The sequence below is a fragment of the Prolixibacteraceae bacterium genome, assembly GCA_019856515.1.
GTDB classification, from domain to species: Bacteria; Bacteroidota; Bacteroidia; order Bacteroidales; family Prolixibacteraceae; genus Halosquirtibacter; species Halosquirtibacter xylanolyticus.
In genome coordinates this window covers 5,017,413-5,075,083 of sequence record CP082230.1, presented here as the reverse complement: position 1 = coordinate 5,075,083, position 57,671 = coordinate 5,017,413, and the positions used below count along the sequence as shown (strand labels likewise).

The window sequence follows — 57,671 nt, the reverse complement described above, 5'->3', positions numbered from 1 at the left end:
CTCCTTCAAGTATCGATAATAACGTAAGCGCATACCCAATTTCTCTTTCTCCATTTCAAGATCCTGCATCCGTTCAAAGATCTTTTCAGCTTGGGTAGATAGCTCCACCATCTTATTCTCAGACTGGAAGGCTTCTAGTTGGCCTTCCGTATCAGACAACTGAGAAGCTAGACCTTCCAACTGCTGATCAATAAAAGCAATAGTGTTATCTGCTATCTCATTCTTTTTAGCCAAATCTTTATCAATCACTGTCTGCATCAAAGTATCTAAAAATGCCACTCCTTCTGATGGAGTTTCAGTGACCATTGCAAAGTTAAGAATAGTAGTCTCTTTAGATACAGGAGAAACCGATAATTGCATCTTATAATACTTAACCCACCAATCGTAATCCCTTAAGATAATATCATATTTATCTCCTTTACGGAGTTCTATGTCAATTAACCCATTTTCAATAAATGTAAAGTCAATACTTTCATTTTTCACATTAACTCTTGAAATAAATGTGGTATCAATAGGGGGCAAAAAACACATTCCACTATTTAATTTTCGACCATAGTCATAAATAATCCGTTTCTTCTCATCATTCTCCACGACTAGCCTCCATCTATGATCTCCTAAATATTCAAACTGCATTAAACCCCCCATCACCTGAGGGACAGTGTCATTAATTTTTATTTCAAATGGCATCCTATCAAATAGGCGTGACTTAACCACACGCCCCTCAATAAATACTTCAGCCTTTTGTTGCATACGAACAACCGCCTCTTCCATCACCCCATAGGACTGAACCACGACCACTTGGTTATCAAAATGAGAATACCCTCCCATCAAATCGAAGCCCTGTGTCATAGTTCCCATCGCCAAATCGGAACCACCTTTACTCTTCTCATCTTCAATTAAGAACTTGGCAGACACTCGATAAGTACGTACTTGATAACGATTATATAACCACCCTGACAATAAGGCTAAAATAAATGTAATAAAAAACCAACTCTTTCTTCTCCAAATGGAGTAAAAAAGCTTGCGATAATCAATGGTCTGTATCTCGAATGCCGCACCTTGCTGTTCTTGCGGTGCTTGGTAAGGATTTTTCTGCATACGTATAGGGTGTTCTTAAGGGAATTATTTTGTAGAGGAATAATAGATTATTTTATAAAGGTAGCATATAGCGCAATAAAAGTAGAGATGACGCTAATCATCAAACTAACACTAAATGTTTTCTTCCCATAGACTTTGCTGCCTGGCTCGACATAGACAATATCACTGGGCTGTATAATCAAATCACTACTAGCAAGTAGCTCTTCTTGCGTCAAGTCAACGATCCATATTTTCTGTTTGTCTCCATTTTTTCTAATAATCTTGACATTGGTACGCGAACCAAAATCGGTGATATCGCCTGCAAATCCTAACGCTTCAAATACCGTCATCTGATCTTTAAAAACCGTATAACGTCCCGGCTGTTTCACCTCACCCAATACTGTAATAGAGCGGTTAACCAACTTCACCACCACAGATGCCTGTGGTGCCACCTTTTGCACTTTCGCCTTCAACTCCTGCTGCACCATAGAGAGTGGTTTTCCGACGACACTTACTGCCCCAACAAAAGGATAGGTGACCGTGCCATTTTCTTGCACTTGATAACTCACCAAATCCACAGAAATTTCTGAGGTTAAACTATTATAGCTCTGCCCATTAAAAATCGCATTGGTCTCTGGATCAATAGAAGTAACAGAGATATATAGACGATCTCCTATTTGGATCTCATAAGGAGCGATGGTAGGCGCAGTTACAGATGACATGACAGTCTCTTTATTAGGGGACTGCAGATAGACCAACTCCTTCTTGGAGGTACAAGAGGCCAAAGCCATCATCGTAATAAGGAAATACAGTCCGCGGTTTAAAAATCGGGTACAACACATGGGTTACTATTTTTTTATTCCAATAATAAAATTGAAATACAAATTTTAATATTGAGTTTAGATCGTTAACTTTTACAGCTTCGCCTCCTCAATCCCATGTTTTAAATAGAACAAGCAAAGGCAAAACTCCGGATAAGCACACCGAAATTATATAATATTCACAGTCTCACCAAGAAAAAACAGAGTTTTTTAACACACCAAGAGACCGACTACCAATCAATTAACATAAACATCGCTACTGTTAATAACCTTATTTCGTCTCTTTCGGATCCAACCCAAAGTACGCCTTGAAACCTCTTCTTCCTGATAATAAGTGGGTCCAGGAACATCATTGAGTACCACATCCACTGACAGATATCTATTATGATCCTGTAGATACCGCCAAACAGAGCTAAAGTAGTGCATTGGAGTAACCCCTTTGCGAACCACAAAAAGAAAACGGTCACAGTAATCCAACAGGCCCAATGTATCTGGAACCAGCCCCAAAGGAGCCGTATCTAGTATAATTACATCATATATATCACGATAATGCAACATAAGCTTACGCATTCGTGTACATGCCAATAGATCTGCGGGGTTAGCCCCTTTTAATTTTCCAGAGAGAAATAGGTCCAATCCCTCTTCACTATGCTGTACATCAAAATGATCTAAATCAACCACTCCTTCCAGATAATCAATCAAGCCATATTCTGATTGGTGATCCAAAAGGTTCTGTAATCGAGGCTTGCGCAAATCCGTTCCAATAAGCAACACCTTCGCTCCTCTTTTGGCATAGGTCAATGCCATATTTACAGAGACGAAAGTCTTCCCCTCTCCGGCATTGGCTGAACTCACCAAATAGACCGCAGCTTTATCATAATTCGATCTTTTCACCTCCATCATGGTACGCAACTGATAAAACTGCTCCGATACTACAGACAATGGATCAAACACCACAGGCTTGGGGCCACAACGACTATGTCCCACCTTAATAATATCATTATCTCCTACTTCTCTCGCCACTTGCTTCGTATCTTGAATACGATCGGCTAAAAAATAGTGAAGTAAAATAAGTGCTACAGGAATAGAGACACCCAAAAATACAAACACAAGCAACAGTAACGGTTTCTTTGGCGCCACTTGCCTAGAAGCCTCTAAACGCGCAACTTCCACGACACTCCCTTTGGCTCGATTAGAAGCTTTGGTAATCTGAGAAGTAGTACGCTGCATTAATAGATAATCATATATACCAGACTGCACCTTATAGTGACGCTGCATCGCTTGGTATGCTCTCTCTAACTTTGGCATCTTACGCAACGCATTCAAAGTCTCTTGCCTCTCTCCTTCCAACTGTTCACATCTCACCTTATGCTGATTAACCCACTCAGCCAGACGCAAAGTAAGGTTCTTTGAAACATGCGTTTTTAATGCAAACAGACGATCAACCTCAGCCCCATTAACAAAAGTTTTCTCTTTCTCCACCGAATAGAGCCCCTGTACTCTATTAAGCTTCTCCACCTCTTGCTGTATGACAGGGTCATCGACTCCCATCATCGCTGGAGACAAAAGATTACCTCCCTGATTCTCCGAAAGATATACAGAGAGATATGCTCCATATCTTAAACAGATCTTCTCAAAAACTTGTTTCGACTCAAGTTGCTGTATCTTATCAAACAACGTTTGAGACTGTACATCCAACCCCACCATCGCATGCGCCTCTTGAAATATGGCAATGGAAGACTCCGTACTCTGTAGAGAATCGGATATCTTTTTTAGTTGTTGATCGACAAAAGCAATGACGCCATCGGCTTTACGATTACGAAAAGCCAACTCTTGTGCACGAATCTTATCCATCAACTGATTTAAGAAGTCCACATTTAATGCCGCATGACCACTTTTACTTCGTAGTCTAACAATAGAGGTCTTTTTCGAAACGGGTGCTATGGTTAATCCTTTCATCAATGATGTGGTCCACTGATCGACACTTCTAAAACTTAACTGATACGTCGTTCCGATAGGAACTTGTGACGCCTCAGGCAATATTTTTATCTGAATAGACTTCTCTCCTAGTGGTAATGTTAACACATCACCAGTAAGCGCTACTTCGGGTTTCAGCAATAGCTTCTTTTGGCCCTTCTCTCGAAGGTCAGGATACTCCCCACCCAAAGTCTGCCACTCCCACTGTGTCTCATCAACTTTAACTATCGTAGCAAAAGGTCCATTGGGAATAGCTTGCAATGTACTATAATCTAAATCAAAAGGATAAGTACGATAACAGTAACTATCTTTAAAGAGTCCTTCTTTGGTTACAACCAATTCCAAATCCATCTTTGTCACGACACGTCGAACCAAATCGTATGAGGTAAACATCGCAATTTGATTTTCAATAGAGCTAGAAGCACCTCCGATATCAAAACCATTCATCATCTGAGACATCTGCTCTACGCCTTGGGCACCTACAGACTCCTCTTCTACCATAAATAGCGCTTCGGACTGGTAAGTAGCAGGTCTGGTAAGAACAAAAAGAACCCCTAGTAAAAGTGACAATCCCAATGAAGCAAGAATCCACAACTTTTTGTGGTATAAGGTCTCTAATATTTTTTTTATTTCGATAGTAGATATCCCTATCGAAGAGTCTAAATTAGATGAGTTTATTGTCATTATTTTTTCTGTTCAGCCATAAAAAAAAGCCTCTCTAAGGCCCATACATTGTGGAGTCTAGATACAGCTTCGCTACTTTCAGTCCCAAATACCTTCTCTGAAGTAGGACCAAATCATCTCTAGTAATCTACACAAGCACAGAATAGCCCAAAACAACATCCATCATAAAAGAGTCATTGAATTGAAACTATCTTATGATCAAAACTAACCCATTTTATGATAATTGTACACATCGATTATGTTAAAAAATATTTAACAATCCTACCATTCAATGAACCAAACAGTTACATTATCTTAAAATCATATTAAAAAGAACACAAGAAATATTTAGCCACGGAATAGACGGATTACCACGGATCTTTGTTGTGGTTGACGCGCAAAGAAATATAGCCATGGATTAGACGGATCTTTCTGTGGTTGAAGCGTAAGGTGAAGAGCACCGCTAAGACGCAAAGACACGAAGGATTGAAACGCACGGGATGGGACACTGATGAAACTGATTGAACTGATGAAACAGATTTTATTTGTTATTGATGTGTTCCCTGAAAGGGAAACCCAACTTAGCCCAATGGTGGAGACCATAGCTTGACCGCAAGGTCAAGATATCGGTTGGAGTCTTGGGTAAAGATCCCCCTCCAACAGCAAGGGCTGAAGGCCTGTCCGAAAAAATAGCAGCGGATATAAATGAACCTCGTAGAGGCGCGATGCTCGCGTCTAAAAAATAATATAGCCACAGATTGGACGGATTAGACGGATTAGACGGATCTTTTAAATTAACCACGAAGACACAAAGACACGAAGGGTTGAAGTGCACGGGATGGGACACTGATGAAACTGATTGAACTGATGAAACAGATTTTATTTGTTGTTGAAGTGTTCCCTGAAAGGGAAACCCAACTTAGCCCAATGGTGGAGACCATAGCTTGACCGCAAGGTCAAGAAATCGGTTGGAGCCTTGGGTAAAGATCCCCCTCCACAACCAAGGGCTGAAGGCCTGTCCGAAAAAATAGCAGCGGATATAAATGAACCTCGTAGAGGCGCGATGCTCGCGTCTAAAAAATAATATAGCCACAGATTGGACGGATTACCACGGATCTTATAAATGAACCACGAAGACACAAAGACACGAAGGGTTGAAATGCACGGGATGGGACACTGATGAAACAGATTTTATTTGTTGTTGAAGTGTTCCCTGAAAGGGAAACCCAACTTAGCCCAATGGTGGAGACCATTTCTTGACCGCAAGGTCAAGAAATCGGTTGGAGCCTTGGGTAAAGAAGTACTCCACAACCAAGGGCTGAAGGCCTGGCCCAATATTAAATACTACAACCTTGGATCATTACTAACCTACTTTTATCAATGCATGTATATGGTTGAAACTCCTTCACCAATAGCTTACTCCTAGCCCATAGCAATCACTTTGGACCAGGAGTAATGAGACAAATAACTGCACTTTATTTAATCGCGACAACCACTCTACCAACACTCTTCTTGTCAAGCATAATATCAATAAACTGTTGCAAATCATCTAAAGATGTCTCTGAGACAAGTTGCTCATCGAAATCGACAGCCCACGCATTGGCTAATAACATCCAAATCTCTTTACGAATAGACATCGGACAGTTTTGCGAATCTACACCAAGAAGTGAAACCCCTCTCAAAATAAATGGATAGACAGTCATTGCAAAATCACCAGAACCAATATTCCCACACGTAGTCACACTTCCTAATGGCTGACATCCTTTCAGCATGGTGGTTAATGTATTTCCTCCAACCACATCAATAGCTCCAGCCCACTGTGTTCTCAACATAGGACGCCCAGAGGTATCATCCGAAATCGCACGATCAATCTGAGACGTGGCTCCAATACGTTTAATATCCTGGTCCTCTGTCAGCTGATAGTTGGCTGCAATCACCTCATAGCCTAGGTGGCTTAAAATTTTAGAGGCCACACTACCCACCCCACCTAAAGCACCAGTGACTACTACAGGCCCCATCTCTGGTTTTTGTCCATTCTGCAGGAGACGATAGACTGAAAGTGCAGCAGTAAAACCAGCTGTACCATATACCATCGCTTGGCGAGAAGTCATTCCGTCGGGCATCGGTACCACCCAACCTTCTGGCACTTGAATATACTCAGCATAACCTCCAGGGTGACTCATGCCTAACTCGTAACTTGTTACGATTACCGCATCGCCCTCTTTAAAAGCATCACTTTGACTCTCAACCACCACTCCCGCAGCATCAATACCGGGAGTATGAGGATAGTTTCTTGTTACTCCTTTATTTCCAATCGAAGAGAGTGCATCTTTAAAATTCAATGAGCTATAATCCACCTTCACTCTAACTTGTCCCTCTTCTAAATCCATATGAGGCATCTCTTTGATAGATGTCTGATAATTACCCTCTATCTCTTCAACACGAAAAGCACGATATGTCTTATTATTTAAATTCATTGTAGATACGCTAGTTAATGTTATTTTTACACAAATAAGAGAACAAAAAAACTATAATACAACAACTTACAAATGATACCGATACGAACATTTTGTTCTAAATTAAGAGTATCAACACCTTTAGGAGAGAAAAAACATGAAAAAAGGATACTGCCCTATCGACACATTTATACAAAGCATTAAAGGAAAAAGAAAGGGTACGATCATCTTGCACCTTTTTATTGAAAAGCGACGATATAATGAACTCGCAAAACTAATGCCTGATATTAGCGAAAGGATGCTTTCAAAACAGCTTAAAGAACTTGAAGAGGATCTTTTGATACAAAAAACAATCTACCCAGAAGTACCTCCCAGAGTGGAATATAGCCTCACCAACCTAGGTAAAGAGATCCAACCAGTCCTCAAATCCATGTTTAGAGCAGGGATACATCTAGAAAAACAGATGGAAAAATAATTAAGCAGCCCCTAGAGTGGCTACCGTTCATAAATGAGAAGCAGGTGAGTGACAAGTTGCACCAAATCTGGGAAATAAGACACAAAGGAGTGAAGTGCAAGGATAGAGAGAACCACGAAGACGCATAAGGCACGAAGAGTTGAAGCGCAAGGATCGAAAGAACCACGAAGACGCAAAGGCACGAAGAGTTGAAGCGCAAGGATAGAGAGAACCACGAAGACGCATAAGGCACGAAGAGTTGAAGCGCAAGGGGGAAAGAACCACGAAGACGCATAAGGCACGAAGAGTTGAAGCGCAAAGATCGAAAGAACCACGAAGACGCAAAGACACGAAGGGTTGAAACACACGGGATGGGACACTGATGAAACAGATTGAACTGATGAAACAGATTTTATTTGTTGTTGAAGTGTTCCCTGAAGGGGAAACCGAACCTAGCCCAATGGTGGAGACCATTTCTTGACCGCAAGGTCAAGAAATCGATTGGAGCCTTGGGTAAAGAAGCCCCCCCACAACCAAGGGCTGAAGGCCTGTCCGAAAAACAGTATTGCCGCAGATTATTTTTCAAACACCAATAAATGCAATACGCTTTATTTCAAACAAATACACTCACACTCTTTGTTATACCATCACATTTTTATATATTGAAATAGGTCAATAACAGGATTCAATATAAGCAATCATTCGGACGTTTATTCTTGTTTTCCGAATTCAACTTAACAATGTTGTGGAACTTTATAAATATATATTCATCATCACAATGGTACAACATCAGTACATATCCAAAGCCCACACTTCACAAAATCACACCTTGTGGGATATAGCTTCAAAGTACATCCTCCTACCCTACTTTGTATCTGAACTGTACCTTCTCTTACCTTTGTCCATGGTTCAGCCATGATTCGTCCATCGATTTCGGGGGTATCGATGGCTGAATCATGGGGGTACCATGGATAAAATATGGACAAAGCTAGGAGAAGACACTTATCATCCTCTTAGAAGTTAAGGAGAAAACCTAAAGAGAGGGGGAGAGAACATCTTTTACAAAGTTCATCTTACTCTCTCAATCTCACACCTGTAAACGGCAATTTAATAGCTGTCAATTTTTCGTATAAGGAAATCACCACTCTCGCATGCCCCTATCCTTATACCTATTTCACCATCGACAACCAGATATTTCACCCTAATATAACACGGTCTTAAAACGACTCTCAAACGGTTCAAATACGGTGATGGTTCATACTTAGTTCATGGTTCCTTCATAGTTCACTCAATATTTTGGCAATTTTTATGGCCCAACTCCGAATAAGCTTTGCGTTATTCATGTAAAGTCACCGTATTGGAACCGTTTTCAATAGGTTTTAAGACCGTTTTCAGCGGCTGTTTGACCACTGCATATAGAATGAAATAAACATTGATATTTTAGGTGGATTTAACGCTATTGTACAAACGGTAGAGAGACGAGCAAGAAGATTTAGAATGAGTTATAATTTCATCGAGGGGACACATCTAGACAGTAGCATATTAGACTTTAGACTAGCGAGTAGACATGGCCTAATATGACCTGTTTTCCACCAATTCTTGGAAAGATCCTAAAAAAGAGAGAGAGATGCTCCAAAGAACACCTCTCTTTCAACAATCAACTTTTTGTCATACATAGAAAGCTAAAATACGACCATTTATATCAGACAAAAAATTATACATAATGGCTCCTTTTTTTTATAAAAAACTTAAAAACAGTTCATGTAAAAAAGGTGGGTACTATTAGTACTTTACTATTCGCGTGTTGTAGACAACACGATCTCCATCTACCAATTCGAATATATATATTCCCTTGTCAAATGAAGATAGATCGATTTGCGTTGGATAGAAGTAACCCGAATCCGTAGGTCGAGAATAGATCTGTTGCCCTAAAATATTTCGAATTTTTATCTGTCCAGCAAAGGCGAACTCATAGGATGAACGAATATTCAACACCGAAATAAAAGGATTCGGATAGAGAGTAACATCTATCGGTGCAACCACGGATGTTTCTGATTTGGTATCCATTAATTTGCGTGATGTGACAGCATCTGTTGTAGTCGTACGCATCACCATATAGGTAATATTCTCAGGAATATGTGTTCTTTCAACATCTGTCACTTGATCCTCCAAACAAACTAGAGATAGTGCATTGGGTTGAATTGCATTGCTACTATAAAGGGCAGGCCATCCTCCATTATTTCCTTTGATTCCTGCTTGGGTTGCTGATGCAAAATTCGCTCCTGTCAAAGAGGTATAATTGGCTCCTGCAGCACTATATCCATCCATTCCACGTACTGAAGCGGAGGTGACTCCAGACTGAATCTCCATGCCTTGTAAGTGATGACGTCCTGACTCCATTACGATATAGCCAATCTGTTCTGTATAGTGACCGACAGATGCTTCACCAACATGCTTTGTCACGGACAATTTGGATGCAGTTGGAGGATTAGTCGTCACATCTGAACTGGTATAACAAACAGACCAAGAAGGGTTGTTATTACTCATTACTTGCCCTAACACCACAGGGGTTGTATAGCTGTTGTAATAGTTTCTTAATTCAGAGATGTATCCATTCGGTTGTGATGAAGTTTTCACACTTGACACAATTTTCGCTTCCATCTTAAACTGATGACTAGCCTGGGTATAGACTCCCTCTTCGACCACCAAGAAATGGGTTGTATAGTTCTCTGTTAATGGCTTATTACTTGGCACCTGCAGTTTGGCTTGAAAACTACTCTCAGTAACATCTTTAATGCGAACGACTGCACTTACGGCACTATTTGATGGAACAGTTACGGTTCCGACAACCACAGGAGTAGTATACACATTAGACAGTGAAATAGTTTGCCACTGTGACGATAATGACACCTGCTTAGTTTCCATAGGAACTTGTGGAATTTCGAAACAGGTGATGTAATTCTCTTTCACCATCGTATCATCACCATTGGCGTTGGTTACTTTCAATGTTACACGATAGTCTCCAGGAGTGTTGTAGCGTACCACTGGATTTTCTTGCGTACTTGTTGCTGGGGTTCCCCCTTCAAAAGACCATTCGAAAACAGAGGCTCCAGTTGATTTTGAACTAAACGTCACATCTGAATTGACCTTTACTCTCTTAATGTTGGCATCAAAAGATGCCACTGGAGTTGCAACACTTTGGAATGACACAGGAATTGTTATTGGATCGGAATATGCAAAGTCATTGCTTACAGCCACCACTTCGATCACAGCCTTATTCTCTGTAGGAAGACGTTTCAATTCTTGCACAAAATATCCTTCACAACTACTTCCACCTAAATGAGTGCGAGTTCCATCTGCACTCTTTTTATAAACATTATAATAATAGATCCTCTTATCATTGATGTCTGAAGAATGATCCCAACTCAAACTTACTGAAGCCACATCAGCAGTCTCTTCGACTTGACTTACGATCGAAAGATTAGATGCTGCTGCTGGAGCCACTGGTGTTCCATTCAATACCGCAAAACGACCTATTTTCATCTCATAATTACTACCTGCAGCCCCCTCAACTAATAATGAAACAGCCTTAATTCGCTTACCTGCCAACTGACCGATAGCTATATTTTTCATATTCCACTCTTCAGAAGTACTACTACCTAGAGGGAAATAGTGCCACTCTTTGGTTTTCGGGTTCGTACAAAGTGCAAGCTTCATATGCGTAGGTTGATTGGCTTTACCACTCTTATACACCACTTGAAAATTAGTCTCTGTAGAGACAGGCAAGTCGGACATATAGAGACGAACCTCATTATCCGCAGTCACATCGCCTTTTATTCTCAAACTATTACTACCATAGAATGCATCACTCCAATCGAAATCCACAGCAACTTTAGCCCCAGTACTAAATACCATCCATCTCCATGTTGGTAAGATATCTTGGAACGTACGGTTACTCCATGGACGATTGCGAATCTGTTTTCCATTCTCAAAGAACTTCTTACCATGACCAGTACCGAAATTGGTTACAAAAGGGATGGAAGTAATCGGCGTTGAAGCAGGGATATAGTTTGCAATGCCTTTCCAGTGCCAAGGGCCAACGGTTTTCTTTGGATTGTGATTCTGTCCTACCCAGAATCGACTAGAACGATCATAGAAATCATCCATTGTTTTTGCTCTACGCCACGTAGTAGCATCAGGGTTAAATAGTCCTATAGAGGTGTGGTGTGGATGCCCTTTGGGGCAGACCAGCGGCATACACCTAGTGTTCACATTACGATTTAGTACATCATTAACTGTTTTCTCTAACTCAATACCCGAATATACATCATATGGACTACGTCCAATCTCAATAGCCTTCTGCTTAGAACGATAAGGGTAGTGGGATGTCATAGAGGATGAACTGTTTCTTGTCCACCAGTAGTTTAAGAAATACTCGTCACTAACAAGGTCGTCCCCATCTTGAAAGAAGGCTTTGTTTGCATCGTTAAGCATATTCTGATAGCTCACCACTCCTGACAGAGTTAAGGCATCATAGAAATGAATAGACAAATCAAGACCTCTCTTCTGTGAAGCTGTTTCAAAATACTTCAAAAACTCTCTCAGCAATCTTGCTTGAGTCGAATTGATTGATCTTTCGAAGTTGTAAAAGTAACCATCGAAGCCAAAATATTCGCAGGCATCAATAAGCTTATCCGCTACTCTAAAACGACCATCCAGCTCTTTTCGTAATAGAATATTATACCACTTGCTTGGACCTTCACCCAATAAGCCATAGGCACGAACACCATTACGATGGGCTGCATCAATCATATCTGCCGGTGGTGCTTTCATATTAAAAGGTCCAGCATAGTTGATATCCCAACAAGCATAACTATAAACATATTGCCAAAAGCTAAAACACCATAGCTCATCACTTAAATATCCATGAGGAGTACGGTTACTTGCACGTCCTACATCGGGAGAGGCAGACATGGAAAGCACATGAACTTTAGCCTCATTAGGGCGAGCATTTGCATTGGCTTTCAAGCCAACAATCTGTCTACGTTTCGCGAGAGGAACGGTACTTCTAGTATAGGCATTATCACCTTCTCCAGGAACCCACTGTAGTATTGTGGAGGTATTTTTTGTCCAAGTGTAGGTTTGGTTTGAAGGCATCTTCTTTAACTTTTTCTTGGGATTCATAGCCCCAGCAGTTAAAGAAGTTATTAATACTGCAACGAGGCAGGTCAAAAAGCATAATCTTTTCATAAAGCAGATATTTATTATTAAATGAATAAACAACAGTCCATATCATATAACGACATGACTGTCTTTATTTTTGACATTCAATTTTAAAATGAGACTTTACGAACAGATCTATTAATCACACTAAAGACATAGCCATTAATAAGGCTTTATCTTAAAAACTTCAGCTATAAGAGCTGATATTAAATAACGTACAACATAAATTTAGAGATGATCAACTTATGCCCTTTTTATTTTCATGCACATTATCTTATATTAAACAAATCTAAGATGAATAGTTGTGTCTTTTTAGTTTTACTGTTAGAACCTATATGAAGCAGTTACAACTCAATTAAGATATTACACATATATTAAAAACAAACACATTGTATTCCAACTTAATAGACTCTTATATAAAAGTAGCATAATACTCCTTTAATTAAGAATAAACAGAACATGTTTAACAACAGAACATACACGATATCAAACAAATATAAAGCACAGCCTTTATTTTGGCTAGATAAATACAAGCCCAATAAATCAAAGAGGATTCATTGGGCTTGTAATGGAATATCCCAATATTAGGGTCATAAAATATAGATCCTAATGCAACAACCTTTTAGTTATAGTCAGTATTTATTACTAATAAAACCCTGTTTATTGATCTGAACAGATAAATCATTTTTTCGAACTCATGTTATTGCGGCATGCACTGAAAGTGCTACAGTTAATAGCCCAGTGCGAAGCGATAGGTATTAGGTCAAAGAGACTGAGAAGGCCTGTAAGTCCGATCATTATATATCCATTCCGCATAGATCTTCTTCATACAGAATATAGATGTTTCTTTATGTCTTTTATCCAAATCACATACAGATGTCCTCCTTTAGGATTCATAAAGTAAGTTAAGACCGCATAAATAGATAAGACGATGAACACTTTACAACATAAAAGTAATATCATGGATGAAACCGTTATATATGAGCAGATCATCATACTTAAGATAAGACTAATAAGCATTACCATCAAAGTCCAAACATAACATCGTAGATAGTTGACAAATGGTACGGATATCATCTTTCTTATCATTATTCTCCATGCAGGATACTGATAGATAAGAGATACAATAAAATAAGAAAGTGCGACCATATTCATTCCTCCCAAACTACCAATATATATTACAACTGGAGTAATTATCACACGAACTACAGTCCAATAGAATCCGAGATTTGTTTTACCTGTTGCCACCTGTAGTGCACCAACAGGACTACCGACGGCCTGAATGGCATATGCCAATGATAAGAATAATAGAACCGTTCTACCTTCAAAATAGGCTGATCCATAAAAGACAGTTAGGATCTCTCCTGCACCTAATGCAACTATCATATATATAGGGAAATTTATAAGGGCCATGGCTCTAACAACCATTAAATAGGTCTCTTTTAACTTCTCTTTTTGCTGCTGCATCAAGGAGAAATAGGGACTTAAAACAGAGGTTATAACAGGATTTATCAGCCTAAACAGCCTTAACCCGAACTCCTTTGAAAGAGTATAAACCCCAACAGAAGAAGGTGATAATACTGCACCTAAAATTATTATATCCATCTCTTTGGACAAGAAGTCTAATAGTGAAGTCGCCATCGAATAGAACCCAATTCGATAAAAAGAGAGTGTTCCATGAATTGATATGGTGAACAGCAGAGGGTGCCTGGCATAATCTATCAGAATAAAAACTAAACTTGCAACAACCGATCTTATTAAAGTGGAGTAGACCAAACTATATATTCCATAACCATTAAAACATAGAGTGATCGCAAATACGGTGCCTATTAATACTGAAATAGATTCCCCATAAAAGATCTCTCTGAACATAAAATTCTTTTGTAGAAATGTATGATGTAATTTTCCTAAAGAGATCAAAATAAGATTTAATCCAAGTACTCTTATTACATCAACTAACCCCATGGAGTTATAAAGTTCGGCAATAATAGGTGCAACTAAAAATAGGACGAAATAACTCAATAAAGATGAGATAATTGTAAGCCAATACAAACTAGAGTATTGCACTTTAGATATTGTCTGTTTATGTAGAAGAGCAGTAGTGACCCCCATTTCGACAAACACATGAGTAAAGCTAACTACAACCATCGCTATAGCCAATGATCCAAAAACATCAGTATCGAGAAACCGTGCCAAAACAGCAACCTGTACAAGGTGAAAAATGGAAGTCATGATCTTATTGATAGAACTCCATTTTAAACCACCAAACAACATGCTCTTTCCTTCATTTAACATTTATCTATCGCTTTGATCATCCCTAATAGAGATAATGTAAGGTTTTTCTCTAAACAATTCCCTGAATTAAATAACCTCAAACAATCATGTTTCAACTCTTTATCAAAATCTAATAGATCAATAGATTCATTTACATACGAATTCATCCATTTTCGTAATGAGTCATTATGAGAATAATAGTAACCTATTGGATTCATATGTGTTTTGTCATTCCACTTATCTGGTTGTACTCTTAACCCACGAAGTACAAATGCAGGAATACGATTCCAAATAATGCTATACTTGCCTATAGATAATCTGCGAGCCATTGGACTGTCGATTCTACATCCTATCCCCTCCCAAATATATCTTGCACACTCAGGATGTTTGGTAAGTATCCATTTCTTATACAAACGATGGTCATAACGTAACGATAATGGAATATTATACAGTGATGATAAGAAGTCATGATCTAAGAAAGGGGATAATGATTCGGTATATTGATAATACACATTACTTCCCATGTTGGCAGCCCCTAATGCTCTATTATAGATCATAAAATGTTCTTGATTCTCATAGAAATTCAAATCCATCAAGCTCTGTTTTTCCAAAAAAGCAAGTGAATGCCCTCCCCCATTGGGATCAATTCTATCCTGCCCCGTAGGAGTATTCATAAAACTACCTATTACAGCATCCCCAACTTGTCCCGTATGTACAACACCATAATTATCAAGATTAATATTCTTAATCATTGAATAGCCATGAGAAAATCCAAAATATAATGCGAGTCCTTGTGAAACTTGGGTCGTCTGATCAAGATTCTTCAAGAAGTTACCATTATCAAGAAATTGAAAAATCCATTCATGATTTAAATCTGAAGCTATTTGGGAAGCTATTTCCGAATCCAACGTACCAGATTGTGCAAAAGTAAAATTTAGTTGGTCATCATATCCCATCTTGTGAGCCATCATCACTGTCATTCGAGAGTCTAATCCACCACTTAATGATGCGATATGTTTGAAACGATAATCATCATCCAGTTTAAAATTTCGATCTATAGCTTTCAAAAACAGATCATCAACAATCTCGACAGCATCTGACATCTTAATGGAATTGTCTGACTTTAATGAAATTTTATAATAACATTCAGTATAAGCAAGGTCATTTGAACCCCTTAGACGAAAGCCAGTTCTTAATCTATTTATTTCTGAAACGATTGTATTAGACTCAACCATAAACCCTCGAGTCAATAAATCATAACATGAAGGGATGGATATAGACACACTATCACCTTTGCTCTTAATATGAGAAACCATATCAAAAATATTATTCCCCATTAAAACAAAGTCCTTTGACTGGTAGTAGAAAAGTGGCTTTGAGTTGATCTCGTCCCCAAAAAAACACCATTCACTTCGTTGTTTGTCATAAATCAAACCATAGTAAGACCCTCTAAGTCTCTCGTGAAATGTTAATCCATAATGATTCACAAGTTCATTAATGACTTCACTCCATTGTTCTTTCCGGTAGTGGGTGCACAGATCTAGTCTGTTTACAAATACGCCATCTAGAATAATGCGATATTGATCCGTGTCAATATTTATGTTATCTCTGTAGAACTTATTTTTCGTTTGGTATTTCACATTAAAGAGTTCTGCTCGAGGACCAAGTTTTACTTCTACCAATAACTTTGACATCTTATCTTTATTATTTATTATTGAGAATTTAATAAGTATTCTAAGGATCATGTATCCTCCACATAAACGGTTATTCTTATGTTTAAGTATAATAAATACGGACAAATAATAGCTTGGAGTACCTCTTTTAAGAACCGTATTGGTATAACAAAGCTTATTACAGATTATTAGAAATCGCTTATTCCAATAATTTGCACAAAACAGTATTTAATTACGATGAAACACAGAGCTCTAATGATCGCACCAATTTAGATGATCACTCAAAGTAAACTATTTTACACATATCAGAACATATATAGAACAATATCATACAGTGGATTCAATAAGGTAGACTATATTGATTAACATGAAATGATCTTTAGTGTAACACATCGGTGCAATCATCTTGAAATGTTCTAAAAGTTATACTTTTTGGTCTTTTTCATATAATAAAGTGATGCAGAATAGTGTTAATTAGGATCTCATTATTATCCTTTAATAACAATTCTATCTTTTGAAAACAGTTAACTAAATATGTGTAAAATGGATTATTCTATTAATTCCGTTGTTAAAAAAGCAATACTTGCTATGTTGATAGTAAGTAGCTTTGTTATAACTCCTCCTTGTCAAGCATTATCCTCAAAGAAGGAAGAGAAAAAAGAGTTTAAAGAGGACTGGAAAGAGCTTAAAAATCATCAAGCCTCACCCAAATGGTTTGCCGATGCAAAGTTAGGGATATACTTTCATTGGGGAGTCTACTCTGTACCTGCTTATGGTAATGAGTGGTACCCTAGGAATGTTCATTTCAAGAACAGAGGAATATATAAGCACCATGTGAAAACATATGGTAACTTTGACAAGTTTGCTTACCATGATTTTGTTCCCATGTTTAAAGCGGAGAATTTTAATGCAGCGGAATGGGTACAACTTTTTGAAGATGCAGGAGCACAGTTTGCAGGCCCCGTAGCAGAGCATCATGATGGTTTTTCGATGTGGGATAGTGAGGTTACACCATGGAATTCTATGGACAAAGGGCCCCATAAAGACATTGTAGGAGAGATGAAAAAGGAGATGGACAAACATGGTATGAAATTTATTACGACATTTCACCATGCCAGAAATCTTCAGAGATATAGCGATCGTTATGAGGATGAAATTGCAAACCATAAAGGAAGGTTTCAAGATTCTCATTATCCCTATTTCCCTGGTACACCTCCTACAACAAAAGACCCTGAATTGGCATACCTTTATGGTAATATTCCAGAAGCGGAATGGAATGAGAAGGTTTGGTTTGGTAAGTTAAAAGAGGTCATAGACAAATACCAGCCAGATATCATATGGTTTGACTCATGGCTAGATCGAATTCCAGAGAACTACCGTAAGAAATTCTGTACATACTACCTTCAAGAAGCTAAAAAGTGGCATAAAGATGTAGTTATTGTTAGAAAGCAGAATGACCTACCTATCGAATTTACAGTAGATGATCTTGAAAAGTCGAGAAAGAATAAGATTGAAAAGCATGTTTGGATGACAGATGAAACCATCAGCAAAGGCAGCTGGTGTTACACTGACAATCTTAAGGTTAAACCATCGGAGGATGTTCTTCATGTACTGATCGATATTGTGAGTAAAAATGGGGTGCTTCTTCTTAATGTCTCGCCAAAAGCTGACGGTACGATTCCTCAAGACCAACAAAAAGTATTACGAGATATGGGATCATGGTTAAAAAAATATGGTGAGTCTATTTATGCTACCAGACCATGGTATACCTTTGGCGAAGGCCCAACGAAAGAACCGGATGGACATTTCAATAACCATAAGAAGTTCTTGAAGATCAAATATACGGAAGAGGATATTCGTTATACCACAAAAAAGAACACTGTATTTGCAACCATTTTAGGTAAAGTCACTCCTAAGAGGGAGTACGTGTTAACTGCTTTTAACAAAGCCAATAATGATCATTATGGCAAAGTAAAGGGAGTAAAAGTACTCGGTTCAAAGCACAAAATTAAATGGAAACTAAAAGAGGATGGACTTCATCTAACCATGCCCAAAGGTATGGAAGAAGATATGGCTTCGGTAATTAAAATACATACTCAACACTTATAGTAGATAGCAAGGAGAGCAGATACCAAATATCTGCTCCCCTCTATAATAATCCTATTATATACAGGAGACATAACGTCAGTACTTACACGAACCGATGGTATCACTTCTTATACCAACTTTCTATAAATATATTGCATTTCAATATGTTCTATGCTCTATCAGTCGTTCTAGATATTTGCCATAGTCATTGTTTCGCATAGGATAAGCAAGTTCTAATAATTGGGCATCATCAATAAACCCCTTTCGCCATGCAATCTCTTCGATACAAGAAATTTTCTGCCCTTGTCGTGTTTCAATGGCTTGAACAAACTGTGTGGCATTGGCCATCGCATCATGCGTGCCAGTATCTAACCATGCAAACCCTCGCCCAAGAAGGTTGACTTTAAGGTTGCCTTCCTTTAAATAGTGTTGGTTAACAGAGGTAATCTCTAATTCCCCACGAGTAGAAGGTGTAATAGCTTTGGCGACTTCAATTACATCATTGGTATAAAAATAGAGGCCTACTACCGCATAATTAGATTTTGGATGTTGTGGTTTCTCTTCAATGGAGATCACATGCCCATCCTTATCAAATTCAGCAACACCATAACGTTCCGCATCATTGACATAATATCCATAAACGACTGATTTACGCTCTTTTTCCACAATCTCTTTAGCATCCAATACTGAACGATGCAATCCTGCACCATAAAAGATATTATCACCTAAAACCAAACAGACATCATCTGATCCAATAAACGACTCTCCAAGTATAAACGCTTGTGCCAAACCATCAGGACTTGGTTGAACGACATATTCAAAATGCATTCCTAACTGAGAGCCATCTCCTAATAACTCTCTATATAATGGAAGATCATCTGGAGTAGAAATGATCAAGATATCTCTTATCCCTGTCAACATTAATACAGACAGTGGATAATAGATCATAGGTTTATCATAAATAGGCAATAGCTGCTTAGATACTACTTTAGTTAATGGGAAGAGGCGTGTCCCTGATCCTCCTGCTAATATAATTCCTTTCATACTTTTTGAGGATTATCTGTCATTATACATTTTTTCATAATATTCTTGGTATGTACCACTAGTCACCTCTTCCATCCAAACATTATTATTCAAGTACCAATCAATGGTCCTAGATAGTCCCTCCTCAAATTGAAGTGATGGCTCCCAGCCTAATTCTCGCTGAAGTTTGGTTGCGTCAATCGCATAACGTAAATCATGACCAGCACGATCTGTGACATAGGTAACAAGTTTTTCAGAGTGTCCTTCTTCTCGATTTAGTTTTTGATCCATCAAACGACACATCAAACGGATTAAATCGATATTGGTCCACTCATTAAAACCTCCAATATTATATGTTTCACCATCTTTTCCTTCGTGAAATATAAGATCAATAGCACGAGCATGATCTACCACGTATAACCAATCTCGCACATTCTCTCCTTTACCGTAAACAGGTAGGGCTTTACCCTGCAAGATATTATGAATAAAAAGGGGGATCAATTTCTCAGGGAATTGATTTGGTCCATAATTATTTGAACAGTTACTTATGATAATTGGAAAACCATAAGTGTCATGATATGCCCGCACCAAGTGATCAGAACTCGCTTTGGAGGCAGAGTATGGGCTATGAGGCATATAAGGTGTAGTCTCCTCGAAATATCCTTCTGCTCCTAAAGAGCCATATACCTCATCGGTAGAAATATGATAGAACAATTTGCCTTCATATTGTCCATGCCATGTTCTTTTTGCTGCATTCAATAAATTAACGGTACCGATAATATTTGTATTTACAAAAGCGAGGGGGTCTTCAATAGAACGATCCACATGTGATTCTGCAGCCAAATGAATTACGCCATCAAAATCATATTCTTGAAACAAGTCATACAGTAAATCACTATCACGAATATCTCCTTTGATAAATTTATAGTTTGAGAACGATTCGATATCTTTTAAGTTAGACAAATTCCCAGCATAAGTTAATGCATCTAAATTGTATATGTTGTAATTTGGATACTTTTGAACCATTAAACGTACCAAATGAGAGCCTATAAACCCTGCTCCTCCAGTAATCAATATCTTTTTCTTCATTACTATTCTCATTTTTATCTACCAACTTATCTCGACATAAACAAGTGATACTTCATCGAGTCAGTGACCACCAATTTCATAACTTAGTGATATCACCAAAGGTATACAATAGAAGATATTGAACAAGTAGTTTGTTCGCATTTCATGTAATAATATTTAAAAAATAAAAACGAAGCCTACAAGTTTTTTGTAAAACCTCTACTCACAACTCTTTTTTATTATATTAAATAATGTATCATGCCTTGTGCTTATTCTCATCCACCAAAATAAAATTTTAAAAGGAGTGCTTATACATAAACACTCCCTTTACAATCACGTTTCATTGAAATCAATAAAAGATTAAAAAGTAGGCTTCTGGGAGAAAGGAATATCTTCTGTTCGATAATACCCTTCTGTTTTCTTCTCTTCTGACACCCAGAAAATAAGACTTGTAAAATCATCTTCCTTATTCACCTTCATATAGTTATCCGTATTAGAGGTAAATTCAGATGATGGATATTTTATACGATTTGGCATAGGAGTCATTACCTTACTGTCAAAAGTAAAAGGTTCTAGCTTTGGATGACAAGTTCTCCTCAAGTCGGTCCATAGTTGGTAAGGGCGAAGTAAGTTAATATGAATAAACTTCTGTTGCATAATCATCTCTATCTGATCGGCTTTATCACTCTTCGCTCGATAAGCCTTTGCCAACATCTCTGCATATTGTTGTATAACTCCAGATGAAGGTTTTGTTGGTCGCATCATATCCACCACTTCCTGATCATCAAATTTTTCAGGATAATTACTATATCCATTCATTGCATACCAAAAATCAGTCGAATGGATTACGGCATTCTTAAGGTGATCAGCTACGGTTATCCCAGTTATTTGGAACTTTAGTTCTGCTTCAGCCAACAATAGATCAACCTCAGCTAGCGTAAAAATATCTACAGGTAAATTATTATGCATAAAAGTCGAAAAATTCCACATTGATTTGGTGTTTCCAACGTAGCGTTTGTTCTTCTCATCCCAAGTATCATCCATACTAGAAGCCAAGTCATTGCCATAAGGATAATATTTATGGCCATCTTTGTACGCTTGATCTTGCTTATCTGCATTCATACTTACTCCTCTATAATCTTTAAAGCAAGTAGGCATCATCAAGACAGGAAGACGAGGATCATCAATATCAGCTTCGTACTTAGCGCTACCAAAATTCAATCTGTTAGCGATAAGATTCGGCACAAAGCTGACATAAGTTCTTTCATACATCCCTCGATGCCATGTACCTCCTCCAGGGAGTTCATCCGCAGGCTTTACATGAGGAAGATCCCAATAGTAATCTTCATTGGGAAGGTCTTTCACCACATCTTTCATAATATTCACCGAAAACTCTTGGTCAACTCCTGATAGATGAATTGCATAGCGTAATCGTAATGCATTGGTATACTTCTTCCACTTTGACACATCTCCAGAAAATATTAGATCTTGTTTTTGAAAAAGCTGCTTGGCAACTGCAGACATCCCTTTATACTCATCCTCAAGTCTAATATAACATGCCCCAAGGTCCTTCAATACCGTGGTATAAATTTCTTTCGGATCATCATACTTTGGGAAAAAGAGTCCTTTGTTGCCCTGAAATGCCTCAGAGTATGGGATAGAATTATAAAGATCCACACAACGTAGGGTGCACATATCCTTGATAATAGAAGAAAGAGTATAATATATCTTACTGTTAGCTCTCTCGTCTTCGCTTGCTTTCGACAAAAAGAATTGGATCTTCTCCCAACTTCTATTTTTGATATAGAGATCATTAAACCATGTAAATCCTTGGTCTGATAGATAATTTCCTGAATTCAAGTCTTCATAAGATTCATAGAATGAATAACGAGGGGTTATATAACGTCCAGACACTTGAATATAGGACATCACACCAAAACCACTCATCTGCCAATACCACTCTCCATAATCTTTAACAAATACCTTCCATTCACTACATTGAGAGGTAAATAAACCTGAAATTTTATTATTTAATTCAGGTTCGTATTGGTTCGGGTTATCAAATTCCTCTTCCAGCTCACTTTTACATCCAATATTAGCAAACAGCAACACAAGTATCAATATTGGACTTAATATTATCTTTATATATTGTTTCATGATTTTCTTTATTTAGATACAATTAAAAACTAACATTAATTCCAAATCCATATGATCTTGTAGAAGGATAAAATGAGTTCTCGACAAAAGAGTTTGATCCTAATGTTGACTCAGAGTCAATATTAGGAATTGACTTATAAATATAGAATAGATTACGCCCCATTGCACTGAGAGTTAACTTCTGAATTCCAATCGATTTGGACCATTTTGATGGGAAGGTGTAAGACACCGCCACTTCTCTCAACTTGATATAGTCATTCTTATAAAGGTTATCAGGAAAGAAGTCCGTACTCATATCATTAATATACTGCGAATAGTACTCCTGTGCAGAGAGAATCTTCTCATTATTCTCATAGGTAACGTTATTCCCATCTTTATTTTCAACTTTACCAGGAAGAATCACACCATCATGATACACTCTCCCTTTATAAGCAGTTTCGGGAGCAGCTTGATGATGCTTCCATTGTATACGCTCTTGACTACTATCATCAATATAATACGCTAAACCACCATGATCTTCATCACGATAATCCAAAGACTGTTCAGAGATACCATTTCCTAATAGATAATAGTTCGAATAAGAGAATAACTTTCCTCCAAGTCGATAGTCCAATCCGATATGAATATTAAACCCTTTCACAAAATAGTCCATCATAAATCCTCCTAACAACTTATCGGTAATATTCCCTTGAACAGTCATCTCTTTATCTCGATCTAAATAATAAAAACCATCTTTATTCACCAACTTATTTCCTGCATCATCTCTTTTAAAATCATACATATATATTTCACCATACGGACGACCTTCTGTGGCTCTAACGATTACACTGTTTCCAACGGTTCCAATAGGGTTTGAGGTAATTCCATTATATAGATCCTTTATCTTCGAACGTTGTATTGCTGCTGTAGCAGTAAGGTCTAGTCTCATATCTCTAGTCTTAATGACTGAACCACGAATATAAAGTTCTACTCCATAGTTAAGTTGCTCTCCCACATTAAACTTGATTTGTTTCAAGGCAGAACTCTGTGGAACATTAATTCTACTTATTTGATCATAAGTATTACTACGATAGTACGACAAATTCGTCTCTACTCGATTCTGAAACATCCTTGTATCTATGCCTAGTTCATACTCCCGTTTTCTTTCAGGCTTGATATAATCAGAAATAAGTGTAGTTGGGGAAGAGATTTTTATCGCTTCCGTATTTGGAACTAACGATGCACTATAGTTGTTGTTTAAGAAATAATAACCAGGTGCACCACGTCCAACATCAGCCCATGCCAAACGAACTTTTGCAAAATTTAGAATTGGAGAACTTTCATCACTTATAAAATTCCAGTTTACTGCAACCCCTGGATAGAAGTAACTGTTATTATATGAAGGAAGTGTAGAATTCCAATCCTTACGCCCTTGTAATTCTAAATAGACTTTGTCACGATAAGATAATGTAGCACTAGCCATCACACTATGCATCACACGACTACCATAAGAGTGAGAACGCACACGCCCTTTATTTCCGATTGTTGGCCATTCATTAATATTTTCAATAGACCAATAGTTTGGAAATTGTAAATCACCATAAGTAGACACTCCGATAGAGTTATAACTATTCTTTCGATAACCATAACCAATAAATGAAGATACATTGAACATAAGTACATCATTCTATTTAGTTTATGTTATTATATTTGCTTGATACTTATGTTTAAGTGATTAAAAATGAGTGATATATATGGTGTCACGTATCGTAAGATATCATAAATTACGTCATTGGAAGTACTTATCATCAAAGAAACTTCTATTATAGTTTAAGAATCCTTTTAAGTTTAATACTTGATCATTTCGTCGTTCAAAGGCATACTTTCCACCAATAATTTTAGGCTCTAAAACACGTGGCGGATCTTTTCTAGTAAAATCGGTATCCGTATAGTCCAGACCTGCTTGACCAATAAAAGAGATATGAGGAGTAAATCGAAGATTAACTCTGGCAGAACCAATATAGTGGAACTTATCATCAATATTACTATTCTCATTTTGATGCCACATGAAATCCATAAGATAGGTAGGCGAATAATTCTTTGTTGGCCAGTCATTGTCTTCAGCATTAAATTTTGAACCATCTTCATTCTTATACAATGAAGCAATCTCCTGCAATGGATAGTCTCTATTAATACCAAAAGCAACGATCTGTTGAATGTTTGGACTTCTATTCTGACTCTTTACACTATACAGGTTAGATGTAACTTCAAAGGTGGCAAAGGTGGATGCATTATATCTTCCCGAGAAACTAACAACATTCTTATCCTGTTTGTTATTGGTCATGATCCCTTTATAATCACTCTTTGTAAAAGAGAGACGCATACTTCCTTTCTCAGATGCACCGGAAATAGCAGCAGTCACATTATCATGGGATCCTGTATTGAACAGATCAATGAAGTTGTTTTCATATGCCTGATAAGGATAGGTCTTTCCATCAATAAAACGTATTGGAGAACCATCAAATTTTGGACCAAAATTATATCGATTCACAACACTCTCACGCGTCTCTGTTCCATCATCATTCTCAACCATATTGATGTCAAACTCATTCTCACCAGTACCATATTCATTTTGAAATTCAATATAACTTACAGGCTCATTCCAGAAATGTTGATAACTTACATTTACTCCTAACCCACGAGTTTTGCGTCCTTTTTTTGTTGTTATTAAAACAACACCATTAGCTCCCTCACTACCATAAAGTACTGAAGCTTTTGCTCCTTTTAGAATCTCCATCGATTCAATATCTTCAGGATTAATATCATTAATTCCTGATCCATAATCAAAAGAGTTTAAAGGGTCATAACCTCTTGTAGCCATTCCATTATCTTTGTCATAAATTGGGACTCCATCCACAACAAATAATGGGCGAGTATTGGCAGAGCTTTCTAAACCTGCTGCACCACGAATCTTTATATTTACAGAACCCATGGGGCCTGCAATACTAGATGCAACACCTACACCTGCAGCTTTTCCATACAAACCTTCGATTGGGTTTGTAGTAACTCCCGCAACAGTCAATTCTTTGCCATCCACTGTACTTATAGCATAACCTAATGATTTCTTATCTCGACGGAAACCCATAGCCGTAATAACGACTTCATCCGTCTCATTCAACTGAGATACTAAAGGAACCGTCAACCGCTTTCCTTTTCGGACTTCTATTTCTTTCTCATCATAACCAATAAAACGAACTCGAAGTAAAGCAGTACCTTCTGGCACCTTGATTGAAAAATTTCCATCCACATTTGACACTGTTCCTATCGTTTTATTCGGGATGTAAACAGAAGCTCCAGGAAGAGGTTCTGTAGTACTAGCATCTATAATGGTTCCTCTCACAACAAATGAGCCATTCTGACCAAACAGAACAGAACTACTCATCCAAGTAAAGAGAAACAGAACGTAAGGGAGTAGAAGAAGGAATCGTCTTCTACCATAGCAACTCTGTGGTAACTACTCAGGTTCTTCAGATAGGTTTTAACCGACAAAAACTTCAAACACGTTGATTTGGTGTACAATGTTGATAAATAACAATGTATTTGTTGATTACTTTTAGTTGTTATCTTTTCTATTTTGACCATAAGAATAGATCTTTGCAGGCATGAATAAAGTTGATCGTTTAGAAAAAGAAAACAAGGCATTAAAAGAGCAAGTACAATCTTTACTGGCAAAATTAGACATTGTTATGTCGGAGGTAAGAGCTTTGTCAGAAGAAAATGCGATGCTTCATGCTAAGATTAAGACTCTTGAAGATCAACTATCACGTAGCAAGAAAAATAGTGGTAATAGCAGTTTTCCTCCATCTAGAGATTTATCAACAGTAAAGAAGAACCAATCTCTTCGCAAGAAATCTAATAAAAAATCAGGAGGTCAACTTGGTCATAAAGGCATGACTTTATTTCAAGATGCCACACCGACCGATATCGAATCTCATCATCCTTTAGCTAAGTGTAGTTGTGGAAATAGACTGAATCCTGAGGATGCTAGGTTGCTATGCAAGCGTCAAGTTTTTGATATCCCCCCTGTTATTGAACCTATATGTATTGAGCATCGTCTTTATGAGAATAGATGCAGTTGTGGACAAATCCATAAAGGAGCTATGCCATCCAATGTTAATGCACCAGTTCAATATGGTCCCAACATACGTTCGCTAATTCTTAGTCTGCATATAGAGCACTATATCCCTTTAAATCGGATTAGTTCGCTAGTAGAAGAGCTGACTTCCTATAAAATAGGAGATGGAACTATTGACAATATTTTAAAACATGCAGAAAAGGTATTCACTCCCCTATATGAATCTCTACGTCAATCTATTGAAGATGCCAATATAGTTGGATCTGATGAAACAGGTTGTAAAATAGATGGCAGTAAAGGATGGATGTGGGTTTGGCAAAATTATGAACTAACTTTTATCACAGCACATAGATCTAGAGGGTATAAAGTTGTGGAAGAAAATTTCAAAGATGGATTTACTAATGCTACTTTAGTAAGTGACTGCTATGCTTCTCAACTAAAGACCCCTGCCAAACATTATCAACTATGTCTAGCTCATTTACAACGCGAATTAATCTACATAAAGCAACAGACCAATAATAGATGGGCACAAGATATATTAGATCTCTTTTCAGAAGCCATGAAATTAAAACGGGAAGCTGAAGAAAAAGATTTCCCACTAGATAAGGAAGCATCATTTAAGACCAAATTATTAGAACTTCTGAATATCGACATAAATGACGATCAGCTCGATGAAATCAGAACATTACGACAACGATTAATAAAGAAAATCGATAGTGTGTTTACTTTCTTAAATCATTATGAAGTACCGTTTGATAATAATGCTTCGGAAAGAGCAATGCGTAACATCAAGGTAAAACAGAATGTGTCTAAGGGATATCGCACAGAAGAAGGGGCGCAGAGGTATGCCATGTTGCGATCTATAACCGACACATTAAAGAAACAAGGAAAGAGTGTTCTGAACATGATCGCATATTGGCTATCATGCAATAATGTTAACTTAAGCTGGGAATAGATAATTTTGAAAGTTATCTTCTTGAAGCTCTATTTAAAATCTAATAGAGGCTAAACTATAATACTACCTGAGTAGTTACACTCTGTTTCATATTAAGATAGTTTTAGTTGTTAATAAAACTACCTTATATATGCATAAAAAACAATATAAACACTTATGCTTCAAAACACGTATAATCATAATATTCAACAAGATACAATAAGAAAATAGAATAAAACACGTCATTACATAGACTATTCTACATAATAAAATTGAAAATAATAGAGCTAGAAGATGATTATATTAATTGGCATATTATCTCAAAAACTAATGATGGGCTTTAAACTTATATCTTAAACTGGAATCTGTTCAGTAATATATTATTGAAGTATTGTAATAGGATTAATAGTTAAATATTTATGATTATCAAAATATCACAAACAATACTTTCTCAACACATATATTAGGGATATGAATTAGATAAATCGGTGAGAGTAATCAAGCAAATAAAAACACTGCTATAAAAACAATAGGTCTTATAGCAGTGGAGGAAATAATATCTCGGCCATCTATTATCATGACGACGAATACATAAAGTAATGAATGAAATTCTATTTCAATAAGAAGAAAATATTATTGAGCAATAACCAATACTGGATTAGAATCCATCTTTAGGTCCTTGGCAATCTTATTCAGAGTCTCCCCGCTATTCTTTTCTCTATAAGTGATAATATCTCGAGCTTTAGAAGTCATAATTAACTTATTATCGGTATAAAAAGAAGGCCAAAAAGGCATACCTCCATCTACATCATTGATAAGCTTTTCTGTATGTATTAGTTGATGTGTCCTTTTACTAAAAATAAAGTTTTCTTTGGTCAAGTGAGGTGGCATAACACCAAATTGCGTAATAAAAAACAAATTATTCGGATCTTCCACTGGCCTACGTATAATAATATGATCTTTAAACTCTTCACCCTTTTCAGGAGAAATATAAAGATCATTATATTCCACTTTATTCTGATAATCAAACAAAACATATGGAACTTTCATGAATTTATCCATCACTTTATACATTTTGTTTTTGTAATTCCCCATATAATAAACACTTCCATTTAATGAATGTTTATCAATGGTACCCAATATATTATTATGATTCAATAATCGATTATTATCTTGAATCGAATCTAAGATATTTCCATTATGATCTGTTAATAATATTTCATTTGTCGTAAATCTACTGGTTCGATTAGACAAGTCCATCGTAAAAAACATCAGTCTACCATCCGACAAGAAATCAACTTTGTCAACTTGTTCATTTATAAGAATCGTACGTTTATAGCTTCCGTTTAAAGCATTCATGATCAACACTCTTGCTGGATAAGATCTAATATCACAAATCAATATTTCATTATTTCTTTGATCTAATGTAAAACGAATTGACTTACCATGTTCTTCAGGTCCCTTCCCTATTTTACTTATTTCTCTAATAAACTGACCTTGTTTATCAAACATATAGACGTGTCTACCATCTGAGACATAGATATACCTTTTGGTCATCTCCAATTTAAGAATATTTCGCAATAGACACTCTGGATGTGTTTCAAGAGGGATGTAATTAATTTGACTACAGTAATCCGATAATTTCACCGTTTCTTTTTCAGAGGATAATGATTCAGATACATTAATCACATATTCAAACTCATGTTCACTTTTCATTTTCTTATTACATGAAGTGATCAGTAAGAACAGAAGCCCAATGAGTAGAATAGAATTTAGAATACGTGCTCCATAGATAAACCCTCTATTTTCTTTTGAAATCATAAGTACAATTTTTACATATGTTAGATTAAATCATAAACAGCTACACCAAATATGATGAAACAGGTCTTGTTCATAAAGCAGTCAGTTGATTTTGAGAACAAATATCTGTCGAAACTGCTAAATCTCATCACAAATGACCACTTTGTTCAATAATGCAAGAGAGTATTCCGAAGAATAGTGATTTTATTTCAAATATTTGAATATGACAGCGATATGAACTCTTATAAATATACTTTTACAATTAATCAAACACAAATTTATTTTCACCTATTTTAACATTAAACACTTCACACATACAATAAAGAGACATTCCATTATGGATATCATCTTATTTATTCTAAAACAGTTTTTTTAAACTATTTTACGAGCATCATCCTCACCTCATAAACAAACTCGAAGAGATTACTGTTAAACAAGTGTGTATACAAATTGATTTATTGCTTCAGAATTATGTTTGTATCTTTACCAGACAGTATTGATTGTAACATATAAAAACATTGATGATACATTTTCTTGAAATTAACATCTTCGGATCCCTCATTTTACTTGCTTTTTTATTCTTAGCCAATCCGTTGAAGCTAAATACTAAAGCCAATAGGTGGCTTGGTATATTTCTATTACTATGGGCTTCTCACTGGATAGAAGAGATCATCACTTTATCATCAGGTGTGCCGTTTGAATTATCACCCACTTCATTAGTTAAAGTGATTCAACTACTAGGTCCTGTTGCCTTTTTTCTTTGCATTAAATATTTTACCAATCCAAACTACAAAATACCAAGATATAGTATCGCTTATCAGGTTGTTCCGTAAGCGTTCGGCTATACCCGTATTGTGTAGTGTGATTTTTATTGTACTATTTTCTTCTTCCATTGTTCAGGAAGAAGATCATCATATTGAGAAGGCTTTGTATCTATTATCCGATTAAGAACATCAGTGAACCAAGCATGTGGATCTACTTCTGCCACTTTGCACATAGCAGATAGAGTATAAAACAGTGCAGATCTTTGTGCTCCATCTTCAGATCCTGCAAACAGATAGTTTTTTCGTCCAATAGCTACAGGTCTAATCTTATTCTCTACAAAATTATTGTCAATAATGTAACTACCATGCTCCACATATCTACTTAAACTATTCCATAGATTCCATGTGTAATGAACAGCTTTTCCAATAAGACTTTGGGGTAACACTTGAGATGCCTGCGTTTCTAGCCATTTACCTATATCGGTCAATATAGGCACAGCTTTTTCTTGACGAAGTTGAAATATCTCTTCGTGTGACAGGTTATTCTCGACACATTCTCGTTCTATTTGGTAAAGTTTTTGGATTCTTATTAATGCATATTCGGACCGTTCTTTATCGTTTTTTTGTGCATCGAAGAACTTCCGTCGTGCATGGGCCATACATGCTAGCCTTATAATCGGCTTATCTCTTGACAGCTTATTGTAGCCTTGATATCCATCCGTCTGTAACACCCCCTTGAAGTCTTTTAGTATCGCGTCAGGGACATCTGAGTTTCTTGATTTGTTGTAGTCAAACAGACAACATTTTAGGTGTGGAGCATAATAGACCCAGAAGTATCCTAAATGCGTAGCCCCTGGTTTTTTATCGGTAAGCACTTTAATGGTTGTTTCATCCGCTTGAATATAATCGGATGAGACAACCTTATGCTTTACATGCTCATATAATGGAGTTAATAGCTCTGCTGCTTTACTCATCCATCCATTAATGGTGGATTTAGGGAATTCAATTCCCGATCTTTTAAATATTCCTTGGGCTCGATATAGAGGAATATGGTCAAAATATTTTCCTACAATAAATTGACTTATCAAAGAGGTTCCAGCCATACACCTTGGAATAATATCCGAAGGAAGTTCTGCAACAATTACCCCCGACTCCTTAGGTAAGCTATACTTTGGTCGTACGATTCTACGCACGTATAATTTTCCTGGTTCAAATTCAATTCTCTCCGACACCTCTTCTCCTATACGTATCGCCCCATCAGGGATCTCATCAGGTTCAATAACTTCCTCTTGACGTGGAAGATGTTTTGGGATATGCTTTCTTTTGGCACGTTTCTTTTTCTTCACCTCTACAACCACTTCCTCTTCTACTACAGGATCAGAGTTGTCGGAACTATTTTCTTCTATAGGAAGATCTAACTCTAATTGATTTGGATCAATAAAAGGCTCTGTAGTCATTCCGAAGATACGTCTATTAAGATAAGCAATATGAGCCTTCAGTTCCTCAATCTCTTGTTTGAGACTTACATTTTCAGAGTCAATAGATGCATAGGCTTTCGTGACCTGTTGGAGTTTTTTCAACAGGTCATTTATACTTAAGTTATCTATGTTATCGCTCTGATTCATAGTATAAATATACACATTTTTATCTACATAACATAACGTTTTTGCATCTTATATTGTTTAATTACAACCCCTTCTACCATAAGAACAAGATCAGTCCATTCGATACTCTTGTCCATATCACTATCAATTGTTGGAATCTTAAAAGTACCCTGTTCAAGTCTTTTAATAAAAAGGACAAAACCACCTTTTTCCCATCTCAATAGTTTCATCATATTGCGACTCTTGTTGATGAAAATAAAGACATCACCAGAAACTACATTTTGTTTCATTTTATTCAGAACCAATCCTGACAATCCGTTAAAACTCTTTCTCATATCTGTAGGTTCTGAATAGAGACGAAAACGATCATTAGATGATAATGTAAACATTAGCTTTGCAATTGAATTAAAGATTGGATAGTTGAGATGGCGGCACTAGTCGAAGGAATATTAATGGTCACCCCATTAGGGTAAGTGATGACAATATCCGTATCTATTCGTGGATCTGGATTGTCTATCGATACAAAGAAACCTTTATCTACATGGCTATCCAATTCCTTCTTCTGTTTCGATTTCCAATAATTAAATACAGACATCTTTACTGCATGTTGTTTGCAAAAATCAGCAATAGTAATACCACTTTCCTCTTGCTGAAACACCAACTGAAACATTCTTTCCTTCTTAGTCATTTCTTATTGTTTTGATTCGAAATCAAAAATATAGACTATAAAATCAGGTTACAAGATGGTCTTAACCGAACGTTTACGTTGTTCCTATTACTTTCTTGTCGCTTCTACTTCTTCAAGAGAAGAGTACTCTAGATCTTTATCCATTGATTATTGCGTTCATTCTTGTTCATGCTTCATTTTTTATATTCTTGTCTTATATAACACTCTACAAACACAAGAGACAGATTAAGCGATTTGCTTCTAATACTGCTGGCATAAATTTGAGTTGGTTAGATTACATTATTAAAACCTTACTCTTTATCAATATAATTTTCGTCGTTTTTAATACGATATACTTTTCGGATCCCCTCAACATCATTATGAACCTGATCACATTGATAATGATCTATTTTATTGCATATAATACATTAAAACAGAAAGAAATTTATCCAATTAACGAAATAGAACGACGCGAAACGTTAATGGTAACTCAAACGGAAGAGGAGCAGACCAAACGTAAAATTATCTCTGATGAACGACTCTTTGAACTGAAATCAAGTTTAAACCGCTTGATGGAAAATGAGGAACCATATCTTGATACTGAACTTAATCTCATTAATCTTGCCAAACAGATGAATATCTCATCTAATCAATTATCCTATGTTATCAATACTGGATTTGATGAGAATTTCTATAGTTATATCAATAGGTTTCGTGTCAAAAAAGCAAAGAAATTACTACGAAACAACAGCTCCTTAAACCTCTCTATTATAGGAATTGCATATGAATCAGGATTTAGTTCAAAAACAACATTTAACACCATATTCAAAAAAAATACAGGATTAACTCCTTCTGAATTCAAGAAAAAAGGTTCGGATCTATAGCAGCGAACAAAAACACAACACAAGTAACTAAATAACTGTAGATTACACAAGAGGTTCTACTCTTCATTTGCGAACAATTACAGCACTTTGACACATTACTTTTGTCACAAAATAAAACTTTTCAAAGTGATGAAAGAGATAAATAATAAAACTTTTGCTGTAGTTACAGGAGCAAGCCAAGGCCTTGGAAAAGCATTTGCTATTGAGATCGCAAGCTTAAATAGAGATCTAATATTAGTAAGTCTTCCTAACCAAGGATTAAAAGACGTTGCTGAAGAAATTAAGGGTAAATATCATGTCGAAGTTATTTTTTTTGAAACCGACTTTACTACAAATGAAAATATCATTCAACTTGCAGGTTTAATAAACAAAGAGTTTAACATTGATATTTTAATCAACAATGCAGGAATTGGTGGCACACGAAGTTTTAGCGAAGTAAATCTGGATTATATTAATACAATACTACAGGTTAATATCCATGCCACTACAATACTTACACATCAGCTTTTACCTAACCTTAAGAGACAACACCAAGCTTATATTCTGAATGTTTCAAGTATCGCTGCTTTCTCACCTGTAGGATACAAAACTGTATATCCTGCATCCAAACTATTTATCCACTCTTTTTCGAGAGGTCTAAGAGAAGAGCTCAAAAATACAGGAGTAAGTATTAGTGTTATCCACCCTGGTGCAATGGCAACCAACCCTGAGATTACCTCTCGAATTGAAAAGCAAGGGTTTATGGGAAAACTTACATTAATAAAAACGGATCGAATTGCAAAATATGCTATTGCTCGTTTACTCAAGAAAGAGCCTATCGTTGTACTGAGCAAATTGACCTTTTTCACATCTAAGATTCTACCTGAATGGTTAACCATACCATTGATGACCCGTATCGTAAAACGAGAAATTACTAATGAAACAATCTAACCTTTAACATCAAATGAGATCTATTTTTATCACAGGAGTAAATGGTTTACTTGGAACAAACCTTGTCCACTTACTTTTAGACAAAGGGTATAGAGTTATCGGTTTGGTAAGATCATTAGAATCTTACAAAGGAAAAACACACGATAATTTAGAACTTGTCACAGGCACCCTGTTTGACGATTATAGTAAGATACTCCAAGAGGTCGATTATGTAGTTCATATAGCAGCTGTAACAAGTCAAAACATCATCTCAGAATCTTATTATTGGAAAATTAATACTGATGCGACCAAACAACTATTTTATGCTTCTAAGATATGTAAAGTCAAGAAATTTATTTTCGTCAGTAGTGCTAATACTATTGGTTTTGGATCTCTTGACAACCTAGGGCATGAAGATACTCCAATGAGATATCCCTTTACTGACTCAATGTATGCCATCAGCAAAGAGACAGCAGAGAGACAGATCTTAATCGACAACAAGGAGATGGATACTATAGTCGTCAATCCAACTTTTATGTTGGGGGCATACGACACCAAACCTAGTTCGGGTAAAATAATAATGATGGCATGGAAGAAAAAAGTAGTTCTATATCCTCCTGGAGGAAAAAACTTTGTTCATGTGCAAGATGTAGCTCATGGTATACATAATGCTTTATCTAAAGGTAAAGATGGTCAGCGTTATATACTATCAAATGAGAACATGACATTTAAAGAGTTTTATCAAAAACTCAACGATCTTACGAAACAAAATCCATTGATGATAAAAATACCAAAATGGCTTTTGACTCCTATAGGATACATTGGAGATATGCTACGTTATATGCATATAAAAACAAGTCTGAGCTCCGTAAACACAAAAATACTGTGCATTAACAACTATTATACAAATACAAAATCTATCTCTGACCTAGAAATCGATTACCAATCTATTGATAATGCAATTGTTGATGCAGTAGACTACTTCAGTAAACATTCGACATGAGTTATATCCATATTGAATATTACACCAATTACATTTTGAAGTGATATTTTATAGAACGTAAGGATATAGATCATTTCAATATTCTATTGGTATTATTTCGTTATCATGATTCACGAGCAAACAGTACAATAACTAAAATATATTGTCATGAAATACTTAAAATGGTTTAAACTGAGTTTCTTAATTCTGATCTTAGTATACTATAAGACAGAAAGTGTCCATGCTCAAGATGTTGTACCACTTCAAAATGGAAACTTAGACGATTTCATCACTAAGGCAAAATGTAGTAAATGGAGTATTGTCAAAAAAGATAAAAATAAAGGAGTAAATATTTCGACACGCTGGTTATACTTTGGTGATACCATAAAAACACGTGAAATGGCTCTATATTTCAGAGTCAATGCAGGTATCAAAGATGTAATATCTAATCTTAGATCTACCTCTGCATTAAAGACATGGAACCTGGGGATACGTGAATTAAATCTAATAGACAAGAGTGATTCCACTTGGATTACACACACAGTATACGATATCCCATACCCATTCTCTCAACAAGACCTTGTAACAAAGAGTACGATCATAGAGCATGTTTCAAATACCATTATAAATGTAAATGCTGTTCCTTACATCATAAAACAGACTGATAATATTCAGCGGCAACAATCCTATCATGGTAGGTGGATTCTCCAAACAAATTCAAATGGAATGACCGAAGTGCATTTTTCAGCAATCTCTTTTACTGAGACGAATATTCCTCGATTTATACGTGATCCTATTGTTCAAAATAAATTATTAAAATCATTTATAAAGTTAAAAGAACTTTCCACAACAAAACCTTGACATTAACTAACAGTAGAATCTTGAATACACACACCTACGATATAGATAGTGAAAAGGGATGTTAAGGATATTGAAATTATACAATACAAAAGATGAAAAAAATAATCTCAAACATAAAAAGTATATTTAAAATTGATGACACACCTGAAAGAATCGCTAGAGGTTTTGCATTGGGATCTTTTATAGGCATGATGCCTATACCTGGATTCCAAGTTCTAGTAGCATTAGGAATATCAACCATTATCAAGGTTAATAAGAAAGCGGCATGTGTTGCTGTGTTTAATACCAACATTGCGACAGGAGCATTTGTATTTGCGTTTAACTATTGGTTAGGCAAAAACCTTCTAGGAATTAAATCATGTTTTACTATGCCAGATAAAATCGGATTAAATTTTATAACAGTAATAATGGAAGCTGGAGCTGAAGTATTTATTGCAATGACTTTTGGAGGACTCCTAACAGGTATTGTAGCTGCTTTTGTCACTTACTTTTCAATTAAAAGAATCTTACTTAACAAACAGTCTCAACACACATTATAGCGATATCCAACGTGAATATCAAAGCCCTATAATGTGGGGCTACTTTTCATAAACATACATAAGGTCAACTATTTTTGCACAAAGACAGTTTATTTATTCAACTCATTTACAATTAATTACAAACAAGACACTATATTTTTTTACAATTAAACAAATAAATCGCTTGCGATTTAAATTAAATCGCATACATTTGTATCGCAAACGATTTAATTTAATATTGTAATACATAACAAAATGACAAACAGCAATTCATTTCTATTCGAACCATTTAAAACAGGTAAAACAGCAACAATATTTCGATTCTTATTAGGGTTTATGCTATTATATGCAGGAATTAGTCATCTCACATTCAATCGCACCGAATTTCTTGCACAAGTCCCAACATGGCTTCCGATGTCTGCTGATCTTGTTGTAATTCTCTCTGGAATAGTAGAAATATCCTTAGGTTTATCTCTAACAATCCTTGGTCGATGGAAAATCATTGTTGGTTTGACAACAGCCTTATTCTTTATTATGATTTTTCCTGGAAACATATCACAATATATCAATGGAGTGGATGCATTTGGTTTAGACAGCGATCGTGCTCGACTTATTAGACTGTTCTTTCAACCACTACTTGTTTTCTGGGCTTTAGCCTCAACAGGAGCTTATAAAGCTTGGAAACAACGAAAATAATCTCCTTAAATCAAATTAGTAGTTTAGCCATGTTGCCAATGATTTTCATATGGTAACATGGCTTTTGTGTTTTATATCTATACGCATGACTTCTTTCAACGAATTAGAAATAGACCAACACATCCAACAAGCTAACTAATAACACTATAACTCCATTAATAATCACAGAAGCTGTAACCAATATGATTGGTAATTGTGTAAGTCATACCAAACGAATAAATTCCATAAAGAGGTATCTAATACACGTTATATATGAATCAACTATCTTCATTAGAGAGAGCATCATAAGTACAATTACTTCCTTATATATTTAATTTCCCTTACGAATCGAACAAACTCCTATTCCGAATGGTTTAATGTCATGAAAATCCAATGGATCTTATTTGTTAGTTTGAAGTTACTTAGATCTAATCAACATGAAAAACAATATAATGTTTTTTAGACCCTAAAACCTTTGCTTATGCATCGGTGTAGACATCAATATAATTTCAAAAAGAACAACAAATAACAAACCTGGATTAGCTGCCATTAAACTCTAATACCCTAACACAAAAGCTATTTATTAACCTGAAATGTGAAATAATGAAACAAAAGTTATCTACGATTTTGATATTAATGGTTCTCTTAATGAGCCAGACAATTCGAACAAATGCGTGTACAGGTGTAAAATTAATTGCAGAGAATGGAGATGTGATATATGGACGAACGATGGAATGGGGAGCTTTTGATCTAAATTCGAGAGTAGCTATAGTACCACAAGGATATACTTTTAATGGTCATACCCCAGATGGGAATAATGGAATGACGTATACCACAAAATACGGCTTTGTCGCGTTAGACATGCTTGGTAAAGATTTAATGGCAGATGGCATGAATGAAAAAGGGTTAAGCATAGGTCTCTTTTATCATCCAGGATATGCTGTTTATCCCAAGTACAATAAGAAAAATGCTAAAAACACCATATCAAGTCAAGAAGTGGCTAATTATATCTTAGGGTCTTTTGCAACCATTAAAGAAGTCAAGCAGGGAATGGCAAAAGTAGAGGTTGTTGGAGTAGTCGAAGAAGCTATTGGGATTACTGTTCAAGCTCATTGGATGGTAACAGATAAAACAGGAAATTCCATTGTTATAGAATATACGGGTAAGAAACTAAAGATTCATGATGCTCCTCTTGGAGTTATTACCAATGCACCGAACTACGATTGGCATATGACCAATTTGAGTAATTATCTCAATATATCTATGTTTTCTCTCAAACCTAAAACATTAGATGGTGTCAAGTTCACTCCTATTGGAGCAGGTTCAGGAATGATAGGGTTACCTGGAGATAATACGCCTCCCTCGCGTTTTATACGTGCCGTTGCGTGGTCCCACACCACGCGCCCTCTACCAACAGGACAAGAAGCAGTGTATGAATTATTTCGAATATTAGATAATTTCAATCTACCACTAGGACCTGATGGTGCTGAGGGAGCAGAGCATAGTGAGAACAGTGATCATATGCGCAGTTCCACCATCTGGACCACTGCATGGAATCATAGCGACATGACGCTAAATTTTCATACCCAACATAATCGCAGGGTACAGTTCTTGGATATGAAAGAGATTGACTTCGCCAATATCGATGATGAAATCATACATATTGACATTACAGCAAAAGAACAAGATATTCATGTGCTAAAGCCAAGGTTCAATTAATCTTATATGATATACCTACTAAAGTTCGTATACTATGAATTCTCTAAATAAAAATAGTAACCAACCTACCACAGGCAAAAACCGAATAATATTCTTAGATGTTTTAAGAGGTTTTGCTTTGGTAGGGATCATCTATGCCAATTCATTGAGTTGGAGTGGTATTAAATTTATGCCTTTTACAGAGATCGAGGCATTAGGCAACTTAGAAACAGACAAGGTGTTATACCAATTATTGAAATTCTTTGTAGACACCAAATTCTATACGCTATTCTCATTACTTTTTGGTGTGGGATTTTACATGCAATATGCTAGAAGTAAAAGTAAGAACGACTTCAATCGAATGTACTTACGACGACTAGCAGTTCTGTTTCTTATTGGTATTATTCATGCACTGATTTGGTCAGGAGATATTTTAACACTGTATGCCTTGATGGGAATGGTATTATGGAGTTTACGAGAGTTAAGCTCTAAACAAGTTTTTAGGCTATCTATACTACTCTATTTCTTCCCTCTTATACTTGATATCATATACATGTATACATTTGCTTCTGATATGCCCTCATTGCCAAATACGGCCTTAAAGGTCTACCCTGATATGCCCCCCGAAATGATTGTGGATGGCTTCAGAAGTACACACTTCCTTAAAGTATTTGGAACGAACTTCCATAATTTGGTTTGGCGATGGTTTGACTTTATCCCCTCAGGAAGACCATTTAAAGTTATTGGGCTATTCTTAATGGGCTCCTACCTGTTTCAGAAAGAATTTATAACCCAGACAAGTAAACAGTTTCGATATATGCTTCCTCTTTTCATTTGTGGAATTTCATTTACAGCCATAGCCATTAATTTAAATGGCAGTGTCTCATCTTTCTCCAAAGAGTGGAGCAATATAGTTTATAAGTTTACTCACGAAATTGGGCAACTAACCTTGGGAATTTCTTATATCAGTATACTTTCTTGGGTTGTGGACAAATATCCCACATTTCCACTATTTACAATGCTGAAAAATTATGGAAGACAATCCATGAGCTCTTACATAGGTCACACAGTGTTCGGAATTCTTATCTTCTACCCCATCATTGCATTCGGCTATTTTGGTCAATGGTCCTTAGAAAATGTATTTATTGCTATGACTGGCGTGGTAATATTTCAGTTTATATTTTGTACAATATGGTTCCATTTCTTTAGTTTTGGCCCTATCGAGTGGATATGGAAATGTGCAACATATGGCAAATGGTATACCATAAAGAAAAAGAAAGAATCATAGCCATTATAGACAGGATATAGTATGATCTATATCCTGTCCATAGTTGATCATAGTAGTACGGATCAAATTACTTTTCTACATATTTTAATCATACAGAGACTTCTATATCACCATCTCGACAGCAATTAATATAAAGTTCAATTGTACCGTTTTCATTTAAAGATTTTAATGTATAACAGTCAATAACCGCAGGGAAAACGCTTTTAAGATTTACATAAAAAATACGTATATTTAGGACGTTATGCTTTTGTTGTTTATCGACTCAGGTAATTCATGACAAAAGGGAGGTTTCCCTTTCAAAAAAAACCATGTATACAGATTCTTCATATCATTATGATAAACACTTTATTTCATCCTTTTCTTCATTAATTGATCCCCGCAGAACAACTAATGGCAATTATACTTACCCAATGCTGGAGATTTTATTTCTCACCATTTCGGCAATACTATCTGGGCGTGACACTTATAATGACATTGTAATATTCGGGGAAATTAAAATTGATTGGTTAAGGAAATACTTTCCTTATGAAAAAGGAATAAGCTCCCATGACACGATCTCAAAGTTATTTCAAAAGATAGATAATGAGGCCTTTAATGACTGCTTTACTGAATGGATATCTAAGTATTCTTTTACCAATAAGGAGAGTGTTATAAGCATCGATGGCAAATGTATCAAAGGTTCGGCTAAACGTAAAAAAGGTGGAGTACACATCGTGTCAGCATTCGCTTCGGAACAGGGTCTTTCTCTTAGTCAGCTTGTCACAGATAAAAAGAGTAATGAAATTACTGCCATTCCTGATTTAATAGATCTTATTTCGATAAAAGACAAGGTTATTACAATAGATGCTATGGGATGTCAAACAAAAATAGCAAAAAAGATTATCCATAAAGAAGGAGATTATGTTCTACAGGTAAAAGGGAATCAAGAAAAGACAGAAGAGGAGTTAAAGATACAATTCAATCCAGATCTAGTTGATGATTCGAATATTACAGAGGATGTTGGTCATGGTCGGATTGAGACTCGTATATGTGAGATAATAACAAACTTTGAGAAGAATTCTACGCTAGAAAAATGGAAAGGTATACAAAGTCTCATTCGTGTTACTTCTTGTGTAATACATCAGGATAGCGACAAAGAAACAGTTCAGACACGATATTATATTTCATCACTAAATACTAGTGCTATTAACCCGACGGTAATTTAACGTTATTTTAAGCTGCGTATTTAATGCTATCAGCTTTAAAGTATTTTTTCACTCTATAAGGTGATTCTTTAAGCATAGTCATATGATCTTTGACATTTTGGGTTAACTTCTCTTGTGTTCTAGGTGAGGGCTTCATAGATAAACCTTGTTTCAAATCGCAATTCAGAAATTCATCTGGATTTCTATCAGGAGAGTATGATGGTAAGAAAAAGAGTTCTATTTTATTCTTATTGTCAGATACCCATTCTTTTACGATCTTACTATGGTGTACTTTAAGATTGTCTAATATCAAAAATATTTTCTTTTTAGAAGTCTTTATAAGTTGTGTCATAAATTCAATTAATCGGTCTGAATTCATCGAACCAGAGTAGATCATAAATTGAACTTTACCTTGATTTGTTACTGTAGAAATCAGGTTAATAGAGAATTTTTTAGACATACTCTTTTTTACAGGAGTTCTCCCTTTTAGGGAATAACTACGTCCATGGTTGCAGTTGTTTTTGACCCCCGTTTCATCTCCCCAATGTATTTCGGCATTTTCAGCTTTTGCTTTTCTTGCGATAGAGGGATAGTCTTCATCTAGCCACTTTTGAACAGCTACAGAGTTTTGCTCATAAGCTCTCTTTTTTGGCTTTTGTGGGGTAAATCCCCAACGACGTAGATAGTCGCCAGTAGTAGTTATTGCTATAACTATACCAAATTGATCTAGAATAAGTTCCTGTACAGCCTTTCTTGTCCATAAAGCAAAGTTTAGCTTTAACTGGTCGGGCATCTTATCAAGAATTAGACTCTGTATTAGTTTTTCTTGTTCTAGGGTAAGCAACTTTAAATCTTCTGATTTTACACCTTTCTTCTTTGATTGTAATCCTGAAAGACCATTAGCTTTGTTTTTCTTTACCCAAGAAGATATTGTAGTGGCTCGAACTCCAAGAAGTTTTGCTACATCTTGCTTCTTTTTACCCATTTTTATTAAACGAATCGCATTCTTTCTTTGAATGAGGCGTTCCGATTCAGGTAGCGTTCGATAGTCTATTTTTTCCATGGAATAAAGATAGTAAATATTATCGATATAATACCGTCGGGTTAATAAGGAATTTAATCGTATTATTAGATTGCATTGGGCCATCGAGAACAATCTTCATTGGTGCTTAGATGTAATCTTTAGGGAAGACAATAAACAGCGTAAGAAAGAGAATTCAGCTGCCAACTTTAGTATAATCTACAAAATAGCACTCAACCTAATGCAAATGACTGATGATAGGAAAAGTAAAGAAAAAAAAGGTTCATTTAAAGAGAAAATTACAAGGTCGACATTAGATGACAACTACCGTGAGAAATTATTGAATGCATTCCTCTGTAATAATTAATGCCTGATAATCAAATAGTTTTAAAAGCGTTTTCCCTGTCAATAACCGCTATATCATATTTTTTCTTCGACATATTATAGATAGACTTATGCTTAATCAAACGTAGCATTTTCCCATTCTTGATTCTTAACCTAAACAGATAGCAATAAGCCGCATCAATATTTTAAACTTGATCTTTCTCGAAGGTCAATACTAATCATTTTTCACTTTACAGTTTTCTTTCGTCTTTGTGTCTAAGATCTGCAATATCGTAGGATTTCTATATTTACCATGCATCGATGCAATACAATCAAAAGCTTTGTCCAGATTGACCCCTTTTGCAGTGATAAATAATGGTTTAACACTACCACCACGATACAATTTTAGAACATGCTTTTGGTTGTCGCGAAAGCCCGATTTGGCCACCCCAACAATTGGGATTTTCTCCTCTAATAACTCATATAGATAACCACCCAATCCATTCTTTCCTAAATCATCCAATACCACAAATCCATCTACCACGATACAGTCGATCTTTACTATCGCTATCTTCTGAAGTAAGCTCATAATACAAGGTAATTCTCTTTTATAGAAAGCACCAGGCTCATACTCCTCCACCCCTGATATGATCTCTTCATAGATCTCTATTGGTTTTTCATCCTTCCATTGTTCAAATGCCACACAAACGGTTTTGGCTTTATCTTCAAAATAATAAGTATCAAATGCTAGTATCATCGTTAAATTCTTAATTGCATACTTTTAGATGTTAATATAATAAAATTTTACATTCAGAAGCATTTAATATGATTAAAAGTAAATGTGATAAAAAATCAAATTGAATTGCATACACCTAATGGTTGTGTGACCTCAACAAAACAGCAGTAGCACTTAATTTCAGGATAGAAAAATTGAACTGATACTCAACAGAATAGTCATTTAGAGTTTAATGAATTCAATCTCATTCAAGTCAAGGCTACAAGAAAACGAGATATTATAGTTAATTTCACATTTGTTAAAACAACTAATCAAATCTAATGGTCGAACTTCATGAATAAAAACATCCCTTTTTATATATTCGCTGTAGGAGTCTTTGTCATTATGAAGTTTTGGTTTCGAACCTTTGGAAATGATCAACTCCTTTTTTTGTTATATCCAACCAATAGTATTATTGAACTTATAACAGGTGATCAGGCGATCTACACTTCTGGAAGTGGATTTGAACATCCAAGGCTCAATATAATTATTGAGAAATCGTGCTCTGGATATAACTTTCTACTTCTATGCTTTCTCGTACTCTATTTTCAATCATTAAAGCATTCTGAATCCTTAAGTGAAAAGGCATTCCAATTGGTTCAATATTTAGCAATAGCATATATCTCAACTATTTTTATTAACGCATCTCGTATAATTATCTCAATCATACTAAAACATAGTGCAATAGATAATTTCAGGATATCCCGCCATATTATTCACGAATCTATCGGGGTCGTAACCTACCTTACTTTTTTACTTTTTGTCTCTGTAATCAACGAAAAACTATTAAACACAAAGTATGCAAAACTTAAATAACCCAAGATGGCTATTTGTTATTAATACACTACCGATAACCATACTCCTTTTCCTTTTATTTTCTCAATATAATATTATCCACAGCCAGTTGACTATCGAAAGTATTCAACAATGGAAAGCATATGGTGGCATATTAATATGTATTACTCTATTACACTTATTACAAGCAATAGTTCTAATATCTTGTAAAAAGAGTATTCCAGTCTACTCCGCTGGGATATCACTTTTCATATATATACTATATGTTTATTCATACTACTCTCATATCGATACCTTAATTCCATCTTCTATTCCTCGATGGATGCTAAATGGTGAGATTATATTCTATTTAGGAACATTTATCATGCCTACATTGATATACTCTATTTTACTTATAGTATCCTATTTTACCCCACCAACAAAGACACATAAACTATGGAAAAGCTTTTTAGGTGCTTTTCTTATTCCAATTGTCTTATATCTAACAGCTCTATTGATAGTACCTTTATGGAAGAATGTCGATGGTGACTTTGCAATCCATTCAGTGATCATACTTATCATTGCTAGCACCATCATATTTCTTTTTTTTATAATACGAGGAGTATATATCATCACCTTAAGAAAAAGCTTTTTTTGGAAGAAGAATCACCTTATTTGGAAGATACCTATCACTCTTATTCTACCTGTATTAGGTTTACTCTTTAACAGTGGCATCCTAATGGAGCAGCATAGTATAAAGGGAATTATGGGAGACTTCAACAGCCCTTGGTTCTATATCATTACCATTGTCAATAGTATCTTGTTATGTCTACCCAACCTAACAAACCGTACATATCGGTATCTTCTTTTTGTAGGGCGTACGATCACCTTTTCATTTACTTTGTATTTCTTTATCGTCTTCCTACCTTTCCTTCCTGTATCAGTTATTGCTATTATTTTAATTGGAGTAGGGTTTTTATTGGTAACTCCACTTCTGCTTTTTGTGGTTCATATCAATGAGTTATCGAATGATTATAATTTTCTATTGAGCCAATTCACCCAAAGAACGATCAAGATATCATCATTCGTAGCATTTTTGACAATCCCAATGGTAGTAACCTTATCATTTGTCAAAGAGAGACAGACTTTGGAAAATGTATTGGAATATCTTTACACTCCCAATTACACGAAAGAGTATCATATAGATGAGGCTTCTTTTCAAAAAACATTCAATATTATCAAAACAAATAGAGCTGGAAATAACAACTCTTTGATGAATTCTCGTATCCCCTATATCTCCACCTACTTCAATTGGCTTGTGTTGGATAATCTAACACTCAGCAAAAACAAGATTGATCGAATAAATAATATATTTCTAGGCAAACAACCAAATAAACCACGTAGACATCGAAACATACAACTAAACATCAACCATGATGTTAAAATCACCCATTCATTGGTTGAAAGTAAGTATGATCAGAAGCATCATGTATGGAAAAGCTGGATCCACTTAGAACTTACCAATCAAAACAAGAATACGTCACTCTCAGAGTACGCCACAAACATAGTACTCCCTAATGGTTCTGCTATCAATAACTACTATCTATATATAGGAGAGAAAAAGGAGATGGGGATATTAGCAGAGAAGAGATCTGCTATGTGGATTTACACTCAAATTGTAAATGAGAAAAGAGATCCGGGGATATTGTATTATAAAACAGGAAACAAAGTGGCATTTCGCGTATATCCTTTCTCAAAAGATGAAGTCCGTCATACAGGTTTTGAACTAATCCATAAAGAACCAGTTAAAATCGTGATGGATAATGTGGAGATACACTTAGGTGAAGAGAGAGAACAAGATTCAAAAATCATAGAGACACAAGATATTGCATATATTCCATCAGGTCAGAAAAGTAATTTAGATAAGATACAAAGACAGCCTTATTTCCATTTCTTGGTAGATATCTCAAAGAGAAATGAAGATCAGAAAGATGCCTTCATCTATCGTATCAATAAAATAATGTCAAAGTATCCTGAATTATCAAGAGCTTCAAAGATAACGAATGTCAATAGTAATTTGTACTCATGTAATGACTATAATGATTGGAAAACATTCATTAGCAAAGCAGAATCTAAAGGAGGTTTCTTCTTAGATCGAGCGATCAAATCGACATTGGTAAAATCATACTATAAGAGTGATGAATCATATCCTATAATGGTTGTCGTTACCGATAGCCTCAACCATGCTGTGCTTGACAAAGACTTTTCAGATCTAGCAATAACATACCCAGAGAATAAACTCTTTTATCTGCTTAAAGAAGATAAAATATTAGAACCTCATTCGTTAATAACGAATCCCCAAAAGCCTTGTCTTCAAACGTCAGAGTTATCTTTCTACTACCCTTGTTTACGATATAAATGCTCAAATGGTAGAATAGCATATCTAGCAGATGATAAATCATCAAGTATTGTATTAAAAAAAGACTCCATATCCATTGATCCTAAAGATATAAAAGAAGATGATTGGATCTCAGTGATGCAGATAAAAGGGAGCTGGATATCTCAGAATCTTAATCCATCACAATCCAATACGGAATGGTTAAACTTAGTAAAGGGCAGTTTCATATCAAAAACCATGACCCCAGTCACATCGTATATGGTCGTTGAAAACGAAGCACAGAAAGCTATGCTCAAGAAAATACAGAATCAAGTATTGGCAAGTAATAAATCCCTTGACATTGGTGAAGAGCCACAAAGGATGAGTGAACCAAGCTTATGGATTCTTTCGCTGCTAATAGGACTTATACTTTGGATAAGACAGAGAATCAGAATAAGGAAAGAACCGGGAAAGCTGAAATAATCATCGCAACTACATTAATATTACAACTCTTGAGAGTTTAAAGGAAGTTAATACAGATAAAAACAGGGGCTTTCCAAAATCTGGAAGGTAATCATATAGCGTTGCATTCGAATCATAGATGCAACGCTAAGTCATACAATCAATATATGATAAACAGGCAATTGTATTTTGTAGTATTAAGCTTTTTAAACCAGAGACTTTATTATTTTTATCCATAACAAAAAGATCATATATCGCTATGGTTTCAGAGCTCTTTTGGAATCAACAAATAGATAGCATGACAATAGTAATCTCATCTATTTAACATTTTTGATCAAGCAACTATCAACGAAGTATCCTTAAAGTATCAATAAACTACGGAGGAACCCCTATCTAAGATAAGACATAATTTACGCGAAAACACAAATAGGCACCATAGTGTATTTATAACTCTATGGTGCCCTCACAAACAACAATTAACTCAAGTAAAGTCTAATGTATCTTAGATACTACGTTATGAAAAGAGAATAGATGCGATAATAGTCCATGCTCCCAATACAATAGCAAATAAACCTAGTTTCCCTTGTAATGGAGATAATTTCTCCAATAGCTTAGCTCCTTTTTCTTTGGCTGCCTCATTTTTAGATAACACCAATTGACTTATCATACCATATCCAAGTAGGAATCCTAAAGACGCTTCTAAAACATTTCCGCCCATCCAACTTAACCACCAGATTGGACTAGAAGTAAGTAAACCAAGACTCAATACTGCTTGGATAATTCCCCAAACGCCCCATAGACAAGAGATAAGCCCTATCCACCCTTGGTATGGGGTCATTTTATCTAAAAGTTCTTTTGCATTTGGTTTTTTCGACAACAACAACGATGGTGCAGCAAGTACACCTAATAGCAATAATGTAATTCCGTAAATCATGACTCTATCTATATAATAATGTTAGGTATTTTAATCATTATCCACTCTCTAAAAATGGATGATTTTTCTAATGACACTTCAAAGTTGGGCAGATTCATTCGGTTGTCCTAAAGCGATTGATAAGTGTAGGGATTTATTTGATATTCGCAGAACAGAGCAGAAAAATATCGATCAATTGTCCTGTTCATAGGTGATATAATGGGTTCATTAAAACAGTTTAATCTGTATTCCATCCTTGCACATCAACTCTTCTTTCCCAAGGTTTCCACCATTGGGCTAAGTTCGGTTTCCCCTTCAGGGAATGTTACAGCAAAAAAAGATCAGTGAAAATCCGTTGAATCCGTGGCTAATAAATTTATTTGGACCAGGCTTTCAGCCCTTGGTTGGTGGTGATATTTATTTCCCCAAGGCTCACTCCTATACAGCGCTACAGCGCATTATAGTCATTTCACCATTGGGCTAAGTTCGGTTTCCCCTTCAGGGAATGTTACAGCAAAAAAAGATCCGTGGGAATTTTCTTCGTGTCTTTGTGTTTAAAAAGTCATTACCCAACACATCAACCACAATAAAGATCGGTGTCATCTATTTGCTACTCTTAGCACTCCAACTAGTAGCTAAACAAAAAAAGGTCCAACAATCCCGTAGGACATGTTGGACCAATACTAATATTAAAACAAGGGAAACATTAGCATCCTATGGGGAAGATAGAACATCCTGCTACTTGTAAGGTATAGGTTTTTTTCAGTTAAAATTTAGCAGTCAATTTTATTTACAGCCTGCGAATGAGAAAGCGTAATAGCTATGGTTCAGGTAGCAAAACTTTCTCACCGCAAGACCATAGGGATTATATGGTATGACATCTATTTTGCAATAATATATCCTGCCAATGGAAGTATTTTGTCGCTATGGGTCAGATAGCATACTTCCACCGCAAGACCATTGAGATTATGTTGGCTGGAAAAGCAATAGGTCTTATACTGTATCTTTTTCAAGAATTCGATTCAAAAGAATAGACTATCTGTCAAGATGTCAAATCCGATTAATAAACGTCGTGATTCATTTGATATTCGTCAAAAAAGTAAGATAAAATGATGTCACAGAGAAAGAGGTCTACTAAGAATAGCCATCATCCATTCTCAATTTGTGCTTTCACCTCAGCATATTTACGAACAGAGATATTTGCAATCAGGTCATTTACTAAAGTAATTTGTGTTTTCTGAAGGCTTTGTATATATTTCTTATTGACAACAAAAGATTGGTGTGTTCGAATAAAGCCATAAGAAAGTACCATCTGCTCATAATGCTTTAGATGTTTTGAGGCAAGAATAGTGTTATCTAATGTCGTTATTTGGGTATAAGCACCTTCTGATTGAAACATCACAATATCATTTATATTGAGATAGTAGGTGTTATCAATTGTTTTTACCACCAGCTCTTTTCTCTCTTTCTCCAACACCTTGTTGGCAGCCAATAGCGTGTCATGTGTCGCCTTCTCTTTATCTATTTTAGCTAATGCTTTTTTAACTGCTCCCTGCAACTCCATTGGCTCGATTGGCTTTAATAGGTAGTCTAAGGCATTGAGTTTGATCGCATCAATAGCATATTGGTTATATCCTGTAGTAAAAATAATCTGATACTTACTATGATCTATCTCTTTGAGCTTATCAATACTCATCCCATCCTCCAATTCAATATCTAGAAACATCAAATCTACTGATGTGTTCAGAAGGAACTGTTGGCTCTGCTCAAAAGAAGAAAAGATCCCTAATATCTCAAGATTTGGAAACAGTAGGCGTAACATTTTAGACAATGCCTGTTGGGCATTGAATTCATCTTCAACTATAATTCCTTTATACATCTTTCTTAAGTGTTAATGAAAATTTCACTTCGGTACCACCATCTACTCCTTTTCGTTGAATCACAAAGGTCTTTTCATCTCCATACCCTAAAAGATGTAATCGTGCTCGTAACACATCTAGTGCATGTTTCTTCCCATCTGTAGGCTTTGGGGCATACCCCACCCCGTTATCTGTTACACAGAAGAAGAGTTGTCGACCTTTCTGTTGAACCTTCACTTCTAGTTGTCCCTTGTGCTTGCACTTCTTTAACCCATGTTCAATAGCATTCTCCACTAGCGGTTGCATTAACATCGGAGGTATATATACTTCATCCTTTATGATTGATTGATCTATTTCGATTTGATAATCAAACTTGCTACCAAAACGTATCTTCTGTGTCTCGATATAGTTAACAAGTGCGTCTATATCATCATTCAAAGGGATACTCTCTTTATCTGTGAAGTCAAAATTCTTACGCACGAGATTAGAAAAACGTGCAATATATCCTGCTGTCTTTAAAGGATCATCATCCAACAAACTATTCTGTATCGCCGTAAGTACATTAAAGATGAAATGGGGATTCATCTGTGAACGTAATATGGTAAGCTTTAAATCTTTCTTCTCTTGCTCATTCTTATGAATGATACTTTTATGATAGAAAACGAATCCAAATAGTCCCATTAATATAATTACGAGTATCGAGAGAAAGATTATTTGTAAACGATTATGCTTATTCTCAACTATCAACCGAAGGTTATGCTCTTCGGTTAATGCCAAGGCTTTCTCCTTCTCACTCCTCTTCGATTCAAATAGATCACTCTGATTTTTTAACATCTGCTCAAAATCATGTGTCTGTAGGTCACGAATGATCTTCTGAATTGAATCCAATTTAAACAGACAATGGAAAGCCTCTATCGAATGACCTCTATTTAGAGCAAAGAGCATCTTATCACGAAGCATCTGCTCCACCTCTTTGTATGCTCCTCTTTTACTTTCACTAAGTTCTAAAGAGTATTGGTTGGCTTTATCATATTCTCCTATAAGCCGATATACTCGAATTAGATTGTATAGAGCTGTATTCCATGCCTCAGGGAATTGCCTCTTAATTTTGATGGCCTCCTTAAAGAATGCAATGGATTGCTGCATATAAGGAACACTATCTGTTTTATAAAACAGTCGTTCATAGTTCAATCCGATATTATTATATGACTGAGAAACAGCGTGACTATCTTTCATCGCTTTGCTTAAGTTCAATGATTTCACATTGTACTCAATAGCTTTCGAATAGGCTTCGTTCTTCTTATAGAGGACAGCCAAATTATTGTAGAGCCTCGATAGGGTTATAGTATCTTTTAGTTCTTCATACGACAAAGCGACCTGTTCTAGTTCATTCAACGCTCTCTTTATATCGCCCTGGTTAAAATAGAGGTTAGCAAAATACTCCTTCACTTTGGTATGTAAATTGAGATCATCATTCTCCTTAGCACTCTTTGCCACTTCCATCAACATTGTTGTCGCTTTGGTAAACTGATGGCTACTAGTATAGGCGGTTGACAAATTCAATTGTACTTTCGTTTTCCACTTATAGCTCCCCTCAAAAAGAACTATTGCCTTCTGTAGTGAGGCTACTGCTAAATCGCTCTCTTGTATTAAATCATGGTATACCCCTTTGAGGTTATACACTCTTGCAGAATCAAAAGTTGACATAGTTTCTATACCCATTAAACTATCAAGCTTCTGAGAAATATTCTTTGGTGGATTTCTTGATGCAATCTCATCAAATAGCTGATGATATAACTTATCTGACAACTCCTGTCCTAAGGAGATAAATCCAAAGAGACTTAATAGAACACCTAGTATAATCGTTTTCATCTAAATACAAATTCATCATTTAATGAAGTCCTCAGCTCCATCATCTTTTTATCATAAGGGTGCCAAATATACTCAATAAAGGTAATGATTGCTTTTTATTGTTAAAAAATCATCCCGCCTAAAGCACAAAGCCGTCGGTGCGCAAGGGATAGCACACAGATAAAAAGAACCACAAAGACACAAAGGCACGAAGAGAAAATTTAGCCACAGATTAGACGGATATTAGAGATTTCCACGGATCATTTTGTTGTAATCCCATTCTTGGTACAGGTGCGATGCTCGCGTCTCCTTTATCATTATAAGCATATGGAAACGCAAGAAGAAAAAACACCACGAAGTCACAAAGGCACGAAGGAAATTTTTAGCCACAGATTAGACGGATATAACAGATTATCACGGATCTTTTTATTGAAACCCCATACTTGGTACAGGCGCGATGCTCGCGTCTCTCTATATCATTATAAGCATATGGAAACGCAAGAAAAAAAACACCACGAAGACACAAAGGCACGAAGTGTTTAGGCGCACGGAATGGGACACAGATAAACGGATTAGACAGATAAAACAGATCTTTTATTTCGATGACGTTGGTTTGCCTAGTTTGTGCCAATTCATTGGCACGCCGTGCGCGTTAATCGATGACTGCTGTGGTATCCCTCTCGTGCCAATGAATTGGCACAAACTAGGTCGTATTGGATATAATGCGGATAATACGCAAAGCTGAAGAGCACGGAATGGCATACAGGTGAAACTGATCTTTTTATTATGCTACAACCTTCCCTGAAAGGGAAACCGAACTTAGCCCAATGGTGAAATGAATATATTGCGCGGGTGCGCATTATAGAAATGAGCCTTGGGTATAAATATACCCAATATCCAAAGGCTGAAGGCCTGGCCGAAATAAATATTTAATACAACAACAATGCACTGAAAGTGCTACAGTTAACAGCCCAGTGCGAAGCGCTGGGTACAAGCAATAATTCAACAGGAAGGCTGAAAGTCTGATTATTTAAGGGACCCACCAAGACACTAAGTGTTGGGGAACACGTGAATAGTACACATCCAGTCTGATTTGACCCCACTTATCGCAGATAAAGAAAGAGGATTTCTCCTTCTTTTTATCTAGTTATTTAAGATTACTTAGGGGAACTTAATAATTCAAGCACCCAATTATGTATTGATTTAGAAGAAATGAATCTATATAAGAAAAAAGTATCTTTAAATTTTATTATATTTGATTGAACCGGACAAGGCCAGATGCAGTAATGAATATACTTGGCAAGAGATTAAGGGAATTAAGAGTAGAACGAGGGGATTGTTAAGGCAAATTACAGCCGACTTAGAGGTTGATACTGCTTTAATGAACAAGCTTGAAAGAGGTGATCGGAGAGCGCAACGTGAACACATCAAACAATTAGCATCAGTACTAAAAGTTCAAGAAAATGATCTGGTTATTTTATGGTTGGCGGATAAAATAAAGGATGTGATCCGTAATGAACCTCTCGGGCAGGAAGCATTAAAACTAGCAGAACGTGAAATTATCCAAAAATAATGGCAAAGGGATAGGCATTAGAGAGTTGCGCTTGTCAAAGTTGATTCCAAGGGAATTGTGGGTCGAGGGAAACCATTAATAATAAGAATCTAATTAAAACCTGTTATATGAGAATAGCATACATTGAAGTTCAAAATTTCAGAAAACTAAAGTCTTGTAGAATAGAACTTAGCGAAAAAGAAACCATCTTGGTTGGTGCTAATAATAGTGGAAAAACATCAGCGATGGATGTTTTAATGCTATTTCTCAAAAAAACTAAACGAACATGTTTTTCTCCTACGGATATAACTTTATCAAATTGGATACAGGTAAACGAGATTGAAAAAAACTGGCTGTCACAACCTTTAAATGAAGATGCACTATCAATTAAAAAATGGGAATCTATTGTACCCTCAATTGATATTTGGTTAGATGTAACTGAGGATGAAGTTCACTATGTAAGTAATTTAATACCTACTCTTAGCTGGAATGGAGGGAAACTTGGGGTTAGAATGAGATTTGAACCCAAGGATATTGAATCCTTATTTAATGAGTTCAAATCAACAATTGATAAGTCCCAACACATAGTTTCTAGTGAGAAAAATAAAAAGCATAAGGTTGAACTTTGGCCTAAATCCTTAAAAGACTTTCTTGAAAAGAAATTTCATAACCACTTTGGTGTAAAATCTTATATTTTAAATCCAGAACTGCTTAAAGAACCAAATGAAGGCAAAGCAATACCTCAGGAACTTCCTGACGAAGCTATTCCCCTTGAAAAAGAACCTTTTGAAGGGTTATTTAAGATTGATGTTATTAATGCTCAAAGAGGATTCTCTGATGCAAATACTACAGATAGTCCAACCAATAGCTCTGTTTCTTCACTAACTAATCAGTTAAGAAGTTACTATGATAAACATTTAAACCCTACGGAAAATCCAAATCCTGAAGACATTGAAGCTTTAGCAGCAATAGATGAAGCAAGAAGACAATTTGACACAAAACTTAAAAAAAGCTTTGGTCCAGCTATTTCCGAACTTGAAGAATTGGGGTATCCAGGATTTAGTGACCCTGAAATAATTATTTCAAGCAAAGTTAAACCTACCGATGGTTTAGACCACGAAAGTGCGGTTCAATTTAATGTATTTAAAACTGAAAACAACGAAGATATTCCTTCATATTTACCTGAGAAATACAATGGTTTGGGTTATCAGAATCTTGTTTCGATGGTATTTAAGCTAATTCGTTTTAGAGATGAGTGGTTAAAAAAAGGGAAGGCAAAATCAAATGATACTAAAACTGATGATGTAGTTGAGCCATTGCACTTGGTTTTAATCGAAGAACCAGAAGCACACCTACATGCTCAAGTTCAACAAGTTTTCATTAAGAAAGCATATAGTGTTCTACGAAAACATGCAGAATTAGGTGATAATACAAAGCTCTCAACCCAAATGATAGTTAGTACACACTCTAGCCATATCGCACACGAAATTGATTTTACAAGTTTGCGCTATTTCAAAAGGCTTCCAGCATCAAAAGAGGTAAAAGTTCCATGTGCAACGATTGTTAACCTATCCACCACATTTGGTTCAGAAGATAAAACCTCAAAATTTGCAACTCGCTATTTAAAAACAACGCATAGCGACATATTCTTTGCAGATGCAGTAATATTAGTTGAAGGTTCAGTTGAGAATATGCTCTTACCGCATTTTATTAAGCATAAATTTTCTAAGCTACATTGTAGATATATTACCGTTTTAGAAATTGGAGGAAGTCACGCAAAGCAATTACAACCTTTAATAAATGACCTTGGTATAATTACCCTAGTTGTTACTGATATTGATTCAATTAAAGAAAGCTCTAACGAGAAAGTATTACCATACAAGGGTAAAAACTACAGAACTGGAAATAGCACTCTTAAAGAGTGGTTGCCCAGAGAACAAAACTTTGATAAACTTATTGATTTAAAGGTGGAAGATAAAACCTCAGAAAATAATCTTGTTCGAGTTGCTTATCAATTTCCCTTTAAAATAGAATATAAAGGAAATCCAGACACTTTAATAACACCTTATACTTTTGAGGATGCTTTAGTTTTCTCAAATATTAAATTGTTTGAGAAACTAATTTCACCATCAGGATTAATAAAGAAGATGGTTGAAGCTTTAAAGAAGGAGGATGTAATTGAAGCTTGTACTGATATGTTTGAAGCTTTAAAAACTGGTAAAAAAGCTGAAATGGCTTTAGAACTACTGTACTTAGAAGACCCAAAGAAGCTAGAAACTCCTTTATATATCAAAGAAGGACTAGATTGGTTAAATGAAAAACTAAGTCAAGGTTCTACTTCAACGAAAGGAGGTGTAGAATGAGCCAAGCAATAAAAGTGAATGTAAACGATGAAATTTTTTCATGCCTTGATTTAAACAAACCCAAAAGCTTTTTCCTTTTTGCTGGTGCTGGTTCAGGAAAAACAAGGTCATTAGTAGATGTGCTTAAACGTTTTAAAGAAAGCTATGCTAAACAACTTCAATTAAATGGTCAAAAAGTAGCTATTATAACTTATACAAATGCTGCTAGTGACGAAATAAAAAGACGTTTAGAATACGATACAACCTTTATTGTATCAACCATACATAGTTTCGCATGGGAATTAATACAGCCTTTTCAGGTTGATATTAAAGAATGGATTAAAAATAATACTCTTACTGAAATAGCGGAATTACAGGAAAAAGAAAGGAAAGGACGAGGTGGCAAAGCCTCTGAGGACAGAAAGAAAAAGATTGAATCCAAAAAAAAGAGAATTGAGAACCTTGAAACAGTTAAAAAATTCACATATAATCCTAATGGAGTAAATACTGACCGGGATTCTTTAAACCATGCCGAGGTGATTAAAATGGTTGCCGATTTTATTTCCGGATTTCCATTAATGCAGAAGGTTGTGGTTCAGAAATATCCAATCCTCTTAATTGATGAAAGTCAAGATACAAAGGAAGCTCTTCTTGATGCATTTTTTAGTCTGCAACAGACATTCTCAGCAAACTTTTCATTAGGTTTATTTGGTGATACCATGCAGAGGATATATACTGATGGTAAAGTAGATTTAGGTGAAAACATCCCTCCTGAATGGGCTAAACCCTCTAAAGAAATTAATTACCGTTGCCCCAAACGAGTTATTAAGTTAATCAATAAGATAAGGATCTCTGTTGATAAGCAACAACAAAAGCCAGCTGATAAAAATATTGAAGGCGTTGTACGGTTGTTTATAGTTGATTCAAACGGTAGTATTGATCAGACTAAAATTGAAACAGAAGTGGCTACTAAAATGGCTGAAATTTCAGAAGATGAATTGTGGAATTCTTCTGATGAAATAAAAACACTTACTCTAGAGCACAAAATGGCTGCAAGAAGGGATGATTTCATTGGACTTTTTAAACCATTCTACGATATAGATTCAACAGGAGCTTTAGATGGCACATTAAAAGGATTAGGCTTTTTTACTCAACAACTATTGCCTTTGATTAATGCAAAACGTGATGGAGATGATTTTAAAGTTGCTCAATTAATAAAAAAACACTCACCAATCTTAAATAGGGAAGTATTAATGGCAAGTGAAAATCAACTTGAAGAAATTAGAAAAGCTAACAATGCAGTAGAAGTTCTTGCTTCGCTTTGGGACGAAACAGAACCTACACTTCTTGATATAATCCGACAAGTTGAAGAATTGAACTTGCTAATTATTCCTGAACATTTAACTGTTTTTTCAAAAAGCAAAGGTGTTATTGATATTACATTACCTCCATTTAGTGAGGATGAAAAGATTTTAAATTGGTATGAGGTTCTTAAATGTAATATACGTGAGCTAGAAGCATATAACAACTATATATCTGATAATTCAAGATTTGGAACCCACCAAGGTGTTAAAGGTTTAGAGTT

The 57,671-nt window shown here is 35.8% G+C and carries 40 protein-coding genes (2 of these 40 cut by a window edge); 19 read left to right on the top strand and 21 right to left on the bottom strand.

The annotated features are described in order from the left end of the window. From K5X82_18645 to K5X82_18630, 4 genes are all read right to left on the bottom strand, one after another. On the bottom strand, window positions 1-1,098 hold the 5' end (the start) of the coding sequence (locus K5X82_18645; protein QZT37220.1) for a polysaccharide biosynthesis tyrosine autokinase. It extends 1,350 nt beyond the left edge of the window; 1,098 of the gene's 2,448 nt are visible here — the first part of the coding sequence; it begins with the start codon at window positions 1,096-1,098; its stop codon lies off the left edge, out of view. 47 nt (window positions 1,099-1,145) lie between these two features. Beyond that, on the bottom strand, window positions 1,146-1,919 hold the full coding sequence (locus tag K5X82_18640; protein QZT37219.1) for a polysaccharide export protein: 774 nt from the start codon (window positions 1,917-1,919) through the stop codon (window positions 1,146-1,148). A gap of 216 nt (window positions 1,920-2,135) precedes the next feature. Continuing rightward, on the bottom strand, window positions 2,136-4,559 hold the full coding sequence (locus K5X82_18635; GenBank protein ID QZT37218.1) for a polysaccharide biosynthesis tyrosine autokinase: 2,424 nt from the start codon (window positions 4,557-4,559) through the stop codon (window positions 2,136-2,138). 1,454 nt (window positions 4,560-6,013) lie between these two features. After that, complete coding sequence (locus K5X82_18630) at window positions 6,014-7,015, bottom strand: YhdH/YhfP family quinone oxidoreductase (GenBank protein ID QZT37217.1); 1,002 nt, start codon at window positions 7,013-7,015, stop codon at window positions 6,014-6,016. 136 nt (window positions 7,016-7,151) lie between these two features. Between K5X82_18630 and K5X82_18625 the strand changes: the two genes are divergently transcribed. Continuing rightward, on the top strand, window positions 7,152-7,469 hold the full coding sequence (locus tag K5X82_18625; protein ID QZT37216.1) for a helix-turn-helix transcriptional regulator: 318 nt from the start codon (window positions 7,152-7,154) through the stop codon (window positions 7,467-7,469). Between the two features lie 1,761 nt (window positions 7,470-9,230). On the opposite strand, the gene K5X82_18620 is transcribed toward K5X82_18625, so the two are convergent. The 3 genes from K5X82_18620 to K5X82_18610 form a co-directional block, all read right to left on the bottom strand. Beyond that, window positions 9,231-12,698, bottom strand: coding sequence for a T9SS type A sorting domain-containing protein (locus K5X82_18620; GenBank protein QZT37215.1), 3,468 nt, complete (start codon window positions 12,696-12,698; stop codon window positions 9,231-9,233). Window positions 12,699-13,496: 798 nt separating this feature from the next. After that, a complete protein-coding gene (locus K5X82_18615) occupies window positions 13,497-14,966 on the bottom strand; it encodes an MOP flippase family protein (GenBank protein QZT37214.1) in 1,470 nt (489 codons plus the stop codon). Then, window positions 14,960-16,639 carry a hypothetical protein gene (locus tag K5X82_18610; protein ID QZT37213.1) on the bottom strand — a complete coding sequence of 560 codons (1,680 nt, stop codon included), beginning with the start codon at window positions 16,637-16,639 and terminating at the stop codon, window positions 14,960-14,962. Before K5X82_18610 ends, K5X82_18615 begins: the two co-directional genes overlap by 7 nt. Before the next feature lie 534 nt (window positions 16,640-17,173). Between K5X82_18610 and K5X82_18605 the strand changes: the two genes are divergently transcribed. Beyond that, window positions 17,174-18,727, top strand: coding sequence for an alpha-L-fucosidase (locus tag K5X82_18605; GenBank protein QZT39159.1), 1,554 nt, complete (start codon window positions 17,174-17,176; stop codon window positions 18,725-18,727). 138 nt (window positions 18,728-18,865) lie between these two features. Here the strand turns inward: K5X82_18605 and rfbA are convergent, their stop codons facing one another. From rfbA to K5X82_18580, 5 genes are all read right to left on the bottom strand, one after another. Then, a complete protein-coding gene (rfbA, locus tag K5X82_18600; protein ID QZT37212.1) occupies window positions 18,866-19,750 on the bottom strand; it encodes a glucose-1-phosphate thymidylyltransferase RfbA in 885 nt (294 codons plus the stop codon). A 12-nt stretch (window positions 19,751-19,762) separates the two neighbouring features. Next, window positions 19,763-20,818: a dTDP-glucose 4,6-dehydratase gene (gene rfbB / locus K5X82_18595; GenBank protein ID QZT37211.1), complete on the bottom strand. Its 1,056-nt coding sequence runs from the start codon at window positions 20,816-20,818 to the stop codon at window positions 19,763-19,765. Window positions 20,819-21,157: 339 nt separating this feature from the next. Further along, window positions 21,158-22,954: a SusD/RagB family nutrient-binding outer membrane lipoprotein gene (locus tag K5X82_18590; GenBank protein QZT37210.1), complete on the bottom strand. Its 1,797-nt coding sequence runs from the start codon at window positions 22,952-22,954 to the stop codon at window positions 21,158-21,160. A gap of 22 nt (window positions 22,955-22,976) precedes the next feature. After that, window positions 22,977-24,608, bottom strand: a complete 1,632-nt coding sequence (locus K5X82_18585) for a hypothetical protein (protein ID QZT37209.1) — start codon at window positions 24,606-24,608, stop codon at window positions 22,977-22,979. A 114-nt stretch (window positions 24,609-24,722) separates the two neighbouring features. Beyond that, window positions 24,723-26,375: a carboxypeptidase-like regulatory domain-containing protein gene (locus tag K5X82_18580; GenBank protein QZT37208.1), complete on the bottom strand. Its 1,653-nt coding sequence runs from the start codon at window positions 26,373-26,375 to the stop codon at window positions 24,723-24,725. Between the two features lie 220 nt (window positions 26,376-26,595). Between K5X82_18580 and K5X82_18575 the strand changes: the two genes are divergently transcribed. Further along, window positions 26,596-28,023, top strand: a complete 1,428-nt coding sequence (locus K5X82_18575) for an IS66 family transposase (GenBank protein QZT37207.1) — start codon at window positions 26,596-26,598, stop codon at window positions 28,021-28,023. 612 nt (window positions 28,024-28,635) lie between these two features. Here K5X82_18575 and K5X82_18570 read toward each other — a convergent pair. Then, window positions 28,636-29,823, bottom strand: a complete 1,188-nt coding sequence (locus K5X82_18570) for a 6-bladed beta-propeller (protein QZT37206.1) — start codon at window positions 29,821-29,823, stop codon at window positions 28,636-28,638. A gap of 500 nt (window positions 29,824-30,323) precedes the next feature. On the opposite strand from K5X82_18570, the gene K5X82_18565 reads away from it, so the two are divergent. Continuing rightward, a complete protein-coding gene (locus tag K5X82_18565) occupies window positions 30,324-30,635 on the top strand; it encodes a hypothetical protein (protein QZT37205.1) in 312 nt (103 codons plus the stop codon). Between the two features lie 35 nt (window positions 30,636-30,670). On the opposite strand, the gene K5X82_18560 is transcribed toward K5X82_18565, so the two are convergent. From K5X82_18560 to K5X82_18550, 3 genes are read right to left on the bottom strand one after another with little or no spacing between them, the layout of a single operon-like run. Next, window positions 30,671-32,191 (bottom strand): IS66 family transposase, encoded by a 1,521-nt coding sequence (locus K5X82_18560; protein ID QZT37204.1) that lies wholly within the window; start codon window positions 32,189-32,191, stop codon window positions 30,671-30,673. A gap of 23 nt (window positions 32,192-32,214) precedes the next feature. Next, the gene (gene tnpB, locus K5X82_18555) at window positions 32,215-32,559 is read right to left on the bottom strand and encodes an IS66 family insertion sequence element accessory protein TnpB (protein QZT37203.1); all 345 of its coding nucleotides are present in this window, start codon (window positions 32,557-32,559) and stop codon (window positions 32,215-32,217) included. Next, window positions 32,559-32,858: a hypothetical protein gene (locus K5X82_18550; GenBank protein QZT37202.1), complete on the bottom strand. Its 300-nt coding sequence runs from the start codon at window positions 32,856-32,858 to the stop codon at window positions 32,559-32,561. The genes tnpB and K5X82_18550 overlap by 1 nt, the downstream gene beginning before the upstream one ends. Window positions 32,859-33,238: 380 nt before the next feature. Between K5X82_18550 and K5X82_18545 the strand changes: the two genes are divergently transcribed. From K5X82_18545 to K5X82_18505, 9 genes are all read left to right on the top strand, one after another. Then, the gene (locus K5X82_18545; protein ID QZT37201.1) at window positions 33,239-33,721 is read left to right on the top strand and encodes a helix-turn-helix domain-containing protein; all 483 of its coding nucleotides are present in this window, start codon (window positions 33,239-33,241) and stop codon (window positions 33,719-33,721) included. 129 nt (window positions 33,722-33,850) lie between these two features. After that, the gene (locus K5X82_18540; protein ID QZT37200.1) at window positions 33,851-34,651 is read left to right on the top strand and encodes an SDR family NAD(P)-dependent oxidoreductase; all 801 of its coding nucleotides are present in this window, start codon (window positions 33,851-33,853) and stop codon (window positions 34,649-34,651) included. Window positions 34,652-34,664: 13 nt separating this feature from the next. Further along, entirely contained in the window at window positions 34,665-35,633 is a 969-nt protein-coding gene (locus tag K5X82_18535; GenBank protein QZT37199.1) for an NAD-dependent epimerase/dehydratase family protein, read from the top strand. Window positions 35,634-35,780: 147 nt separating this feature from the next. Continuing rightward, complete coding sequence (locus tag K5X82_18530) at window positions 35,781-36,473, top strand: hypothetical protein (GenBank protein ID QZT37198.1); 693 nt, start codon at window positions 35,781-35,783, stop codon at window positions 36,471-36,473. A 92-nt stretch (window positions 36,474-36,565) separates the two neighbouring features. Next, window positions 36,566-37,012 (top strand): DUF2062 domain-containing protein, encoded by a 447-nt coding sequence (locus K5X82_18525; GenBank protein QZT37197.1) that lies wholly within the window; start codon window positions 36,566-36,568, stop codon window positions 37,010-37,012. Window positions 37,013-37,246: 234 nt separating this feature from the next. Then, a complete protein-coding gene (locus K5X82_18520) occupies window positions 37,247-37,687 on the top strand; it encodes a hypothetical protein (GenBank protein QZT37196.1) in 441 nt (146 codons plus the stop codon). A gap of 582 nt (window positions 37,688-38,269) precedes the next feature. Next, a complete protein-coding gene (locus tag K5X82_18515; GenBank protein QZT37195.1) occupies window positions 38,270-39,385 on the top strand; it encodes a choloylglycine hydrolase family protein in 1,116 nt (371 codons plus the stop codon). Window positions 39,386-39,419: 34 nt separating this feature from the next. Continuing rightward, on the top strand, window positions 39,420-40,652 hold the full coding sequence (locus K5X82_18510) for a DUF418 domain-containing protein (GenBank protein ID QZT37194.1): 1,233 nt from the start codon (window positions 39,420-39,422) through the stop codon (window positions 40,650-40,652). A gap of 308 nt (window positions 40,653-40,960) precedes the next feature. Beyond that, window positions 40,961-41,857, top strand: a complete 897-nt coding sequence (locus K5X82_18505; protein QZT37193.1) for an ISAs1 family transposase — start codon at window positions 40,961-40,963, stop codon at window positions 41,855-41,857. Window positions 41,858-41,864: 7 nt separating this feature from the next. Here the strand turns inward: K5X82_18505 and K5X82_18500 are convergent, their stop codons facing one another. Beyond that, window positions 41,865-42,899, bottom strand: a complete 1,035-nt coding sequence (locus K5X82_18500) for an IS630 family transposase (protein ID QZT37192.1) — start codon at window positions 42,897-42,899, stop codon at window positions 41,865-41,867. A gap of 70 nt (window positions 42,900-42,969) precedes the next feature. Here K5X82_18500 and K5X82_18495 point away from each other — a divergent pair, with 70 nt between their 5' ends. Beyond that, window positions 42,970-43,224 (top strand): hypothetical protein, encoded by a 255-nt coding sequence (locus tag K5X82_18495; GenBank protein ID QZT37191.1) that lies wholly within the window; start codon window positions 42,970-42,972, stop codon window positions 43,222-43,224. Between the two features lie 192 nt (window positions 43,225-43,416). Here K5X82_18495 and K5X82_18490 read toward each other — a convergent pair whose 3' ends face one another. Then, window positions 43,417-43,938: an endonuclease V gene (locus tag K5X82_18490; protein QZT37190.1), complete on the bottom strand. Its 522-nt coding sequence runs from the start codon at window positions 43,936-43,938 to the stop codon at window positions 43,417-43,419. 312 nt (window positions 43,939-44,250) lie between these two features. Between K5X82_18490 and xrtK the strand changes: the two genes are divergently transcribed. Together xrtK and K5X82_18480 are read left to right on the top strand one after the other, a co-directional pair. Beyond that, window positions 44,251-44,772 (top strand): exosortase K, encoded by a 522-nt coding sequence (gene xrtK / locus K5X82_18485; GenBank protein QZT37189.1) that lies wholly within the window; start codon window positions 44,251-44,253, stop codon window positions 44,770-44,772. After that, complete coding sequence (locus K5X82_18480; protein ID QZT37188.1) at window positions 44,756-47,590, top strand: MSEP-CTERM sorting domain-containing protein; 2,835 nt, start codon at window positions 44,756-44,758, stop codon at window positions 47,588-47,590. Before xrtK ends, K5X82_18480 begins: the two co-directional genes overlap by 17 nt. 493 nt (window positions 47,591-48,083) lie before the next feature. Here K5X82_18480 and K5X82_18475 read toward each other — a convergent pair whose 3' ends face one another. The 3 genes from K5X82_18475 to K5X82_18465 all read right to left on the bottom strand — a co-directional run bounded on the left by K5X82_18475 (window position 48,084) and on the right by K5X82_18465 (window position 52,213). Further along, window positions 48,084-48,503 carry a hypothetical protein gene (locus K5X82_18475; protein QZT37187.1) on the bottom strand — a complete coding sequence of 140 codons (420 nt, stop codon included), beginning with the start codon at window positions 48,501-48,503 and terminating at the stop codon, window positions 48,084-48,086. A 1,126-nt stretch (window positions 48,504-49,629) separates the two neighbouring features. Further along, window positions 49,630-50,361 (bottom strand): LytTR family DNA-binding domain-containing protein, encoded by a 732-nt coding sequence (locus tag K5X82_18470; GenBank protein QZT37186.1) that lies wholly within the window; start codon window positions 50,359-50,361, stop codon window positions 49,630-49,632. Further along, window positions 50,354-52,213: a histidine kinase gene (locus tag K5X82_18465; protein ID QZT37185.1), complete on the bottom strand. Its 1,860-nt coding sequence runs from the start codon at window positions 52,211-52,213 to the stop codon at window positions 50,354-50,356. The genes K5X82_18470 and K5X82_18465 overlap by 8 nt, the downstream gene beginning before the upstream one ends. Window positions 52,214-53,447: 1,234 nt before the next feature. Here K5X82_18465 and K5X82_18460 point away from each other — a divergent pair. The 3 genes from K5X82_18460 to K5X82_18450 all read left to right on the top strand — a co-directional run. Continuing rightward, a complete protein-coding gene (locus K5X82_18460) occupies window positions 53,448-53,765 on the top strand; it encodes an XRE family transcriptional regulator (GenBank protein QZT37184.1) in 318 nt (105 codons plus the stop codon). A 107-nt stretch (window positions 53,766-53,872) separates the two neighbouring features. After that, window positions 53,873-56,107, top strand: coding sequence for an AAA family ATPase (locus tag K5X82_18455; protein QZT37183.1), 2,235 nt, complete (start codon window positions 53,873-53,875; stop codon window positions 56,105-56,107). Continuing rightward, on the top strand, window positions 56,104-57,671 hold the 5' portion of the coding sequence (locus K5X82_18450; GenBank protein QZT37182.1) for an AAA family ATPase. Its footprint extends 283 nt past the window's final position; the window shows 1,568 of its 1,851 coding nt (coding positions 1-1,568); its start codon is at window positions 56,104-56,106; the stop codon falls past the right edge of the window. Before K5X82_18455 ends, K5X82_18450 begins: the two co-directional genes overlap by 4 nt.

What these genes read in the sequence shown, in the direction of transcription:
- K5X82_18530 (QZT37198.1), top strand. Translation starts at nt 35,781, where the DNA reads ATGAAATACTTAAAATGGTTTAAACTGAGTTTCTTAATTCTGATCTTA.
- K5X82_18635 (QZT37218.1), bottom strand. Translation starts at nt 4,559, where the DNA reads ATGACAATAAACTCATCTAATTTAGACTCTTCGATAGGGATATCTACT.
- K5X82_18625 (QZT37216.1), top strand. Translation starts at nt 7,152, where the DNA reads ATGAAAAAAGGATACTGCCCTATCGACACATTTATACAAAGCATTAAA.
- K5X82_18585 (QZT37209.1), bottom strand. Translation starts at nt 24,608, where the DNA reads ATGTTCAATGTATCTTCATTTATTGGTTATGGTTATCGAAAGAATAGT.
- K5X82_18540 (QZT37200.1), top strand. Translation starts at nt 33,851, where the DNA reads ATGAAAGAGATAAATAATAAAACTTTTGCTGTAGTTACAGGAGCAAGC.
- K5X82_18590 (QZT37210.1), bottom strand. Translation starts at nt 22,954, where the DNA reads ATGAAACAATATATAAAGATAATATTAAGTCCAATATTGATACTTGTG.
- K5X82_18580 (QZT37208.1), bottom strand. Translation starts at nt 26,375, where the DNA reads ATGAGTAGTTCTGTTCTGTTTGGTCAGAATGGCTCATTTGTTGTGAGA.
- K5X82_18525 (QZT37197.1), top strand. Translation starts at nt 36,566, where the DNA reads ATGAAAAAAATAATCTCAAACATAAAAAGTATATTTAAAATTGATGAC.
- tnpB (QZT37203.1), bottom strand. Translation starts at nt 32,559, where the DNA reads ATGTTTACATTATCATCTAATGATCGTTTTCGTCTCTATTCAGAACCT.
- K5X82_18610 (QZT37213.1), bottom strand. Translation starts at nt 16,639, where the DNA reads ATGTCAAAGTTATTGGTAGAAGTAAAACTTGGTCCTCGAGCAGAACTC.
- K5X82_18470 (QZT37186.1), bottom strand. Translation starts at nt 50,361, where the DNA reads ATGTATAAAGGAATTATAGTTGAAGATGAATTCAATGCCCAACAGGCA.
- K5X82_18455 (QZT37183.1), top strand. Translation starts at nt 53,873, where the DNA reads ATGAGAATAGCATACATTGAAGTTCAAAATTTCAGAAAACTAAAGTCT.
- K5X82_18510 (QZT37194.1), top strand. Translation starts at nt 39,420, where the DNA reads ATGAATTCTCTAAATAAAAATAGTAACCAACCTACCACAGGCAAAAAC.
- K5X82_18465 (QZT37185.1), bottom strand. Translation starts at nt 52,213, where the DNA reads ATGAAAACGATTATACTAGGTGTTCTATTAAGTCTCTTTGGATTTATC.
- K5X82_18570 (QZT37206.1), bottom strand. Translation starts at nt 29,823, where the DNA reads ATGATTTCAAAAGAAAATAGAGGGTTTATCTATGGAGCACGTATTCTA.
- K5X82_18630 (QZT37217.1), bottom strand. Translation starts at nt 7,015, where the DNA reads ATGAATTTAAATAATAAGACATATCGTGCTTTTCGTGTTGAAGAGATA.
- K5X82_18500 (QZT37192.1), bottom strand. Translation starts at nt 42,899, where the DNA reads ATGGAAAAAATAGACTATCGAACGCTACCTGAATCGGAACGCCTCATT.
- K5X82_18565 (QZT37205.1), top strand. Translation starts at nt 30,324, where the DNA reads ATGATACATTTTCTTGAAATTAACATCTTCGGATCCCTCATTTTACTT.
- K5X82_18615 (QZT37214.1), bottom strand. Translation starts at nt 14,966, where the DNA reads ATGTTAAATGAAGGAAAGAGCATGTTGTTTGGTGGTTTAAAATGGAGT.
- K5X82_18475 (QZT37187.1), bottom strand. Translation starts at nt 48,503, where the DNA reads ATGATTTACGGAATTACATTATTGCTATTAGGTGTACTTGCTGCACCA.
- K5X82_18490 (QZT37190.1), bottom strand. Translation starts at nt 43,938, where the DNA reads ATGATACTAGCATTTGATACTTATTATTTTGAAGATAAAGCCAAAACC.
- K5X82_18620 (QZT37215.1), bottom strand. Translation starts at nt 12,698, where the DNA reads ATGAAAAGATTATGCTTTTTGACCTGCCTCGTTGCAGTATTAATAACT.
- K5X82_18575 (QZT37207.1), top strand. Translation starts at nt 26,596, where the DNA reads ATGAATAAAGTTGATCGTTTAGAAAAAGAAAACAAGGCATTAAAAGAG.
- K5X82_18520 (QZT37196.1), top strand. Translation starts at nt 37,247, where the DNA reads ATGACAAACAGCAATTCATTTCTATTCGAACCATTTAAAACAGGTAAA.
- K5X82_18505 (QZT37193.1), top strand. Translation starts at nt 40,961, where the DNA reads ATGTATACAGATTCTTCATATCATTATGATAAACACTTTATTTCATCC.
- K5X82_18480 (QZT37188.1), top strand. Translation starts at nt 44,756, where the DNA reads ATGCAAAACTTAAATAACCCAAGATGGCTATTTGTTATTAATACACTA.
- K5X82_18535 (QZT37199.1), top strand. Translation starts at nt 34,665, where the DNA reads ATGAGATCTATTTTTATCACAGGAGTAAATGGTTTACTTGGAACAAAC.
- K5X82_18640 (QZT37219.1), bottom strand. Translation starts at nt 1,919, where the DNA reads ATGTGTTGTACCCGATTTTTAAACCGCGGACTGTATTTCCTTATTACG.
- K5X82_18560 (QZT37204.1), bottom strand. Translation starts at nt 32,191, where the DNA reads ATGAATCAGAGCGATAACATAGATAACTTAAGTATAAATGACCTGTTG.
- rfbA (QZT37212.1), bottom strand. Translation starts at nt 19,750, where the DNA reads ATGAAAGGAATTATATTAGCAGGAGGATCAGGGACACGCCTCTTCCCA.
- rfbB (QZT37211.1), bottom strand. Translation starts at nt 20,818, where the DNA reads ATGAAGAAAAAGATATTGATTACTGGAGGAGCAGGGTTTATAGGCTCT.
- K5X82_18550 (QZT37202.1), bottom strand. Translation starts at nt 32,858, where the DNA reads ATGACTAAGAAGGAAAGAATGTTTCAGTTGGTGTTTCAGCAAGAGGAA.
- K5X82_18515 (QZT37195.1), top strand. Translation starts at nt 38,270, where the DNA reads ATGAAACAAAAGTTATCTACGATTTTGATATTAATGGTTCTCTTAATG.
- K5X82_18545 (QZT37201.1), top strand. Translation starts at nt 33,239, where the DNA reads ATGATCTATTTTATTGCATATAATACATTAAAACAGAAAGAAATTTAT.
- xrtK (QZT37189.1), top strand. Translation starts at nt 44,251, where the DNA reads ATGAATAAAAACATCCCTTTTTATATATTCGCTGTAGGAGTCTTTGTC.